Below are 55,272 nucleotides of genomic sequence, written 5' to 3'. Positions count from 1 at the left end.
CCTCGATCGACATGATCGAGCTGTTCTCCTCGCGCACGAGCAGCCACGAGGAACTGCTCGCGCTCTTCCCGCCGGTGGGTTCGCGGGTCGACGCGGTGGTCCAGCGGATCACCCGCTGGCACCCGCCGGTGTCGGTGCGGCTCAGCATCCGCGCCTCGGACCTGGAGGCGCTGACCTGGCCCTGCGACTTCTGCGGGGAACGCACCACGCTGAGCCCCGGCGGGGACGCCCTCGTCCTCGACGCGCGCAGCAACAACGGCCCGGGGAGCTGCGGCATCGTCGTGCACCGGCGGTGCCTGGCCCAGCGGATCCGGCCCGGGAACGCCGGCGAGCGGGCGCGAGCGCTCACGATCGGTGAACGCGACTGGGACTCTCCTCTCGGTTGACTCCAGGGTCCCGGCAAAGTCGCGCCGGGGTGGGCCTACAGCGTCCTGAATGAGTCATTCCGGACGCCGGAAATGCTGCCGCCGACTCAGGCCGGGTCGGCGGTCCGGCGACTTCTGCCGGAGCCCTGCGGTTGACGCGGTGGCCGGGTCAACGGGACTCCCTCAGCCGGGCCTCGCCTTCGACGCGGAACAGGAACGACACCCAGCTCCGGAACGGGGCCCAGGCCTCCGCGATCTCCGCCAGCTCCGGCACGCCCGCCTCCGGCAGGTGGTAGGCGTCGCGCATGATCTCGTGGAGCCGGCCCTCGTCCTGGGGGAAGATGTCCGGGTGGCCCGCGCCGCGGATCAGGATCAGTTCCGCGCTGAAGCGGCCGATTCCCGGGAGCAGCCGCAGCTGGTCCAGTGCTTCGTCCGGGGACATCGCCCGCAACGCCGCCGCGTCCAGCGCTCCCGCGGCCGCCGCCTCGGCGATGCCCCTCAGCCGCTGCATCTTCTGGCCCGACAGGCCCGGCAGGTACTCCAGCTTCGCCAGGACCGCCGGGGGCGGGAACGACCTCAGCGCGCTGCCGCCGACGTCGACCTCCGTGCCGTGGCGCTCGGTCAGGCGACGGCGCAGCCGGACCGCCTGGGTCATCCAGACCCGGTGGCTCAGCACCGCCCAGCACGCCGCCTCGTACGGCGAGGCGAACAACACCGGCCGCAGGCCCGGGCGCAGCTGCTGCAGCAGGGACACCACCGGGTCGCGGGCGCCGGCGGCCGGGAACTCCGTGCCGTCGAGGTCCAGCGAGCACATCCGCCGCACCTGGGCCAGCACCGCCGCCGCGTGCTCGGGCGGGCCGTGCACCTCCACCGCGACCGCACCGGGCGATCTCTGCCGCAGCACGGCTCCCACCGGCGTCCACTCGCCTTCGAGCGGGAAAGCGACGCGCAGCGCGCCCGCCTCCGCCCCCGGCTGGCCGGCCGGGCCGAAGCCGGTCAAGAAGCCGGCCGCCGCGGCCAGGTCGAACTCGCCCCGCACCGTGATTTCGCTGTCCACCATGGTGATCGTCATCTGTCCTCCTCGGATCGGGAACCTCGCCTGCGACGCTAGGAAGGACCACCGACAATTCCGGGACTCGAACGCCTGAGCCCGGCATTGTTCACCCGATCGAGTACCGGAGATTTGACATACTGCCGGTATTCGAACCCCGGGAGAGGCCATGCCGACCAGCCGAATAACCGCCCTCGAGCGGCTGACCGCCCTGCTCGAGACCCCCGCGGAAACCCGCGACGGCTACCTCGACCTGCTCGGCACCGCGGACCAGGCCGGTCCGCCGACCGGGCTCACCCAGCGCCTGATGCGCACGACCCTGCTCCCGCAGGTCTACGAGCGGTATTGGCGTCCGGCGCTCGGCCGCGCGCTCAAGGGCCCGCTCGGCCCGAGCATGGCCGGCGAGGTCCGCCTCGCCACGAAGCTCCTCGGCCTCGAACCCGGGCACACCGCGCTCGACGTCGCCTGCGGCACCGGCCGCTTCACGCGCGCGTTCGGCGCGGCCGTCGGCACGGGCGGGCTCGCGATCGGGCTCGACGGCGCCCGCACGATGCTCGCCAAAGCCGTCGCGGAGGACGGCCCGGACAGCGTCGCCTACCTGCGCGCGGACGCGGTGCGCCCGCCGCTGAAGGAGTCCACAGTGGACGGCGTCTGCTGTTTCGCCGCCCTGCACATGTTCGCCGAACCGGAAGCCGCGCTGGACTCCTTCGCTCGCGTGCTGAAACCCGGTGGCCGGATCGTCCTGCTGACCAGCGCCCGCCACGGCTGGCAACCCGCGCGTCTGCTCGACTCGGCAGGCGGCGCCCTCAGCGGGCAGAAGATGTTCGACCGCGGAGAAATCGGGGCGAGCCTGCGCGCCCGCGGCTTCACCGGGATCACCGAACGGTACGCGGGCGTCACGCAGATCGTGGCGGGCCGGCTGGGCTGAGCACCGCGGATTGTCGGTGCCGCCGGTTAGCATCGCCCCATGACCCACCACGAGCCCGTCCCGCCCGACGACAGCTACCTGCGTTCCCTGGTCGAGGCCACCGCCGACGCCGTCGCGGCCGCCGAACCGCTGTCCTCGCCGCACACCGGCGCGGACGAGGCGACGCGGGCCGAGGTGACCGCCGCGGTCGAGCGCAGTTCACCCGATCTGGTGGCGTTGAGCCAAGATCTGCACGCGCACCCCGAGGAGGGGTTCGCCGAGCACCGGTCGGTCCGGGCGCTCGCGGACCTCCTGAAGCGCCACGGCCACGAAACGACCGTCGGGGTCGGCGGGCTGGACACCGCGCTGCGCGTCAGCACGCCGGAGCGGGACGGTCCGCACATCGCCGTCCTCGCCGAGTACGACGCGCTGCCCGGGCTCGGCCACGCCTGCGGCCACAACGTCATCTGCACGACGGCCGCGGGCGGGTTCCTCGGCGCCGCCACCGTCGCCGAACGGCTCGGCGGCCGGGTCAGCCTGATCGGCACGCCGGCCGAAGAAGGCGGTGGTGGCAAGGAGATCCTGGCCCGCGCGGGCGTGTTCGACGACGTCGACGCGGTGATCATGCTGCACCCGTTCAGCCACGACATCGCGCTCCACCCGTTCCTCGGCCGGCGCCAGCTGGAGATGGTCTTCCACGGCGTCGGCGCGCACGCGTCGGCCCAGCCGTTCATGGGCCGCAACGCCCTCGACGCCGCGGTCGCCGCCTACCAGGGCGTTTCGGCGCTGCGGCAGCAACTCCCGCAGAGCGACCGCGTCCACGGCGTGTTCACCGACGGCGGGGCCCGGCCGAACGTCATCCCGGCGCGGGCCGCGCTGCTGTTCTACCTCCGCTCCCAAAGCCCGGAAACGCTGCGCGACCTCGCCGCCCGGATGACGTCGATCGCGGAAGGCGCGGCGGCGATGACCGGCTGCGGCGTCGAGCTGATCTGGGACGCGCAGGCGGCGTACCTGCCGATCCGGTTCAACACCGCGCTCGCCGGGCGCTGGACGGCCAACCAGCTGGGCACCGGTCGCAAGCCGCTGCCGCCGGGCATCGTGCCGGAGTCGCTCACCGGCTCCACGGACCTGGGCAACCTGTCCTACCGCATGCCCGCGCTGCACCCGATGCTCGCCGTGTCGGGGCCGACGGTCGCCTTGCACACCAAGGAGTTCGCGGCCGCGGCCGGCTCGGCCACCGGGGACGCCGGGGTCCGCGACGGCGCGCTGGGCCTGGCCCTCACCGCCGCCGACTACCTGGGCGACGCCGAACTGCGGCAGGCGGTGCACGACGAGTTCGAAGCGGCGGGAGGGGCGTTGGACGTGCCGTCGTTCTTCGGCTGAGAACCACCTGAGTTTTCTCAGCTGATTCTTCTCAGCAAAGCCTGAGGTATTTCCACAGGCTGCTCACAAGCACGGGCGCGAATCTTGTTCCATGACCGAGAACGAGAGTCGGCCCGGCCCCGCCTCACCCGGTGGGCACCAGCCGCACCAGAGCACTCAGCAGTACGGGCCGTACGCGCAGCAGCAGTACGGCTACCAGCACCAGGCCGCGCCGAACCCTCTGTTCACCCCGCAGCAGCCCGGGCCGGCGCCCACGGCGCTGAAGACCAAGCCGCGCAAGGGCGGCCGCGTCGCCCTGATCGTGAGCGCGACCGCCCTCGGCGCCGCGCTGGTCGGCGGGGTCGGCGGCGCCGCGATCGTCGGGCTCACCACGAACTCGGCGGACGGCACCACGACGTCGGTGAGCACGCCGGCCGCGAGCGGGCAGCCGGTCGCGAACTCGACCTCCGGTGACGTCAGCGGTGTCGCGGCGAAGGTGACGCCGAGCGTCGTCCAGATCAACGTGACCACCGACCAGGGCGAGGCCATCGGCTCCGGTGTCATCCTGACCTCGGACGGCCGGATCCTGACGAACGCGCACGTCGTCGACGGCGCCCAGAACGTCGTGATCACGACGTCCGACGGCAAGAAGTACCAGGCCAGTGTGGTCGGCGCGGACACCAAGGCGGACATCGCGGTGGTCCAGGCCAAGAACGCCAGCGGCTTGACGGCCGCCACTCTGGGCGACTCGAGCAAGCTGGTCGTCGGCCAGTCGGTCGTCGCGATCGGCTCGCCGGGCGGGCTGCAGAACACCGTCACCACCGGCATCGTCAGCGCGCTCAACCGCAACCTGTCCGACATCGGCGAGGGCCAGCAGCAACAGCAGTCGCCGTTCAGCCGCACGTCGAACCAGGCCGAGAACTCGCCCAGCTACACCGCGATCCAGACGGACGCCTCGATCAACCAGGGCAACTCCGGCGGCGCGCTGGTCGACGCCCAGGGCAACGTCATCGGCATCAACTCGGCGCTCTACAGCCCGACGGCGTCGGCCAACGGCTCGGCGGGCAGCGTCGGGATCGGCTTCGCCATCCCGATCAACGACGCCAAGAAGATCGTCGACCAGATCGTGAACAACTAGGACGCGGACGGGCCGTTGTCGGGGCGGTCCGTCCCACCCGCTTCGGGGAGCGGGGACGAGCGAAGGCCGTTTCGAGAGTCAATCGGGGGCTCTCGAAACGGCCTTCGCGCGGTCTACAGGTCGTAGCTGAGGACCAGCGTGTGGTTCTGCTCGGCGTCCATCTCGATGTTCGCCGTGCCGGCGATCCCGGTCAGCTCGCCGAAACCCGAGCCGGTGAGGATCTTGAGCGTCAGGCCCGAGTCGTCCGCGGTGTGGTGCAGGACGAAGCCGCCCTTGCGGCCGTCGACCGAGACCGTGAGACGTTCGAAAGCGACGTACGCGCGCGAAGTCGCGTTGGACGCCGTGAGCATCTCGACGGTGCTGGTTCCCTCGACCGCGCCGGTGAACGTCTTGGCGATGGCCACCCGGGCGAACTCGGTGCCGCCGGCCTCGTCGGTCGCCTGCGGCTCCCACTTGTCGAGGACGAACGACGCGGTGGCGGTGCTGGTCATGGCTTTCCCCTGTCTCGATTGGTGGAGCCAGTTTCGCAGCGATACCTGACAGGTTGCGTCAGGTTTTGTCAGCGCCTCCGGTTGCCGAACAGCCCGCGCGTGATCTCCCGGCCCAGCGCGCTGGCGGCGGAGCGCATGAACGACTTCACGGCCGGGTTCTTCATCGCCGACTCGATGAACCCCGGATCGTCCTTCTCCTTCGCGGGCGCCGGAGCGGCCGGCGGGGGCGGCGCGTCCGGCGCGGCCTCGGGAGCGGGCGCGGCGACCTTCGCGGCCAGCTTCTCGTACGCCGACTCGCGGTCGATCGTCTCGCTGTACTTCGCGTGCAGGTCGGACGACGCGACGGCCGCGGCGACGGCCTCCTCGCCGATCGAGCCCATCTTCGACCGCGGCGCGCGCAGCCGCGTCCACGCCACCGGCGTCGGCGCGCCCCGCTCCGACAGCACCGTGACGATCGCCTCGCCGATGCCCAGCGACGTCAACGCCGTGTCGAGCTCGTAGAACTTCGTCTTCGGGTACGTCTTCACCGTCTTGGCCAGCGCCGCCTGGTCGTCCGGCGTGAACGCCCGCAGCGCGTGCTGGATCCGGGCGCCGAGCTGCGAAAGCACGTTGTTCGGGATGTCCGTCGGCAACTGCGTGCAGAAGAACACGCCGACGCCCTTCGACCGGATCAGCTTCACGGTCTGCTCGATGCGCTCGAGGAACGCCTTCGACGCGTCGTTGAACAGCAGGTGCGCTTCGTCGAAGAAGAAGACCAGCTTCGGCTGCTCGAGATCGCCTTCCTCGGGCAGCTCCTCGAACAGCTCGGCCAGCAGCCACATCAGGAACGTCGAGAACAGCGCCGGCTTCGCCTGCAGGTTGTCCAGCTCCAGCAGCGTGACGACGCCCTTGCCGTCGTTCTGCCGCATCAGGTCGTGCACGTCCAGCTCGGGCTCGCCGAAGAAGTCTTCGCCGCCCTGCGCTTCGAGGTTCGACAAGGCCCGCAGGATCACCCCGGCCGTCGCCGCCGACACCCCGCCGATGCCCTTGAGGTCCGCCTTGCCCTCGTCGCTGGTCAGGTGCGTGATCACCGACCGGAGGTCCTTCGTGTCCAGCAACGCCAGACCACGCTGGTCCGCCCAGTGGAAGATCAGCCCGAGCGTCGACTCCTGCGTCTCGTTCAGGCCGAGCACCTTCGACAGCAGCACCGGCCCGAAACTCGTGATCGTCGCCCGGATCGGCGAGCCCTTCCCGCCGGTGCCCAGCGAGAGGAACTGCACCGGGAACGCCGTCCCCGCCCAGTCGTCACCCAGCTCCTGCGCGCGCTTCGCGACCTTGTCGTTCGACTCCCCGGCCGCGGCGAGCCCGGACAGGTCGCCCTTCACGTCCGCGAGCACCACCGGCACCCCCGCCGCCGACAACTGCTCCGAGATCAGCTGCAACGTCTTCGTCTTGCCCGTCCCGGTCGCCCCCGCGACCAGCCCGTGCCGGTTCAGCGTCGCCAACGGCAGGCGCACCGCGGCCGCGGCGTCGGCCGCCCCGTCGATCACCACCGCGCCCAGCTCCAGCGCGGCGCCTTCACTCGCGTAACCCGCGGCGATCTCGCTCGCCGGCGACCCCTGCTCCGTCACTCGCAACTCCCCGATCGTGTGTCCTGCACCACACCGGGAGCGTAACGCGCCGTACGCGCAGGTAACGCCACTCCTATCCCCGTGTCGGGTTAGGGTCACCAGGTGACCGACCGCCTAGTCTGGATCGACTGCGAGATGACGGGGCTCGACCTCGGCAAAGAAGCGTTGATCGAAATCGCCGCCCTCGTCACCGACGCGGAACTCAACGTGCTCGGCGACGGAGTCGACATCGTCATCCACGCCGACGAGGAAAAACTCGCCGGGATGCCCGACGTCGTCCGCGAGATGCACGCCCACTCCGGCCTCACCGAAGAGGTCCGAGCCTCCAGCGTCACCCTCGAAGAAGCCGAACGGCGCGTCCTCGACTACATCCGCGAGCACGTCCCCGAACCGGGCACCGCGCCGCTCGCCGGCAACTCCATCGCCACCGACCGCGGCTTCATCGCCCGCGACATGCCGGCCCTCGACGCCCACCTGCACTACCGCATGGTCGACGTCTCCTCGGTGAAGGAACTCGTCCGCCGCTGGTACCCGCGCATCTACTACGCCAAGCCGGAAAAGGGCCTCGCCCACCGGGCCCTCGCCGACATCCGGGAATCCATCGGCGAACTCGACTACTACCGCCGCGTCGCCTTCGTCCCCCAGCCCGGGCCCACCAGCGACGAAGCCAAAGCCGCGGCCGCTGAAGTGCAGGAACAGCACCAAAGGTAACCCCCTGCGAACCCCGCGAGGGCACCCGCTACGATTACAGCCAACGAGGTGATCGCAAGCGGTTCCCTCGCTGATGGTGGGCGTAGCTCAGCTGGTAGAGCACCTGGTTGTGGTCCAGGAGGTCGCGGGTTCGAAACCCGTCGCTCACCCCATGGCCCCAGGCTGGTCGGTTGCTTCGCAACCTTTCCTCAGCCTGGGGTATCGCCTTTTTGTGGGGGTTGAACCCCCACGCCCCCGCCGGGGGCTTGCCCCCGGCCCCCCGTCCCGCGTGGTCACCTTTTGCGGACCCCGTCCCGTGTGGTCAGGTTTTGGCTGGTGGGTGGAGCCAGGTGGGGCGTGCGGCCGTGATCAGCAGTAGGGCCAGTGCCAGGGTTACGTAGAGGGCGTGGGCTGCTGCTTGGGCTAGCGGTGGGTGGTGTGCCGGGAGGATTACCAGGCCTACCAGGGGGATTTCCTTGCGGCCGGTTCCGACCTGCCACGGGAAGAGGAGCAGGTAGGTCGCGGCGAGGGCTGCTGCCGGGTACCAGGTGCGGGCGTTGTGGGCGGCGCAGGCTGCCATCACGAAGAACGGGATGAACCAGACCCAGTAGTGCGTCCAGGTCCAGGGGGTGACCAGGACCATCAGGGCGCCGATCGTGCTCACTGCCAGGAGTTCGCGGTTTTCGCGGTGGGCTCGGAGGGCGATCCAGAACGCCGCCAGTGCGACCAGGGCCGCTACCGGGATCCAGATCGGGCCCGCGACGTCCGGGATGTCGAGGATGCGCGCCAGCGCGCCGCGGATCGACTGGTTCTCCGGGGAGGTCGCGTCGCTGTCGCCGGTGATGCGCGACGGGTCCGCCAGGTTCGCGGCCCAGAACGCCGCCGAGTCGCGGGGGAACGCCACGAAGCCCGCGAGGACCGTCGCGGCGAACGTTCCGACGGCCACCGCTGCCGCTTTGAACCGGCGGGTGAGCAGGAGGTAGACCACGAAGATGGCCGGGGTCAGCTTGATCGCCGCCGCCAAGCCCACCCCGGCACCCGTCCACCACCGGTTGCGGCCGGTCAGGTCGGCGAGGACCAGGAGGAGCAGCAACAGGTTGACCTGGCCCGCCGTGAAGTTCATCAGGACCGGCTGGAGCGGGAGGGCCAACGCCGTGAGGGCCGCCGTTGCCGCCGCACGGCCGTGGTCCCGGGCGTAACCCAGGCTACCCAGCGAAATCCAGACGACCGCCAGCAGCGAGAACAAGTTGACCAGCAAGGCGAAGAGCGGCAGGAGCAGTTTCGGGACCACCGTCAGGGGCACGAAGAGGCCCGCGGCGAACGGCGTGTACTTGAACGTGCCGCCGATCGTCGGCAACGCCGAGACGCCCTGCTCGTAGAGGGGCATGCCCGCGCGGACGGCCTTGCCGGTCGCCACGTAGGAGCGGAAGTCTTCGAGGTAGACGCCCGCTTTCGTCCAGACGTCCGCCCAGACCGTGTAGCCCGCGAAGACCACCAGGAGCAGCCCGCCGGCCAGGAGCGTCCACCACAGGGGTGCCGGCAACTTGCGCTCGACCGGTGAAACGGGTGCCACCACTTTCGCCATCGGATCCCCTCGGATGCGCGAGGAGGCAGTCTGACAGGTCACAACGGACCGCCCGACCTTAGCCCATTGGTGGCGCCTCTCACGACCAGGTGGCTCAGCGTGCGCGAGCCGATGACCGGGTGCACCGTGTCCTGGTGGAAAGTTCACGCCCGAAGCTGCGCAACCGGAAGAAGCTGCGCTACGAGGACATCACCGTCGTCGACCGATCCCTGCTCAAGCGCGCGGTGGGAGCCGCCGCGCTGGGCAACGCCATGGAGTGGTTCGACTTCGGCGTCTACGCCTACATCGCCGACACCATCGCCGAGGTGTTCTTCCCGCCCACGGTCTCCGCCGGGGTCCGGCTGATCGGCACCTTCGGCGCCTTCACCGCCGCGTTCCTCATGCGCCCCCTCGGCGGGCTCGTGTTCGGCCCGCTCGGCGACCGCATCGGACGGCAGAAGGTCCTCGCCGTCACCATGATCATGATGGCGATCGGCACCCTGTGCATCGGGCTGATCCCGTCGTACTCCTCCATCGGCGTCTGGTCCCCGATCCTGCTCGTCCTCGCCCGGATGGTGCAGGGCTTCTCCACCGGCGGCGAGTACGGCGGCGCGACGACGTTCATCGCCGAGTACTCCCCCGACAAGCGCCGCGGCTTCATGGGCTCGTGGCTCGAGTTCGGCACGCTGTCCGGGTACGTGCTCGGCGCGTCCGTCGTCACCGGCATGAAGGCGTGGGTCCCGCACGAGACGCTGCTCGACTGGGGCTGGCGGATCCCGTTCCTCGTCGCCGGCCCGCTCGGCATCATCGGCCTCTACATGCGCCTCAAGCTCGAGGAGACCCCGGCGTTCCAGAAGCACGCCGAGGAAGCCGAGAAGCGCGGCCGCTCCGGCGAGCCGTTCTGGAAGATGTTCACCGAGTACTGGCCCGCGCTGCTCATCTGCGTCGGCCTGGTGCTGGTGTTCAACGTCACCGACTACATGCTGCTGTCCTACATGCCGACGTACCTGTCCGAGCAGCTGCACCTCGACGCCACCCACGGGCTGCTGCTGATCATCGTCGTCATGGTCGTGATGATGCTCATCATCATGGTCGGCGGCCGGATCACCGACCAGGTCGGCCGCAAGCCCGTCATGATGGCGGGCTGCCTCGGGTTCCTCGTGCTGTCCTGGCCGCTGATGCTGCTGGTGCACGACGGCGGCCTCGTCGTCACGTTCCTCGGGCTGATGGGCCTCGGCCTGCTGCTGCTCTGCTTCGAGGTGTCGATGCCTTCGGCGCTGCCGGCGCTGTTCCCGACGGCGATCCGGTACGGCGCGCTGTCGATCGCGTTCAACATTTCGGTGTCGCTCTTCGGCGGCACGACACCGCTGGTGATGCAGTCGCTGATCTCCGCGACCGGCCACGACTTCTGGCCGGCCTGGTACCTGATGGCGGCGGGCGCGATCGGCGCGGTCGCGGTGTTCTTCAGCCGCGAGACGGCGAACAAGCCGCTCTGGGGCTCGGGGCCCGCGGTGTCGAGCGAGGCCGAGGCGCGGGAGCTGATGCGCGCCTCGGCCAAGGACGGCTAGTTGCCGGCGGTCCGCCACTCGTCCCAGGACAGCTGCCAGACGCTCCACCCGTCGGTCGGCTCCAGCTTCGGGCCGCCGCTGTTCTGGACGGTGACGATGTCGCCCTTCTTGGACGTGTCCATCAACCATTTCGTGTTCTCGGTCGACAGGTTCAGGCAGCCGTGGCTGACGTTGCTGTGCCCCTGCTGCCGGACCGACCACGGCGCGGAGTGGTAGAAGATGCCGCTGTAGGACAGGCGCACCGCGTACTGGACGAAGGTGCGGTACCCGCCGGGCGCGTCCTCGGGCACGCCGTAGGTGCCGGAGTCCATGGTGTAGCCGGTGTGCTCGCTCATGACGGTGTAGGTCCCGGCCGGCGTGTTGTGCCCGGGCTTGCCCATCGACGTCGGCATGGTCTTGACCACCTGGTCGTTGATCGTGACCGTCATCTGGTGGGTCCCGCCGTCGGCGACGGCGACGAGCTTGTCCCCGACCGCGCCGCTCACGCTCTTGTCCTCCCGGCCGTAGCTGCCGTTGCCGAGCGGCTTGCCGTAGACGGCGGCGTCCACCTTGATCTTGGTGCCGCTCTTCCAGTAGTCCTTCGGCCGCCAGGTGACCTGCTTGTCGCCGGACCAGCGGAACGCGCCCTCGGTGGCCGGCTCCGCGGTGATCTTGAGCGCCTTCTCGGCCGCGGCCTTGTCGGCGACGTTCCCGGTGAAGGTGAAGATCAGCGGCATCCCGACCCCGACGGTCTCCCCCTCGACGAGGTTCACCGAAACACCCAGCTGCCGCGCGGGCTTGGCGGTGCTGAAGCTCGACTCCGCCGTGACCGGCTTGCCGTCACCACCGATCGCGGTCGCGGTCAGCTTGTACGTCTTGTTGTAGCCGAGCGGCTCGGCGGAGTCCCACCCGGAGCCGTCGGCCCGCGCCTTCCCGGCGACGACCTTCCCATCGGCCCCGGTCAGCTTCACCTCGCCGACCTTCCCCCCGGCAACGCTCACACTCACCGGCTCCCCGGGAGCGACGTCCTTGGCATCCTTCGCAGGCGTAACCGTGAGCACGGCGGGCTTCGGAGCGGGCTCGGGCGCACTCGACGACGCCCTCTCCGCGGGCGGTTCACCCGAAGGACTGCTGCTGCACCCGGCCACGGTGAGCCCGATCACCCCAGCGGCCACCAGCAGCCGCGCCTTCATACCCCGCATGCCCACCCGCCTGTTTCGCCGTCGATGTCCGACTACAGTGTGCCCGACCAGGCGGGACGCCGTGGCAGCAATGCCCGAACCCGCTTAGGGGACCCCCCTGAAACGGGGGGCGAACGGGGTGCTAATCTTTTCCACGTCGCCGAGGGAAGCCTCCGGCAGACACCGGCGCCATTAGCTCAATTGGCAGAGCAGCTGGCTCTTAACCAGCGGGTTCGGGGTTCGAGTCCCTGATGGCGCACCCACCACCACCCCAGGTTCGATCTCTTCGGCCTGGGGTTTTGTGGTATCCGGAATCATTCCTTCCACTTCCTCTCTGTCCATTGTGGTCTCCTGCGAGCCCGAGGGCGCACGCCGGGTGCAACGCCTTCCGCGGATCGCCCCAGCCAGCACCTTGATCGACGAGTGCCGGTCCGCCGTCTCGCGGACCGCGGCCAGCTCTCCTACGCGGTACTCGATGCGGAGCAAGTCTCGGTAGCGGATCTCGCTCACCGGCTCGGCCGGCAAACCGCGTGCGGCGGCTCGGCGTGCTGCCGGGAGGTCTCCGGCTCGCTGGGATGTTGCTGAACGGTATGCCCTGGAACAGGTCGAGAGCTTGCTGCAGATCCGGTACCGCACGGTCTCGGTCGGCCTCCCGGCGACGCGGATGATCGTGGTGACCTGCCTCGACCACCGAGTCGACCCGGCGATCGTCCTCGGGCTCCGGCGCGCCCGTCGTCCGCAATGCCGGTGGCCTCGTGACCCAGGGCGTCATCGACGACATCGCCTACCCCGAGATCGCCGTCATCCACCACGCGCAGTGCGGAAACGGGCCTGCTGGCCGCCCCGGCGTTCCGGCACCGCGCGGCCGAAGCGACCCACGTCGCGGAGCCGGTTCTGGCGGCCTCGATCGTCACCGACCCGCGCCAGACCATTTCGGACAGCCGGACCACCTGAAGACCCGCCTCTGCCTCGATCGTCAGTCGAGGCCTTCGATGCGCGGAAGTCGTGCTCGAAGCCGTCGCTCACCTTTCCCGGCCCTGGAGCCACGCGCCGCGTTGGACCGGGGTGGCCCAGGAGCTGAGGGGGAGGGGCCGCCCGGGACACCCCGGCACTCTCCGAGACGCCTCCGTGGCCCGACAATGACGCGACAGCCCCGAAATACCTGCGCATCATCGATGGGTGACCCGTCATTGCGGTGACACGGGCCCGAGCCACATGGTCGGCAGGAAAGCGATCGCGCACTTCCTTGCCGAGGACTTCACCCGGTTGTTCGTGCGCGACGTCGAAGTCACATTTCACGGCCTCCACGCCGACGGCGACCGAGTGATCGTGGAGGAAACGATGACCTCGATTCTGGCCAACGGCAACCACTACGCCAACGACTACTGCCTGGTTTTCGAGCTCCGGGACGGCCTGAGGAGTAGCCGGCCCGCGGCTGACCTGCATCAGCTGTCCCGGATCGCCCTCCGCCATCGACAGCTGCAACTGGCCGCCACTGGGGAGTTCCAGCTGGCCACTAACCCTCGGGTGGGGGATATTCGCGCAAGACGACGTCACGTCGATCGGCGGCGAAGGTTTCGCCTACGAGTGATCGGGCGAGGCCGGATGTTCCGGACTCGTCATTCGCTCATTGCCCGCACCGAAGTCTCCGGGACGGCTGGTGCGGGCGAGGGGACACAGGGTGCTTCCTCGTTTCGCCGGGGCGGCGAGGAGGCGTGAACGGGCGGGCCCGCCGCAGGGGGCGGACCCGCCCCTTCGCGCGCGTGCAGACGTCCTGTTCGAAGGCTTCAGGGTCGGTGTCCGCAGGGCGCACCCGGGCCGGATTGCGGGTGGCGTCGTGCCCGTCCGGGGTCCCCCGCGCGGGGTCGCCCACCAGGAAGCTGGAGCAGGGCAAGTCGCGCTCGATAGCCCAGACTGGGCGCATGGGTCAAGCGGGGATGACAGTGAAAAGGGAGCACGCCGGCGCGGTTGCCCGCCACACGCGACGGGTGCTGTACGGAGCGGGCCTGGGAGCGTTGCTCGCGTCCGCGGCCTGGGTGATGTTCTGGGCGGCGATGCACGTCTAGCGCCGGGGCCGACCGCGCACCTTCGACCTGCTTCGGTCGCCATCCGATTCCCTCGGAGCGTGCCCTTCTCGACTACGGCGGCGTTGTCGACATCGACATCAGCGAAACCCGCATCGGCGGGCTCGAGCCGCCGACCACCCCGGCGTCAGCGCGGTCACCGCCGACTTCCCCACTGGGCTGCCGCTTGACACTCGGCGTCTGCGCGCACGGGTCATCGCGCTCTCCTTGCCTGCAGAGGCGGTGGACACGGCCCGGTTGTGAGAGTCGCCTCATCGGCGATCATCCCGGCGTCATGACGGGCGGCCATTTCGGTCACATGACAGGCACCAGCGGGGATGACGAGAAGGGCAGGCCCGTGAGCGGGAGAGAAGATGCCGGCGCGGCCGATTGCATGCGCAGCGGGCTTCGGCGCCGTTGGCGGGTCGCGAGTATCACCAGCGGGTGGCGGTTTCCGCGGGACTGGGCAGTACCGGAAGTGGATGCGGTGTGCCGCTCGGCCGTGGTGCGCGGCAACCTGGCCGGGGCGCTGGCCGAACTGGGCCGAGCGCGCGCACACTCGGGTGCCGGGCTGGACGAGACCCTGTACGACGTCGCGGCGCTGCACGCGGTCCTGCAGAACGGATCGGACACCGACGGGCTGATCTCCGCCGATCCCGGCGCCGTGCCACCCGCCATGCTCCGAGCCGCCACAGCAGGCTGGACGGACGTCTCGTCCCTTGCTTGTGACCCGGCGGCTACCGAACCCCTGACCGGCCTGGCGACCGAGGAACACCTTCGTGCCCGGCTGGTCGAGGTGTACCGCCAGGCCGTGGGAGACCGCACGGCGCCGGTGCTGCTGGTGATCGGAATCGAGCTGTCCCACGTCGCCCGCCGATACCGGCCGATGGCCATGGTCCTGGTCGCCGACGTGGTGCGCGATGTCTTCGACGACGGGGAGACCGCCGCGGTACTCGACTGGTCGACCGCGGTCGTCCTGGCCCAGCCGGACGCGGGCTTGCAGGACCGCATCAGGCACACCCGCCGCCGGATCGCCGATCGGCTCGCGGGCGATCCGCAGCTGGCCGCTGCGGCCGGCCCCGAAGTCAGGTCCCATCGCTTGCCCGACACCGCGGAGCGGGTGGGCGACCTGCTGCGCAACGTCGCCGGCCGTGGCGGAAAGCGGGGATACCGCGAGCGTTGATCCGAGCGGGTCAGCACCTCGGCCACCTGCTCATCGTGATGGCTTCTTGCGCCCTCGACGGCCTCCTCCGACCGGCAGCATCAGTACGCCGAGCACAATCCCGACCCCGCCCAGGACCGGCGCGGTGACGTCCACGCCCGTGTGCGGCAGGTTTCGCGGTAGTCGGCGATGTGCCGCCGGCACAGGCGCGCAGTCCCCCATCCCTCAAATCCGGTCTGATCACAAGGATCCCGCGGCGTGCCGCGCACTCCGAAGTCGTCCACAAAGGAATCAGCACACGGTCCCGGGTCAACCGGCGCGGATGAGGTGGCCCGGCGTGCCGGAGCGGCGCGTGTCAGAGCCCGACGACGCGCCGCTCCGTCCGGAAAATGGCCTCGCGTTCGGATTCGGACAGGCCGCCCCAGACGCCGTAGGGCTCGCGCGTCGGGGTGGAAGAAGACCGTGCTGCTCACGCCCCGGCACTTGCTGTCGAGCTGCCAGTCCCATTCGTCCGTGTTCGGGCCGGGGAGCCTGCGGATGGTCGTCCTGTCGCCCTCCATGGTGACGGTGGCCCGGAACTCCGGTCGGGTGCCCGCGGCCCGGGCACGACGAGCAGCCCGACCCGCTGGCGGGAGAACCCGATCACGCTCGCGACGGCGGCCTTGAGGTTGTCGTAGCGGATCACGTTGAAGGCGTGGACGTGACCCTCGAAGAAGACTTCCTGCCCAGCCGAGGCACTGACCCTGTGCACGGCCTTGCCCGAGTAGGATAGCCGAAGGCTGAACAGCGCGCAGGTTACGAGCTCGCCGCGCAGGCGGATGACGACGTACTCGCGCACCATCCAGTACGACACCACCCCGGCCCCATCAGGTTCGTCAAGCAGTCGATCGAAGATCCGCTTCGCCGTGTGTCGCTGCTTCCGCGGCGCGTCGAGGTCCGAGCGCAGCCAGTCGTCGATCACCACTCGGTACGCGTCAAGCCGTAAGCCGCGTTTGGCGTACAGGTCGACCCGGGAACGCGGCTGCGTCATCGGTGGCACTCCTGACCTGAGCACGACTTTCGGCACCGGGCCACCGCCCGGGAACGGTGACCGCATGCGACCACATCCCGGAATCAGTGGCCCTACCGAGGTGCCTGGTCATGTGCTGCGCAGGGCTTCGGTGGGCGGTACTGAGTCGGCCCGGAGTGCGGGGTACGACCGACGACGGAGCCGATGAGCAGCGAGTAGGCCAGGTCGAGTCCCACTGAAGCCCAGGTCAGTACGACGGCCTCGCGGGCCCCTCAGTGTTCGCTGCCGAAGAACCGCAGCAACAGCGGGCCGACGATCTGTGGGTCGACGACGTGATCCGGCCCCTCGAGGGTCTCCCGTTGAGCGTGGGGTAGTAGGTCTGCGAGCTCGTCGGCTGCGCGGTCGAAGAAGTCCGAGGGCAGGCCTGCCATGTAGGGGACCGTGATCGGTCCTCCGGTGGTGACCAGGACCGGTTGGGTGACCGTTGCCAGTCGATCGGCCGGCAATTGGTAGCGGTTGAGGAAGAGGCTGTCGTGGACCAGCGTGGGCGCGAGGGCGACCGCATCCGCCCAATGCGCCGTCTGCTTGCCTGCCGCTTTCCTGGCCGCGATGTTGTCGTCGGAGGCGCCGGTCATGCGCATGAACAGTTCGAGAACCTCCTCGTCTCGCCCGGCGTCGAAGGCGCGTCGGGTGTCCGCGACGTACTCCTCGAATCGCGGGCGTATGTCGTCCCCGACCGCGTAGGGCACCTCCCACACGGCGATCGTGTCGATGGCTGACCCGGCCGCGGCGGCTTCCAGAGCCAGCGCGCCACCAGAGGACGCCCCGAACAGGTGTGCCGAGCCACCAGCCTCCGCGATCAACGCATCCAGGTCCTCGATCTCCCTTTCCACGGCGTAGGGCTCGGTGAAGCCGCTCGCGCCGCGTCCCCGACGGGCATAGTTGTAAACCGTGAAGTGCTCGGCGAGAGCAGGTACCAAGGGAGCGTTCTCGGCTCCGTCGTCCTGTGCGCCGCCTACCAGGACGACAGCCGGGCCGCTTCCCTTCCGGTCGTAGGCGATGGTGGTGCCGTCGTTTGATGTCACGCGAAAGGCCATCTCGTTCATCTCACATCTCCTTCCCGTGGTCGATCACCGCTATCCGGTCGGCCAGCTGGTCGGCCGCCCGCTCCCTGCCTCGGCGACGTGAGTAGCCGAGCAGCCTGGCGAGCAGCAACAGGTTCTCCACCCCGGTGAGGTCCTCGTCGATCGACGCGAACTGCCCGGTGAGGCTCACCTTGCTTCGCACCGCCTGGGCGTCACGCACGACGTCGTAGCCGAGCACCCGCGCCTCTCCGGCGTCGGGGCGCAGGAGCGTGGCCAGCATGCGGATCGTGGTGGTTTTGACTTGCCCCGTTCGGACCGAGCACGCCGTACACGCCACCGGCGCTCACGGCCAGATCCACACCGGCGATCGATCGCGAACTTGCCCATGGGTCCGAGTCCTTCTCTCGGTGTTGCGAACGGATTGGGTGAGCTAGTCAAGTTTGACTACTTGGTCAGAGTGCACGAGGAGAGACGTCTAGTCAAGGTTGACTAGAAGCGCATCTTGAGGGGATCGTGGACCGTCCGCCACGAACCCGGATCATCGGCCATGGTGTAGGCGCCCTCAGACAGTCGTTTGCTCAGGCTCTTCGCCCACTCCAGTTCGGTGCGTGCGTGTCCCGCCCACAGTTCGGCCTGATCGCGGACGTGTTCGGGAATGTCGGGGTTCGGGTTCTCCCACCCCTTGGCCTGCCCTACGAGCTCCGCCTCCAGGCGCGCGACCCGCTCGTTGACGTGCGCGATGGCATCTGTCCTGGTCAACATGGGCAACATGGCGATGGACGCGCCGAGCATGGCCGGGTCGTGGGTGCGCCGCAGACCGTCGCGGACCAGTTCGACCAGCTCGTCACGTCCCCGAGCTGTCGCGCGGTACAAAACGCGCTCTGGCCCGGAGTTGCCCGGCTCGGCCTGTTCGGTGAGGAGGCCATCAGCCGCCGCCTTCTTCAGCGCGTGATAAATCGAGCCGGGCTTGATCTTGGCCCAGATCTCCGCACCCCAGCTCTGCAGCTCGGACCGCACCTGGTAGCCATGCGCGCCGCCGGAGAGGTGCACGACACCGAGTACCAGGAGCTTCGTCGCCGACATACGCCCACCTCCGCTCATCTGCTCGGACACCAACACTAGGGTGCCCTCCTGGTCCGGATGGTGTCAGCACTGACCTGCAAACGGTGCTGGCGGAGACCTCCAAAGCCAGACGCCTGGCTCTACGGACACACTCCGCCGCCTACCGGCGACGTGCCTCGGCGATGTCGCCGACGTGCTGCTCGGCCCAGTCCCGCACCGGGACAAGCACCTCGAACAACGATCGCCCGAGTGCGGTGAGCGAATACTCCACCTTCGGGGGCACCGCCGCGGGCGTCTCGAGCCGGTCGACGATCCCGTCGGACTCCAGGGTCCGCAGCGTCTCGGTCAGCGCCTTGGCGGTCACGCCCTCCACGACCCTCTTGAGCTCGGTGAACCGCAGTGGCCCCGAGTCCAGCGCGTTGAGCACGGTTGGCACCCAGCGCGCACCGACCAGATTGAGCACCGACCAGCTCGGACACCGAGCGGCGAGCAGATCGTGCGCAGTACCCATCGCCTGGCTCCTCCTGGTTTCGTTGAAGATACCGATCTTCCGAAGATACCTTCACCCGCATGGGAGAACGGGCCGGAGGAGAATCGCCGTGGACCTGGAGCTGAAGGGCAAGATCGCCCTCGTCTGCGGCTCGTCGTCGGGAATGGGGCTGGGCATCGCCGAAGTCCTCGCCGAAGAAGGCGCCGACCTCGTCATGACCGCCCGGCGCGGCGACGTCCTGGTCGGCCACGCCGCGAGGATCGGCGCCCACGCGGTCCCGGCGGACCTGAGCCGACCGGACGAGCCCGCGCGCGTGGTCGCGGAAACGGTGCAGCGGCTCGGCGGGTTGGACATCGTGCTGTGGAACAGCGGCGGGCCGCGCCCGGGCAGCGCACTCGACTTGACGCCAGAGCACGTGGCCAAGGCCGCCGAGACAGTGCTGCTCCCGCTCGTCAGGCTCGTCCGGGCCGCCGTCCCGCACCTGCGGCGGAGCACGAGCGGACGGATCCTGGCGATCACGACGACCGGGGTCCGGGAGCCCACGCCCGGGATGGCGGCGTCCAACGCGGTCCGCCCCGGGATCCACGGCTACCTGAAGACCCTGGCCGCCGAGCTGGGACCGGACGGCATCACCGTGAACACCTTGGCGCCGGGCCGGATCGCCACGCCGCGTCGGGACGAGGTGTACCCGGCCGGGGTGCCGCCGCACCTCGCCGAAGAGATTCCGGTGCGGCGGTGGGGAACGGTCCGGGAATTCGCCGACGTGGCCGCGTTTCTGGCCTCTCCCCGGGCCTCGTACGTGACGGGCACGACCACCTACGTCGACGGCGGCCTGACGAGGAGTACGTCGTGAACCTTGTACGGGTCGGTTCAGCGCAGCCCGCACAAAGACGACACGCCGACTCATCCTGAACTGAGCTCCACACCGGAGGCGGCGGTGACGGCCGCGGAGACATGCGCGGCCGGGCCGACATGGCGGAGTTCGCCCCCGCCAGGCCCCACCTGGCGAACGCCGAGCGGCTCCCCGACCTGAGAATCGTTGTCCGTGACGGTCTATCTGGCTCAACGCTCCGTGCGCTCCTGTCCACCGCAGAGGCTGTCTCCGGTGGACGTGCGCGAGTAGATCACCTGGCGTCCGTCCCGGCGGCGAGCCACAAGTCCGGTAGCGCGCAGTACGCCAAGGTGGGTGTTCACCCCTCCGGGGCTCCACCCTGTGCTGCGGGAGATCGCGAGCGTCGAGGCCGGAACGTCGAGCGATCGGAGGATCGCTGCCCGTCGCCGGCCGATGAGCTCGTCGAGGGCGTTGCCGCTGCCCGCCTGCGACCAGAGGTCTCCGACTCCGGGAGCCTGGTAGGTGACCGCGGGGTCCCACGGCGCGTCGATTCGCGGCCACACGCCAAAGGCGAAGACCGACGGAATGAGCAGCATGCCGCGGCCGTCCAGATCCACATCCCGGGGCGCGGTCCCGACCGGCGCGATCGTCAGGGTCTCGCCGTCCCAGGAGACGTTTCGAGCGAGCTCGGTGAAGGCGGCCTGACCTCCCACGGCGACGAGGCGTCGAGCGCGGGCGGCGATCTCACTCTCCAAGAACGCCGACATCGACGGCCACCACGGCTCGATCGCAGCGGACCAGAACGCCCGCAACTGCCCGACGAGCGCGGCCAGCGCACCGGACGGATCGCCGACGAACACCTCTGCGGAGGGCGGCACGCCCTCGGGATAGGCGCGCCGGACATCGGCTCTCACGACGCCCGGATCCGTGGCGGCGAGCCGCGTCAGCTCGTCCTCGATCCACGGATGCGGGCTGACCGGCGGTGGCGCGTTGAAGTTCGGCCACGACCTGCGACCCAGCGGCGCGGCAGCGAACACCAGCCCCAGGTCGAGACCTTCCAGCCGAGGCGTTACGGCCGCGACCCACCTCCGATGCTCCGGGAAATCGCCCGGTCGACGCACGACGTAGCTGGCTCCCGCGAGCTCGATCAACGGTGAGATGGCGAACCGCGTCCGGAGGAGGTCGTCGCGATCGAATCGGAACCGGATGCCCGGCCGCTCGGAGGACACAGATTCAGAATAGCTTGAATCTCTTCGGTCATCGCCGCTCCCTCCCGTAGACCTGACCCGTTCACACGAAGTCCCGAGAAGGAGGAGTCATGACCGACGTGATCATGCACAACGTGACCTCGGCCGACGGGTTCATCGCCGACGACCACGACGACATCGGGCCGCTGTTCGACTGGTACTTCAACGGCGAGGAGCCGCTCAGCGACGACGGCTCGTTCCGCATGACGCCGCAGTCGGCCGATTACGTCCGCTCGACCTGGGCGGCCATCGGAGCGATGGTCATCGGCCGGCGGCTGTTCGACTTGATGAACGGGTGGGATGGCCGTCCGCCGGTCGGCGACCACGTCGTCGTCGTGTCCCACCGGCCCAAGCCCGACGGCTGGCACCCCGAGGCCTCCTACCACTTCGTCGACGGCGTCGCGGAAGCCGTGGCGCAGGCGCGCCACCTCGCCGGCGACCGAGCTGTTTCCGTCGCCTCCGGGGAAGTCGGCGGACAAGCGTTCGCGGCGGGTCTCGTGAACGAGGTCGCCATGGACGTCGTGCCCGTCGTGTTCGGTTCGGGCAGGCGATACTTCGGCTCGGTGACCGGTCAGCACCGACTTGAGGATCCGCACGTCGTCATCCGAGGCGATCGCGTGCTGCACCTGAGGTATCGGGTTCGTCGTGCCGGGTGACGACTTCGACGCACACGCCAGGGCTCTCATCGACCAGAACACCTATCTGGTGCTGGGAACCGTCGATGGTCAGGGCAGGCCGTGGACGACGCCGGTCTACTTCGCCGCTCAGCACCCGCGGGAGTTCTTCTGGATGTCCAACGTGGACGCACGACACTCCCGCAACCTTCGTGCGCGCGCGTCGGTGAGCCTCGTCGTGTTCGACTCGACGGCCGCCGTCGGGGGCGCCCGCGCACTGTACGCGGCCGGCGACGCCGCGGAGGTCGCTCCCGTGGACCTGGCCTCCGCCCTGCGTGTCTACCCCGGCCCCGCCCGGCGGGGCGGTCGCCGTGTCACCGCTGACGACGTGAGCGAACCAGCTCCGTGGCGCCTCTATCGTGCCGTCGTCACAGACCTGTGGGTGCTGTGCCCCAGAGAACTCGGCATGCCCTGCGCGGCCCACTCCCGTGCGGACGACCACCGAGCGCGGGTCACCTGACGACTGCAACGGCAGTCTCCCGGACGGCGACAAGGTTGCCCGCGCGGTACTCGATGCGGAGCAAGTCTCGGTAGAGGATCTCACTCACGGGCTCGGCCAACAGCCCGCGCGACGTCGACGATCGCGTCGATCATCTCCCGCTGCAGCCAGGAACTCCACGCGTACCGGCCAGGTGGGACGTTGCTGAACGGTGTGCCCTGGACCAGGTCCAGGGCTTGCTGCAAGTCCGAGACACCGCGGTCTCGGAACCGGTGCCAGTCGGAGGTAAAGGAACCGGACATCCGGTAGCCGCCGTGGCGGGCGTCGACGTTCGGGACGGACAGCTCGCCGTTCTCGCCGCGGCCGAGCCAGGTTCGGAGCCGGTGACACCGGGGTGCAGGGCGAGGTACACGGCCCCGTGGAGCCGGACGGGGCCGAGTAACCGGAGCGAGGGCATCGCCGTCGCAACCGGACGTGGGGCAACCGGGACCGTCGGCCTGGACCTGAACCGGTTGCAACGTAGCATGCCACGTTGCAAACTAGGTACCCGATCCGTCCCCACCCGGAGGTCAAAGGTGACCGACTTCGATCGACGCGACGTGCTGCGTGCCCTCACCGCGCTGGGAGTGACGGGGGTGACCGCGAGCCTGCTCGGCGGTACCGCCGAAGCCGCCGGCACCGACCCGCTCTCCCTGAAGTTCTCCGTCACGGAACAGTTCCGGCCCTTCGCCCTGATCGCCCCGAAGTTCGTCCAGGTCGACACCGCGGCCCGGCCCGGCGCCCTCATCAAGACCGGCGTCCGGCCGAAAGCGCCCTACGGGACGGTGACCGTCGACGTGCTCGACGCCGGCGCGCCCGTGGTCGCCGGGCTCGCCGGCAACGGCGTCTCCGTGCTCGGCACCTACGACCCCGCCGCCGGGCAGGCCGGCATCGAAATCACCACCGCGAGCGGCACCTCCGTCGTCAAGACAGCGGCGGCGGCCCTGCCGGGAGCGTTCGGCTTCGCCGTGGTGATCAACGAAAACGCCGTAACGGTGCTGGCCGACACCGGCACCGGCTGGCGGCCGCTGCTGACCGAGCGCGACCAGGTCCGCGCGCGGATCGACCTGCGCGACCCGGCGGTGCTGGGCGAGCTCGGCTACGCGTACGGCAGCCGCGGCCCGGCGCGGCTGGGCCGGGTACGGGCCGGCTACTTCGGCCAGGCGGGGGTGCGCGACCCGCACGTCGTGCAGTACGCCGACGGCCGGCCCTACATCCGCGGCGGCAAGCTCTACCTGACCATGACCAACGCCGGGCTCGGCTTCTTCCAGCAGGCGCACTGGGCGGTGTGGACGCTCGACCTGGCCGATCCCACGAAGCTGGAGCAGGTCGCGACACTGTTCTTCGCGCGCGACGGCGTCGTGCTCGGCGACCACGCCGGCCAGATCGTCATCGACGACGACCGGTTCATCCTGCTGATGAGCTCCTGGGGCGACTTCTCCTTCACCGGTGTCCACGTCCGGCACACCGTCACCCGCGAGAACGTGCTCTCCGGCGTGCACGTCCTGCCGACGCGGCAGCTCCCGCTGCCGACCACCGTCAGTTCGTGGGACCCCGCGCTGACCCGGATCGACGGCCGGTGGCACATCGCGTTCGTCGAAAGCCCCGCGCAGCAACCGTCGTTCGTGTTCCACCCCGCGCTCGCGGCCGCGCCACGCGGCGCCGACTACGACCACGGCCTGACGCTGCTGGGCGCCGACACATCGGTCGACCAGACCGAAGGCACGATCCTGCAGCGGGTGGGCGGCCGGTGGTACTTGTTCGCCAGCGACGGCGACGCCCGCGAATACCCGGTCTACGACCTGCGGCTGCGCAAGCTGGGCACGCTGAACGCGCCGTACGGCACGAACATCCCGCACCCGATGCTCGTGCGGATCGGGAACCAGTGGTGGCTCCCCACGTTCAACGGCACGCAATACGCGGAGGACGTCCTCGGCTACGGCGGCCACGGCGACTTCATCCTGATGCGGGCCTGAACCCGTTTTGCCGTTCCGGCACCGGGATAGCCGATCGTGCAGCCGGAGCGGCTCCAGGTGCTGTGGGCGCGGGCCGGGCCCGGCGTCGTCGTCCTCGTTCTCTCCCGTGAGCTGGACGCGGGCACGGCGCCGATGCTCGGTCAGGCCGCCGCACGGGTGCAGGCGAACCCGGGTGCGGGTGCTGGACTGCCACCTCACGCGGTTGCGAAGCGGCACATCAACATCACGACGGCGGACCCGAGTACATGACCGCCCTTGCGGACGTCGTCGTTGTACCACTCGCCGCAGCACGTCCGACGCCAGTCACCTGCCGATCTTGCTCGGTTCTCCACTTCCGGAGAATCCGCCGACCGTGGTTGTGCGTACCAGCCACTCGATCCAGTACTCCCACATCCGCTGCCTGAACCGGCGCCAAGGTTTTGCCTTCTTCAACGCACCGTTCAACAACTCGACCGCCAACACGCTCAGGGCTGCCGCCGAACCGATGTTCGCCACCAACGACAGGCTGGTGCCGAACCCGAATGCCGGCCAGGCCACCCAGCGACCCGACGGGCGACCGTTGCCGCACGTCTTCCACAGCTCGACCGTCGCGATCGTCAGCAGACCGTCGACCAGCAGCGGCCAGATCGATAAGGTCTTGAGCAAGCCATTTCCTGAGCCGTGTCACGATCGCATCGCCTTGCTCGCGGGCTCGGAAGCCGTCTCAACACGCCCGCGCGACCGATCAGGAAGCGTCGACCAGCAGCTTGGTGCAGGCGACACCGCCCGGCAGTCGCGAGCCCGGGAGTGCAGTGCGGCCGGCCTCCCGCGATGCGCCCCGGACAAGCGCGTACCTCCCGCTACTCCCTGCCGGGCGGGTCCCCTGCTTCAGCGTCCGCGCTGAGCAGCCGGGTGAGGTAGTCGAGGTCCTGCCGGAGCAGCTCGACGGCCCCGAGCGGGGTCGGCGCGTCCGGGGTGCGGCCGGCCGCCCTGACCACCATCTGCACCGCGTTGTCCGCGATCTGCTCGGCCACCGGCTCGGCGGGGTGCGCCGGGGACGGGTGGAACCACCAGGCCACCCAGTTGCACATGCCGATGATCGACAGGGCCGTGATGCGGGCGTCGACCGGGCGGAAGGACCCGGCGGTGACGCCCTCCTCGATGAGTGCGGTGATCTCGCGGAGTACGGCCCGCCGGCTCTGGAGGTGCTTCTTCGCGATTTCCGGCGGGAGCGCCTGGTCGCTGCGGTCGAGCGTGCGGAACTGCTCCGGCTGCTCGGCGCGGCGCAGAGCCAGGGTGCGTACGAGCATGCGCAGCTTCGCGGCCGGGTCGAGGTCGGTCCGCTGCCGGACCTCCCGCAACGAGCTCGCCGCGCTCCGGGCCGTCGCCTCGACCATCGCGACGAGCAGTTCGTCCTTGCTCTTGACGTAGTTGTAGAGGTTGGGGCGGCTCAGCCCGACCGCGTCCGCGACGTCCTGCAGGGTGGTCCCGTCGTAGCCGCGTTCGGCGAACAGCCGCATCGCCTGGTCGAGGATCTCGCTCATGAGCAGCTTGCGCCGGGGAGTCGCGCGCCCAGCGCCCTTCGCGGTCACCACAGCCACCCCTCGCCCATCACCCCGCACATCCTAACCGCGGGCCGCGCACTCGGCCGCGAAGGCCAGCTGCCGCAGGTGCAGCGCGCGGGAGAGCCGGTGGTGGTCGAGGTTGTGGCCGGCGCCGGCCTGGAGCCGGGCGTCCACCCACGGGGCGGCCTCGAAGTACCCGGTGAACGCGGCCACGCGGCTCTCGTCGACGACCCACAGGCCGTCGTACTCGGCGAGCGTGTACTGCACCGGAACGGTCACCGCCGCGGCGAGCCGCGCCACTTCTTCCGGCCACTTCCCGACGATCTCGAGCATCTCCGCCAGCGGAACCGGCTCCACAGCGGCCTTCGCCGCTGCCACCGCCTCGGCGTCGACGGTTCCTTCCGGGCCGTAGAGCAGAGCGCGTCGCTGTTCGGGCGGCAGTTCCACCGGCGCGCCCGCGGGCAGGGCGTGCCACGCGTCGGTGACGTGCGCGGGAGACCGGTCCCCCACCCCGTGGATCGAGAGGCCCAGCAACGGCCAGCGCGGCTGACGCGCGGCGAGGTGCACCGCGATGGCCCCGCCGATGGAGTGCCCGAGCAGGACCACGCCCGGCCGTCCCTCGCCGTGCTCCGTCCACAAGGCACCGATCGTGGCGTCGAGCGCTTCGGCTTGGCGGGCGAAGGTCGCCTCACCGCCGGGAAGCGGATCGCTCGCGCCGTAGCCGGGACGGTCCGGGGTGAACACCCGGAACCCGGCCGCCGCGCCCAGCTCGAGCAGCGAGTGGCCGGGCACGTCGAAGTACCCGCGGTGGTAGCCGCCGCCGTGCAGGGCCACGACGAGCGGTGCGCCCGCCACTTCCGCAGTCGCCATGCCCGCATCCCTCCGACTCATGATCCTAACAGGAACGTCTTGATCCTGACGCTTCAGTATCGCACAAGTCAACACCGATACTCACTCGTCAGAATATTGACGCATGCGACAGAGTGTGCCTACGCTCACCCGCAGAGCTCGACCGAGAGGAGCACGGAAATGTCATCTCCGGCGCACACGGTGCGGGGCGTCGACCACGCGGCGTTCCCCACGTTCGACCCGCGGGCCACCATCACCTTCTACCGGGACGTCCTCGGCTTCCCCGTCGTCCACGCGACCTGCGCGCTCGGCTGGGGCCCCGGTGACCACCCGGACTTCATCCACTTCTTCTTCGACATCGGCAACGGCGACCGGCTGGCGTTCTTCTACTACTTCGGGGAGGCGCCCTACCGCGACGCCGACCTCCCCGACCTGCTGCACCGCGCCCGGCACCTCGCGATCCACGTGGACAGTGAGGAGGACCTCCTGGAGTACCGGCGCCGGCTGGACGCGAGCGACTGGCCGTGTGAGCTGCAGGTGCGGCACGAGACCGTCGAGTCGATCTACGTCACCGATCCCAACGGGTACCTGATGGAGATCACCCGGCCGCTGCGCGCGATCACCGCCGAAGACGACATCGACGCGAACCTGAGCGTCGACGCGCTCATGGAGGTGGCCGGCGAGCCCGAGCCGTCCCTCGAGAAGTTCTACGCGCGCAAGGCGAAGCTGATCGCCGAGCGCTACGAGGGCGAGCCGGAACTGGTGACATTCGCATGACCACGCTGTTCGTCCTCGACGTCGACGACTTCCGCCCGCTGGCCGAGGTCGCGGCCAAGGACCCGGACACGGCGGTCCGGCGCCGGGGCCCCTACCTCGAAGTCTCCGCCCCCGGCGAGATCCGCGTCGAACGCGCCGCGACCGGGTGCCGCAACGCCATCTGGTACAGCTCGGTCGCCGCCGTCCGGGACGGCCGGGTCAGCCGCTGGGACAAGACGGAGCTGGTGGTCGTGCCCACCGGGACCGGCGCATGAGCGCGCTGGCGGTGGACCGGCTCGGCGCGGGCCGGGACGTCCACACCGAGCCGGCGCCGGCCGGCGTCACCGTGCGCACGCACCAGCTCACCACCTTCGACGGCGCCAAGGTCGAGGGCGTGCTGCACACCCTCGACGGCGCGACGACGGTGGTCACCCTCATGCACCCACGGCAGTCGGTGACGCACCACCCGATGATCCCGCTGCTGCTGCGTAGCGGCGTCTCGGTCTGGACGCAGGGCACCCGCTCGCCGAACAACGACATCGCCCTGGTCCACGAGCAGGCGCTGCTGGACGCCGCGGCGGGACACGTTTTCCTGCGGGACAACGGGTTCGAGGCGGTCGTGTCGTTCGGCCACTCCGGTGGTGGAGCGCTTTCGGCGTTCTACATCGAGCAGGCGTCCCTCGAGCCCGAACTGCGGTTGGACGTGACACCGGCGGGCCGGCCGATCGCGCTGGCGGGCGCCCGGATGCCGGTGCCGGACGGCGCGATCTTCCTCGCGCCGCACCCCGGGCAGGGAAAAGTGCTGCTGAACTGCATCGACCCCGCCGTCACCGACGAGTCGGACCCGATGTCGGCCGATCCCGCGCTCGACATGTACTCGCCGCGCAACGGGTTCGCGCCGCCCCCGGCGCCGAGCCGCTACCCGCTGGATTTCCTGCGCGCCTACCGCGCGGCCCAGCGGGACCGGATCGCGCGGATCGACGCCCGTGCCGTCGAGCTCGCCGCGGAGGCGTCGCAGGCCCGCACGCGCTTCGCCCGCACCGGGGACCGCGACGATCGGCGAGCCTCCCTCGCGCCACGGCTGATCACCACCTACCGCACCGACGCCGACCCCCCGTCCGTGGACCTGTCGATCGACCCGAACGACCGCCACTACGGCTCGTTGTTCGGCGGGCGCCCCGACCTGGTCAACTACGGCTTGGTGGGGTTCGGCCGGCTGACCACTCCGGACGCGTGGTTGTCGACCTGGTCGGCGAACCACTCCAACGCGGCTTTCACGCGCTGCGCACCCGGAGTGCGGCTGCCGGCGCTGTACCTGGAGTTCAGCGGTGACCAGGCCGCGCTCCCGGGCGTCAGCGCCGGGATGTTCGCGGCCCTGGCCGCCGAGGACAAAACCCGGCACGTCGTCCGGGGACAGCACTTCGGGCAACCGGTCGCCGAGGGCGAACCGACGGGGTACGCCGTCGCCGCCGTCCACGTCGAACGCTGGCTGGCCGACCGGTTCGCCACCGCACCACCACAGAAAACGAGGTGAAGGAAGTGGGCTCCATCGGAGTCGTCTACGACAGCGGCTACGGCCACACCGCCGCACAGGCCAGGGCCGTGGGTGAGGGGGCGGCCTCGGTGCCGGGTGCCGACGTCGCGCTGTACTTCGCCGAGGAAGTCGCCGCCGACCCGCGGCAGCTCGATCCCTGCGACGCGCTGATCTTCGGCACCCCGACCTACATGGGCAGCGGCTCGGCGGTCTTCAAGACGTTCATGGAAAGCAGCGCCAAGATCTGGACCGGTCAGGGCTGGAAGGGCAAGCTCGCGGCGGGCTTCACCAACTCCAGCGGTCATTCCGGGGACAAGCTCAACACCCTCACCCAGCTCTGGCTCTTCGCCATGCAGCACGGCATGGTCTGGGTCGGGCTCGGCCTGCTCGACGGCAACGGCCGCAGCACGGGCTCGCACGACGAGCTGAACCGGCTCGGCGCCTACGCCGGCGCCATGGCACAGTCCAATTCGGACCAGGGGCTGGAAGGCATGCGGGACAGCGATCTGCGCACGGCGTCGGCCCTGGGAAGGCGCGTCGCACAGCACGTCGCGCACTGGCAAGGAGGTGGACAGTGACGTCCGGAAAGATCCTCGTCGTCGGCGGTGGCCCGGCCGGCTTGTTCTTCTCGATCCTCGCCCGGCGGGCGCTCCCGTCCACCGCGGTCCACGTCCGCGAGCGGAACCCGCGCGGGGTGACCTACGGCTGGGGCGTGGCGTTCACCGAAAGCGCGGCCGCCGCGCTCCGGCCGGCCGCGCCGGACGTCGTCGACGCGCTCACCACCAACACCCGGCACGACCGGATGGTCATCAGCCTCGACGGCACCGGCGTGCCGGTCCAGGTCGGAGCCAGCCACCTGAACGCCCGCTGGGCCCTGCTCGACACCCTGGAGAAGTTCGCGCTCGACGCCGGGGTGACCGTCGAACACGGCTGCGACACGGCCGTGACCGAGGACGACGACCTGGCCGGCTGGGACCTCGTCGTCGGTGCCGACGGCGTCAACAGCACCACCCGCGACCGCTTCGCCGAGCACTTCCGGCCCAGCGTCGAGCTGGGGAGCAACTGGCTGGCCTGGTACGGCACCCCGAAGCCCTACCCGCCGTCGATCATCCTCCAGAACAGCGAGCACGGGATCCTCATGGTCCACGCCTCGGGGTTCTCGGCCGAGCTGAGCAACTTCACCGTCGAGGTCGGCCAGGAAACGTTCGACAAGCTCGGCTTCGCCGACCTGACCGAGGACGAGTCCCGCGAGCTGTGCGAGCGGCTCTTCGCCGGATCGCTGGACGGCGCGCCGCTGCGCAGCGACCACTCCCCCTGGTTCCGGACGAAGTTCGTCCGGTGCGCGCGGTGGACCCACCGCAACCTCGTGCTGATCGGGGACGCGCTGCACACCGTCCACCCGTCGATCGGCTCCGGCACCCGGTTCGCGATGCGGGACGCGGTCTACCTCACCGAGGCCTTGACCGGCGCCGAGTGGGACATCGAAATCGGCCTCAAGGAGTTCGAGCGGGTGCGCAAGCCCGTCGCGGACGCCTTCCAGGCCGCCGCGAAACGCAGCATCGACTGGTACGAAGGGCTTCCGTCGCGCACCATCACCCACCCGACGAAGTTCGCGCTCGAGTACCTGATGCGCACGGGCCGGGTGTCCTACCGGGACTTCCGGCGGGAGAATCGCGACGTGGTCCTCGGCTACGAACGGGAACTGCGGTGACCGCGCCCGGGAAGCTCGTCCGCTATCCGGCCGACGAGGAAGCTCGCTACGTCCGCGAAGGACTGTGGGAATCGCCCACGATCGCCGAACACCTGCACGCCGTCGCACGGGAACACGGTGACCGGGACGCCCTGGTCTGCGGCCGGGACCGGCTGACCTTCGCGGAGCTGGACCGCGTCACCGACCAGCGCGCGGCCGGGCTCCACCGGCTCGGGCTGGCACCCGGTGGGGCGGTCCTGCTGCAGGTGCACAACACCGTCAACACCGTCATCGCGTGGTACGCGCTGCTCAAGGCCGGCCTGGTCCCCGTGTGCACGCTGCCGCTGCACCGCGGGCACGAGATCGGCGAGATCGCGCGGCAGACGAGTCCGGTGGCCCACCTCGTCGCCGCCCGCGATCCGCGCTTCGACCTCGTCGGCTTCGCCTTCCAGCAGGCCGAGGCGGCCGGGGTCGAGCGCACGGTCTTGGTCTCCGACGGACGGGCGGCCGACCCGCGGGCCGCCGAGCTGGACACCTTGGGCGACGACATCGACGCCGCCGAAGCCCGTGCGGTCGTCGAGGGCATCCAGGCCGGTCTCGGCCGGCAGTCGCTCGCGGTGTTCCAGCTCTCGGGCGGCACCACGGGAGTGCCCAAGGTCATCCCCTGCCTGCACGCGCCTTACTGGCACTACGGAGCGAGCCTCGCCCGCGCGATGGGCTGGGCGCCCGGCGACCGGATCGCGTTCCTGATGCCGATCGTGCACAACGCGGGCGTCATCATCGGTCTGCACGGCCCGCACAGCGTGGGAGCGACCCTCGTGCTGGGAGTTCCCGACGCCGCGGCCGCGCTCGACCTCGTCGTCGGCGCCGCGGCCACCGACGTCGTGCTCGGCCCGTTCGCCTTCGACCTGGCGCTGGAGCCGGGGCTGGCCGCCGCCACCGCACTGCGGAGGGTGCTGTTCAGCGGCAAGAAGGTGCCCGCCAAGCACATGGAGACGCTGGCGGCGCGGGGGGTCTGGGGCGGGCAGATCTTCGGCATGAGCGAAGGACTTTGCCTCACCACCCCGCTCGCCTTCCCGCCCGAGGCACGCGCGGCGAGCGTCGGCGTACCGATTTCGCCCGCGGACGAGATCCGGCTGTACGAACCGGGAACCGAGGTGGAAGTGGCCCCCGGCGAGGTCGGGGAGCTCTGCGCCCGCGGGCCGTACACCCTGCGCGGCTACTACGACGCCGCCGAGCACAACCGGCGCGCCTTCACCGCCGACGGGTTCTACCGGACCGGTGACCTCATGGCGGAACGCACGATCGGCGGCGTCCGGTGCTACACCGTCGAGGGCCGGATCAAGAACATGATCAGCCGCGGCGGTGAGAAGATCAACACCGAGGAGGTCGAACTCCTCCTCGGTTCCCACGACGCCGTCGCCGAAGCGGCCCTGGTGGCGATGCCCGACCCGCGACTCGGTGAACGGGCGTGCGCCTTCGTCGTCACCCGGGACGGCCGGCCGCTCGACCTCGCCGAGGTCCGGGCCCACTTCGAACGCCTCGAAGTCGCGAAGTACAAGTGGCCGGAGCGGGTCGTCGTGCTGCCGGAGATGCCGCGCGTCAGCCAGGTCGGCAAGATCGATCGCCGCCGGCTGCGGCAGATCGCGGAGGCGCTCGGCGTCGAGACGCCCTGAGCACTCCCCGCGCGAACGGAGGATCGCGATGCAGGTTCCCCTGCACCGGTACACCAAGCTGCGGACCGCCGACGTCGCGGAGGCCCAGTCCGCGGCCGGGCGCGTGATGTCGTCGCACCGGCTTCGCGTCGCCCGGCCGCGGGAGTTCGGCGCCCGGCTGCACGCGGTCGACATCGGATCGTCGACGTTGCTGTACGCCGTGTACCACGGCGATGCGGAGGTGACCGCGCTCGCGCCGATGGAGTACTACACGCTCCAGTTGTTCCTGGCCGGGGCGGCAGACGTGGTCACCGGCTCCGGCAGCCACCGGGCCGGAGCCGGGCAGGCGTGCGTCATCTCGCCCGGCGAACGGCTGCGGCTGCGGTTCGCACCGGGCACCGTGCAGGTCGCCGCGAAGCTTCCACGGGACGTCGTCGATCAGGGGTGCGCCCGGCTCGGCGCCGAGCCCGCCGGGTTCGCTCTCGCCGTCCCCGACGGCACACCGTGGCCCGCGCTGCTGAAGCTGGCCGTGACCACAGTGGACCGTTTCGACACGGGCATCCTGCCGCCGGGAACGGGTCTCGAACTGGAGCGGGTGCTCGTCTCGGCGCTCCTGCTCGGCCAGGCCCCGAACCTGCGGTTCCGCGGCGGCGGTGCCCGCGGGTACCGCGCGGCGGGCGTCGCCGCCGAAGCCCTCAAAGCCGACCCCGCGACGTCGGCGACGCCCGGGCAGCTGGCCCGCACGGCCGGGGTCAGCGTGCGCACCCTCCAGGAAGGGTTCCGCTCCCGCTTCGGCACGACGGTGACCGCCTACCACCGCGAGGTGCGGCTGGAGCGCGCGCACCGGCTGCTCTCGGCGGCCGGGGAAGGCCGCGCCGTCGCCGACATCGCCGTGGAGTGCGGGTTCCTCCACTTCGGCCGGTTCGCGCGCGACTACCGGCTGCGCTACGGCGTCACTCCGTCGGCCACGCTGCACGCCTCGCGCACGGCGGACACCGCAGCGCGGACCGGATAGACCGCGAGGCGGCCGAAACGCAGACTTGGCTCAGCGTCAGCGCAGACGAAGGAGTGTTATGAGCCAAGCGATTCCCGCACTCGACCACCTCGACAGCGCACTGTCCACAGCGGACGTCCGGCGGGCGCACGCGGAGATGCGCGAAGCCTGTCCGGTGGTGCACAGCGACCGCCACGGCGGGTTCGCCTTCCTGACCCGGTACGAGGACATCCGCGGGGCGTTGACCGACACGGCCGCGTTCTCCTCGGCCGACGGTGTGCACATCCCCGCCGACCCGGCGCGGCCACCGGTGCCGGCCCTGGAGTTCGACGAACCCGAGCACACCGAGTGGCGCAAGGTCCTCGACGGCCCGCTGACCCCACGCGCCGTCCGCGCGTTCGAACCGGTCATCACCGAGGTCGCCGACCTCCTGATCGACGAGTTCGCGTCCGACGGCGAGGCCGACCTGGCCGACCGGCTGACGGAACCGTTGCCGGCCATCGTGATCGGCCGGATGATCGGGCTGAGCCAGCCGGAGGCGGTGCGGGCCCGCGGTCTCGCGGCGGCCTTGTTCGCCGCCACGGGTTCCGAGGACTTCCCGGCGCGGTTCGCGGAGTTCTCCGAGCACACCGAACGCTGGCTGGCCGACCGCCGCGAGAATCCCCGTGACGACATGCTGACCGAGATGGCGAGCGGGGTCGTGCGGGGCAAGCGGATCGACGCGGCCGGGGCGACCGGGCTGCTGCTGGCCTACATCGTCGGCGGCCACCACTCGACGGGCTCGGCGCTCGGCGGCCTCATCCGGCACGTGCTGACCGTCCCCGGCCTGCGCGACGAGCTTCTCGCCGACCGAAGCGGGCTGCCGCGGGTGATCGAGGAAAGCCTGCGGCTGACCACACCGCTGCAGTTGTTCGCGCGCACGCTCCGCTGCCCGGTCCGGGTCGGCGACGAGGAGCTGGCCGAAGGCGGCCGGGTGCTGCTCGACCTCGCGGCCGCGAACCGGGATCCGCGGGAGTTCGACGCCCCGGAAGTGTTCGATCGCCGCCGCGCCCGCAACCGGCACCTCAGCTTCGGCGCGGGACCGCACGTCTGCCAGGGGCAGCACCTCGCCCGGGCGGAGCTGCGGATCACCGTCGGCCGCCTCCTGGACCGGCTGCCGGACCTGCGCCTGGCCGGGGAACCGGTCGAGAGCGGCCTGGTCGGCGGCTCCCTGATGACCCACTTCGCGCTGCCCGTCGCGTTCACAGCGGAGCAGGCCGCATGACCGGATCACCATCGCTGCACCTCACCGTCCGGCGGCGGAGGGCGATCGCGCGAGACGTGGCCGAGTTCGAGCTCCGTCGGATCGACGGCGGTGACCTCCCGGAATGGCGGCCCGGCGCGCACATCGACGTCGTGGCCGGCTCCGGGCTGGTCCGCCAGTACTCGCTGTGCGGTGACCCCGGCGACCGCACGAGCTACCGGATCGCCGTCCTGCGCCAGTCCGACGGCCGGGGCGGATCCGCGTGGCTGCACGAGCAGCTCCACGAGGGTGACCGGGTCGTGGTCGGTGGTCCTCGCAACCACTTCCCCTTGGAACCGGCGCCGCACTACCTGTTCCTGGCGGGCGGGATCGGGATCACCCCGCTGCTGACCATGATCCGCGAGGTCTCCGGCGAGGGCGCCGACTGGTCGCTGCACTACGGCGGCCGTACGCGGGCTTCCCTGGCCTACACCGGCGAACTGCGGACCATCGACGCGAGCCGGGTGCGCGTGGTGCCGTTCGACGAGTGCGGACTGATCGACCTCGAGGCCGCGCTCGACGAAGCGGCGCCGGAGGCCCTCGTCTACTGCTGCGGCCCCGAGCCGCTGATCGCCGCCGCCGAGGCGGCATGTGCCCGGCGCGGACTGCGGTTGCGCACCGAACGGTTCTCGCCGAAGCAAACCGGCTCCCGTGTGGACACGCCGTTCACGGTCCGGATCGCGTCGACCGGAGCCGAGCTGGCGGTGCCCGCCGATCGCTCCATTGTGGACACCCTGATCGAGGCCGGCGTGGATGTCCTCACCTCGTGCGCGGAAGGCACCTGCGGGACGTGCGAGATCGCCGTCCTCGACGGCCGTCCGGACCACCGCGACTCGGTGCTGACCGACGAAGAACAGGCGGCGGGCGACCGCATCCTGCCGTGCGTCTCGCGGTCCCGCACTCCCCGGCTCGTGCTCGACCTGTGACCAGCTCATCCCTTGGAGGACAACGATGTCCCGATCCGAATCCAGACCGGTGCCGTGGCGCGTGGCGGTGGCCGGACTCGTCGGCACGACCATCGAGTGGTACGACTTCTTCATCTACGCGCTCGCCGCGACACTCGTCTTCGCTCCCCAGTTCTTCCCCAGCACCTCGACCGTCGCGAGCACTCTCGCGGCCCTCTCGACGTTCGCGATCGGCTTCGTCGCCCGGCCGATCGGCGGTGCCCTCATCGGTCATTTCGGGGACCGGGTCGGGCGCAAGCGCATGCTCGTGCTGTCCCTGCTCGTCATGGGCGTCGGCACCGCCCTGATCGGAGTGCTGCCGACGTACGCCTCGATCGGTGTGGCCGCACCGATCGCGCTGGTGCTGATCCGCGTCGCCCAAGGGCTCGCCGTCGGCGGCGAGTGGGGCGGTGCGACACTGCTCGCCCTCGAGCACGCGCGCACCCGCACCGAACGCACCCTGCTCAGTTCCCTGCCCCAGGTCGGCCTGCCGCTCGGCGTCGTGCTGGCCAGCCTGGTCTTCCTGGTCGTCCGGCTCGGCGCCGGGGACGAGGGGTTCGTGAGCTGGGGGTGGCGCGTCCCGTTCCTGGCGAGCGCCGCGTTGGTCGTCGTCGGTCTGCTGATCCGGCTCAAGCTGGCCGAGAGCCCCGAGTTCGAGCGCGTCCGGCGGCAGCACACCGTGCGCCGCGCGCCGATCGCCGACGTGCTGCGCGCGCCACGGATCTGGGTGCCCGCGTCCGGCATCACCATCGGCAGTTCCACGCTCGGGAACCTCCTGCTGGCGTTCATGCTCGGCTACGCCGCCAAGGCGAAGCTGTTCAGCGCGTCGACGATGCTCACGGTCACCATCGTGGCCGCGCTGCTCTGGTGCGTGGCGCTTCCCGCCGCCGCACTGCTCGCGGGACGTATCGGGCGCAAACGTGTCCTCGTCGCCGGCACCGTGGGCACGATCGTCTGGGCGTACCCGTACTTCGCGCTGGTCGAATCCGGCTCCCACGCCGGTTTGTTCCTCGGAACGATGGTCGCGGCGGCGTGCATCGCCGTGGCGACGGGGCCGTACGGCGCCTATCTGAGTGAAGCGTTCCCCGCGGAGATCAGGTACAGCGGCGCGTCGATCGCGTACGGCATCGGCGGCGTACTCGGCGGCGCGATCGCCCCGATCGTCGCCACGCTGCTCGTCACCTCGACCGGCGGTCTCGGCGCTGTCGGCGGTTACGTCGCAGTCGCTTCCGGCGTCAGCCTGATCGCCGTGCTCACCCTTCGCAGCCCGTACTCGGTGACGGCCAGTGCTTTGGCGGTTCGCCTACCCGAAGAGACGGGCACACCCTGATCACCTCACCCGATGCCGGGCGCAGACGACGGCTGATGCCCGGCAGCAGGCGCAAGGCCGTGGACCGATCAGGTTCGCTACGCCGGTGGTTCGACGCTCCTGCGCAGGATCTTGCCCGTCGGTCCCTTGGGAAGGCTGTCGACGAGCCAGATCCGGCGGGGGTACTTGTAGTCCGCCAGCCGCTGCTTCACGAACTCGACGAGTTCGGCGGGCTCGGCTCGGGCGCCGCGCTTGAGCGCCACGGCGGCGCCGACCTGTTCGCCGAGGTACTCGTCGCGGATCCCGACGACGGCCGCTTCGGCGACGGCCGGGTGCTCGTAGAGGACTTCCTCCACCTCACGCGGATAGACGTTGTAGCCGCCCCGGATGATGACGTCCTTCTTCCGGTCGACGATGCGGTAGTAGCCGTCGCCGTCGCGTGTTGCGATGTCGCCGGTGCGGAACCAGCCGTCCACCACCGCTTCCGCGGTCGCCGTCGGCCGGTTCCAGTAGCCCTTCATGACGTTCTCGCCCTTGATCTCGATCTCGCCGGGCACGTCGATGTCGTGCACCTCGTTGCCCTCGTCGTCGACCAGGCGAAGCTCGCAGCCACGCACCGGGACGCCGATCGTTCCGGCCTTCCTCGGCACGGCCGGTTGGTTGAAGCACGCGATGGGCGCGGTCTCCGACAGCCCATATCCTTCGAACACCTCACATCCGAAGGTCTCCTCGAAGGACCGCAGCACCTCGATCGGCATCGGGCGCCTCCGACGATGCAGCAGCGCAGCCCGCGGGAGATCGCCTGGAGCGTCAATGCCGCCTTCGGAGCTGCCTCCGCGTGCCCAGATCGCCATTTCCAGCACGGCACAGATCGGCTCGGCACAGTCGCCGCAACGCACCTCGGCGAATTCGTTTCCCCCCAACGGGATCCGGTGTAGTCGACGGCCGGCGCGCGTAGAGTGGGATCATGATCCGCACCGACGCGGCCGGGAGCGCACTGGGGCACGCAAGTGCCGAAAGGGGATGTCGTCATGAGCACACTTGCCGTTGTCGGGGCGGGGCCACAGCTGGGGATGTCGATCGCCCGGCGTTTCGCACGCGAGGGCTTTTCGGTGGCGCTGCTCGCGCGGAGTGTCGAGCAGCTCGAAAAGCTTGCGGCAACGCTGCGGGACGAGGGTGCCGAAGCCGGGGCGTTCCCCGCCGACATCCGCGATGCGGACGGCCTGCGCACCGCGCTGGCGGCGGCGGAGGAGCGGTTCGGCGGGGTCGACGTGCTGGAGTTCTCGCCGGCGCCGAGCCTTGCCGACCTGCGGAAGCAGCCGCTCGTCGACGCGAGCGAGGTGACGGTCGAGTCGGTGCTGCCCGAGTTCGACCTGTACGTCCGCGGTGGCATCACCGCCGTCCGGCAAGTGCTGCCGGGAATGCTGTCCCGCGGAACGGGCACGATCATCTTCACCACGGGAGCCGGATCCGGGCCGATGATCGCCCCGCACGTGGCGAACGTGCAGATCGCCACCGGGGGCCTGCGCAACTGGGCGTTGAACCTCCACGCCTCCCTGGCGGGCCGAGGGGTCTACGTCGCCCATGTGGCCCTGGCCGCGATGATCGGCCAAGGCGGACCCGACGCGGAGCCCGACGCCATCGCGAACGCCTACTGGACCCTGCACACCGAGCGCGCCGAACCGGAACTGGTCTACCACGCGATGCCCGAAAACTGGCAGATGGGCGCCGTCGCCGACAAATTCGTCGTCGACTAGTGCCGCGTCGGGGCGGCTCGCCGACGCGATCGAGGCTAGCGACCAGGACAAGGCCAGGCAGCTGGTCCGCGAAGCACAGCCTCACTTACGAATTCCCTCAACAGGGCAGCGAACTTTTCAGGCGCCTCCCGATGCGGTGCGTGACCGGCACCGGGGATCACCTGGACCTCACCACGCCACAACGCGGGAAAATCCAGCTTGCGCAGGTAGGCGAGGCTCACGAGCTGCTCAGCCTCGCCGTGCAAGATGCCCAGAGGTTGCGCCAGAGCCGAAACGATCGCGACCTCATCTGCGAAACGGCCTGCGCCGAGACTGGATCCGAGTCCCGCGCGGGCCGCACCGTCGGTGCCGAGGATGTCGGAAACGAACTCTCCGACATCGAACGACGTGCCTGCCGCGACGAAGCACCCGGCAACCGACTTCGCTTCGGGCTCGGAGATTTGGTCGCTGAACAGCGCGGCCATGGCCGGGCTCGGCAGGAACGCCTCTGCCAATTGAGCCGGCGTTGCGACAGGTGGGGCACCGAAAACGACGAAGCCGGCCGCGTCGGGCAGCTCGGGCGCCGCCTCCATGACAATCTGCCCGCCCAGACTCCAGCCGACGACGACCGCGTCGGTGATGTCGAGCTCCCGCATGAAGCCGGTGAGCACGGCCACGTATCCCGGCAGCGAGTAGCCGGCGAGATCACGAGCCGGGCCGGAGTGCCCGTGCCCCGGCAGATCCAGCGCGAAACAGCGGAACCGCCGCCCGAAATCACCGGTCAGAAGCGGGAGCCACGTGCCGGCTGACGAGGAGTTGCCGTGGACGAACACAATCGCCCGCGCATCGTCGCCGGCGGCGCTTTTCAGGTAGGCGATCTTCGTTCCGCCGACCTGCACGTCGAGTCGATCCACCGAGCACCTTTCGTTGTGTCGAGCGTTCCGTTCACCCATCAGCGGAGCCGGCGGGTGAAGCACCTGGCCAGCGGTTCACCGGCGTAAGGCCCGTAACCGTCGATCCGTTGGTAGCCCTCGCGTTCGTAGAAACGGATCGCGTCCGGCTGCTTCACGCCGGTCGCCAGCACAAGCGAACTGATCCCGTGCCGTCGGGCCTGGTCCTCCAGCGCCCGGAGGACGCGCGTGGCCACTCCGGTGCCGCGCGCCCGCGGCGTCACGTACATCCGCTTGACTTCGGCCATGCCGTTGTCCAGCAGGCGCAGAGCGCCACAACCGGTCGCTTCGCCGTCGCCGGCGCGGGCGATCAGGAACGTGCTGACGGTTTCGGCGGTCGGCGGCTCGGTCTCCTGGTCGGGGATCTCGTACCGGGCGGCCAGTTCGACCTGCAGGGCGCGGCGCAACCGGACGCCGTCCGGGCAGTCCCACGGTTCTTCCGCGACGCTCATCGTCACGACCTGCTCCCTCCGTCGCACGGCACCACATTATCTAAGTTAAGGTGCTGTTCGCCAGCGTGACTTAACTTTGATAACTTGTCAACCATGCCAAAAGGGATCACGCGGGAAAAGGTCGTCGAAGCCGCACTGGAGCTGCTCGACGACAAGGGCATCGAGGGTGTCACCGTCCGCGCGCTCGCGCAGCGCCTCGACGTCCGCGCGCCGGCCCTGTACTGGCATCTGCGCAACAAGCAGGAGCTGCTCGACGAGATGAGCACCACGGTCCTGCGGCGCATCGCGGACGAGCTGCCGCCCCCCGGTTCGGACTGGCGCGAAGATCTGGCCGCGTACGCTCGCGTGCTCCGCGCCGAGTACCTGCGCCACCGCGACGGTGCCCGCACCTTCAGCGGCGCACGGGTGTCCGATCCCGATCTGGTGGCGCGCGTCAAGGAGCCGCTGTACCAGAGCTGGACGAAGGCCGGGCTCACCCTCCAGGAGGCGGACGACGCGCTGGACGTGGTCGTCGCGTTCGTCGTCGGCTTCGTCATCGAGGAGCAGGAGCGGCTCCAGTCGGCCGTCACCGATCCGACGCGGTACTCCCTCGCCGAACGCGACGCCGGCCTGGGCGAACACGCACCCCTGACCAAGGACGCCGGACACCTTCGCGATGACAGCGGGGAGCGGTTCGAGCGCCACCTCGGCATCGTTCTCGACGGTCTCGCCGCCCGGCACGTTCGCCACGACCCGCCCGCGCGGCGGCGACGCACCCGATAAAACCCTCCGACCAGCGACAATCCGGTACTCTGCGGTGGTATACACGCGAGGTATACGCTTGCGGTATAGTGATCTCCACCGGGCTTCCGGAGCAAAGGAGGGAACAGGGGAATGTCGGTTTCACACACCCTGCTCGCACTGCTCGAGACCGGCCCGCGCCACGGCTATGACCTGAAACGGGCCTACGACGAGCAGTTCGGGCACGACCGCCCGCTGGCGTACGGCCAGGTCTACTCGACGTTGTCACGGCTGCTGCGCAACGGCATGGTCGAGGTGGCGGGCGTCGAGAGCGGCGACGGCCCGGAGCGGAAGCGCTACACCATCACCGACGCGGGGATCACCGACGTCGAGACGTGGCTGCGCACTCCGGAAGACCCGCAGCCGTACCTGCAGAACACGCTCTACACGAAGGTGGTGCTGGCGCTGCTGTCCGGCCGCAGCGCCGCCGACGTGCTCGACGTCCAGCGCAGCAAGCACCTCACCGTGATGCGTGCGCTCACCAAGCGCAAGAACGAGGGCGACCTCGCCGATCAGCTGATCTGCGACCACGCGCTCTTTCACCTCGAGGCGGACCTGCGGTGGCTGGAGCTGACCGCCGCGCGCCTCGGGGAACTCGAAAAGGCGGTGCGCTGATGACCACGCCCCGAACGCCGTTGCTCGTCGGCGACGGACTCCGCAAGTCGTTCGGCCGGACACAAGCCCTCGACGGGGCGGGGTTGTCCGTCTCGACGGGGGAAGTGCTCGCGATCATGGGCGCTTCCGGCTCCGGCAAGTCGACCCTGCTGCACTGCCTCGCCGGTATCGTGCGGCCGGACTCGGGAACCATCAGCTACGGCGGCGCCGACCTCGTCGGGATGGACGACAAGGGACGAAGTGCTCTGCGGCGCAACGAGTTCGGCTTCGTCTTCCAGTTCGGACAGCTCGTGCCCGAGCTGTCCTGCCTGGAGAACGTCGCACTCCCGTTGCGGCTGACCGGGGCCAAGCGGAAGCCGGCCGAGGCCGAGGCGACCGAATGGCTTGCCCGGCTGGAGGTCGACGGGCTGGCGAAGCGCCGCCCCGGCGACGTGTCCGGCGGGCAGGCGCAGCGGGTCGCGGTGGCGCGGGCACTGGTGACGGGGCCGAAGGTGGTCTTCGCCGACGAGCCCACCGGCGCGCTCGATTCGCTCAGCGGCGAGAAGGTCATGCGGATGCTCACCGAGGCGGCACGGGAAGCGCACGCCGCGGTGGTGCTGGTGACCCACGAGCCGCGGGTCGCGGCCTATGCCGACCGCGAGATCGTGGTGCGGGACGGGCGCACGGTCGACCGGGAGCTGGTCGCATGATGCGGGATCTGGCGCTGGGACTCCGGCTGGCCGTCGGGGGCGGCCGGATGTCCGGCGCGGCGCTGCTGCGCCTCGCGATGAGCGCGTTCGGGATCGCGCTCGCGGTCGCCGTGCTGCTGTCCGCCGCCGCCGTCGACCACCTGACCGGCGCACAGGCGGAGCGGGCGGCGGCCGTCAAGCCGGTCACCGAGCCGCGCGCGGGCGTCGCCCCGCTGCTGACCTACGCGTGGTACCCCTCGGCAGGCGAGGACTACGTCAAGATCACCGCGGTCGCGGCGACGGGGCCGGACTCGCCGGTGCCGCCGGGCCTCGACCGGCTCCCCGCGCCGGGCGAGCTGGTCGTTTCGCCGGAGCTCGCCACGAAACTGACCGCGCCCGGCGCCGGTTCGCTGGCGACCCGGCTGCCCGGGCACGTCGTGGGCGAGCTGTCGCGAGCGGGCGTTGCCGACGCCGGCGACCTGACCGCGTACTACGGGGTGCCCGCCGCGCAGATCCAGGCCGAAGGCGCCGACGCCACCGAGGTCTACGGGTTCGGGCAGCCCGGCTCCGGACTGTCACTGGCGACGCTGGCCATCGTCCTGCCGATCGCGGCGGTGTTGCTGCTGCCGCTGCTGATCTTCGTGACCACCGCCTCACGGATGGGCGCCGCGCAGCGGGAGCGCCGGCTCGCCGCGTTGCGGCTGCTCGGTCTCGACTCCCGGCAGGTCAAACGCGTCGCGGCGGCCGAATCGCTGGTCGGGGCGGGTATCGGGCTCGCGGCCGGCGTCGGGCTCTTCGCCCTGCTGCGCACCTTCGTCGGCGGCATCCTGCCGTTCGGCCTGCGGATCTTCCCGGCGGACCTCGTCCCGTCCTGGCCGCTGGTCGTGGTGATCGTCCTGCTGGTCCCGGGGCTCGCGATCGGCTCGGCGTTGTTCGGGCTGCGCCGCACGATCGTGGAACCGCTCGGTGTGGTCCGGCAGGGCAAACCGGTGCGGCGGCGGATGGCGTGGCGCTGGGCGCTCACCGTCGTCGGCGTCCTGTGCCTGGCCGCCACTTTCGCGTTCGACCCTGGAAACGGCGACGCCGCCCCTGCGCTGGCGCTCGCGACGGGCAGCGTGTTCCTGCTGCTGGGCGTCACGGCCCTGCTGCCGTGGCTGGTCGAGCGGCTCGTGGACCGGCTGCACGGCGGTCCGCCGTCATGGCAGCTCGCGATCCGCCGGCTGCAGCTCGACAGCGGCACCGCCAGCCGCGTGGTGTCCGGTGTGGTCGTCGTGCTGGCCGGCACGATCCTGATCCAGGGCGTGCTCACCTCACTCGGCGACGGCGCCCGGCAGCAGAGGTCGCCGGCCGGCGTGGCCGCGGCGCCGGTCCGGGTGCCGACGACCGCCGCGCACGAGGCGGAGGTCGCCACCCTGGCGAGGTCGGTGCCGGGCGTGACCGGCGTGCACCCGGCCAGGTACGTCACGTTCACGTCCGGGCAGCGGGAGACCTCCGGCGTGGTCGGCGACTGCGTGGCACTCCGGGTGCAGGCCGACTTCGGCGATTGCGCCGACGGCGACGTCTTCTACATCGAGCCCGCGGGAGGCGGCACCACCCCGGCCGGCACGGTGCGGCTCGAGGCCCATTCCCACGGCAGGCAGCTGGACGGTCCGGAGTGGACGATCCCGGGCACCGTCAAGGTCGTGCCGCCGGGCGACACGACGACAGCCGCGGACGGAACCCTGCTCGTCACGCCGGGCGCCCTCGGTGCGCTCGCGCTGCCGGACGCGGCGATCGTGGTGCACGTGTCGGGCACCGGCGACCCGCGGGCACTGACCGACGAGATCGCGAAGGCAGTGCGGCCGCTCGTGTGGCACGCCACGGTCGGCAGGAACGGCTACCCCGACGATTTCCTCGCCCGTGAACAGCAGCAGGTGGAGAGCTTCCGTTCGGTGCTGATCACCGCGTCGCTGTTCGTGCTCGCGGTGGCCGCGATGAGCCTGCTGATGTTGTCGGTCGAGCAGATCAGCGAGCGACGGCGGCCACTCGCGGCGTTGTCCGCGGCCGGAGTGCCGATCGGGGTGCTGGCCCGCGGATCGCTGTGGCAGACCGCGATTCCGGTGGTGGTCGGCGTGGTGCTGGCGGTCGCGGCCGGGCTCGGGCTGACCGCGCCGTTCCTGCGGCTGGCGGACCGGCCGATGGTCATCGACGTCCCCGTGCTGCTCGCACTCGCGGCCACCACGGTGGCAGCGGTTCTGCTGGTCACCGTGCTGACGATTCCGTTGCTTCGGCAAGTGACCCGGTTGGACACTCTGCGCTCGGAGTGAACAGCCGCCGAGCCGCAAGACGTTCAGCTTCAGCATCGGCCGCCTTGACACCTTAACAAAGTTCAAGCATCCTGAACTTAGTTAAGCCGGGAACCTGCCGGCCGACACGTGGAGTCGCGCCATGTCGTTCCTCGTCGCCATCGCCGTCTACGTCATCCGCATCCTGCGCCGGCCGATGGACGTCCGGCTGAAGCTGCGGCACGCCGGCCCACTGGCCGTCGTTTCCGGTGCCGGTGCGGTGGTGGCGGCCTGGAGCAAGCTCCGGCCGGACGGGATCGCCACTTCCTACCTGCTGGGCGAAGTCCTCGGCGTGCTCGCGGTCTACCTGATGTCCTGGACGACGCTGCTGGCCACCCGCTTGTCCACAGTGGAACGCTGCTTCGGCGGCCTGGACCGCGTGTACTTCTGGCATCGGCTGTGCGGCATCTGGTCCCTCCTGCTCTTCATCCCGCACACGCTGATCACCGGCGGCGGCAGGACGGCGCCCGAGGAGGCGCTCACCTCCTCCGGCGAGGCGGGGCGGGCGCTGGGTTTGTTCGCCGCGCTCGGCTTGATCGCGCTGATCCTGGTTTCGCTGGCCCGGGTGAGCCGGCTGCTGCGGGTCGGCTACCGGCTTTGGCTGGTGACGCACCGGTTCATCGGCCTGTTGCTGATCGCCGCACTGGTGCACGGCTGGCTGCTCGACGAGGTACTGGCGGGATCGGCCGTACTGCGTGTCCTCTACCTGATCATCAGCGCGGTCGGGGTCATCGCGTACGGCTACGACGAACTGCTGCTCCGGCGCAGAGCGGCGAAAGCAGGCTACGTGATCAAGGAGGTGCTCCGCCCGGGACCACACATCACCGACGTCCTGCTGACGCCGACCGGTGCCGGTTCGCCGTTGCGGGGCGGGCAGTTCGTCTACCTCAGCGTGGGCGGGGAACACCGGTGGCGCGAACACCCGTTCAGCGTGGCCGGGACGTCGCCGGACGGCTCGGTCCGGCTCACCATCCGCGCCCGCGGCCGGGACACCCGGCGGCTGCACGAGAACCTGCGCCCCGGGCTGCCGGCCGTGGTCAACGGCCCGTACGGCATGTTCGACCACACCGTCGGCGGTGCGCGCCAGATCTGGATCGCCGGCGGTATCGGAGTCGCGCCGTTCCTGGGCTGGCTGACCACCGAGCGGGTCGGCGAGCCGAGCCGCATCGATCTGTTCTACTGCGTCGGCACCGAGGCCGACGCGGTGTTCCTGGCCGACCTCGTCGCGGCCGCCGACCGGTTGCCGAACCTCGAAGTGCACCCGATCTTCTCCCAGGAGCACGGCAGGCTCACCATCGACCGCATCGAGGCCGAAGCAGGTCCGGTAACGCCGGACACGCACGTGTTCCTGTGCGGTCCGGCGGCGATGGTCGCGGAGCTCGGAGCCGGCCTGCGGCGCAACGGCATCCCGCGCGATTACGTGCACGCCGAGCACTTCGAGTTCCGCTAGGAACCGCCCGTCGTACCCAGGTACTACGGGCGGCACCGATTCCCTTCCCCGGTACCACGTTCCGCCTCGGCCCCGGCCCTAGCGTGAAAAGCGAACGGACCGGGCTGTCCGGTCCGGAATTCCAGGGGACGAACAATGATCGAAGCACGACAACTGACGAAACGATACGGGGTGAAGACCGCGGTGGACGGCTTGGACTTCACCGTCCGCCCGGGCGCGGTCACCGGTTTCCTCGGCCCCAACGGCGCGGGCAAGTCGACCACGATGCGGATGATCGTCGGGCTCGACGCCCCGACCGCCGGCTCGGTCACGGTCAACGGCCGCCGCTACGCCGAGCACCGCGCGCCGCTGCAGGAGGTCGGGGTCCTGCTCGAGGCGAAGTCGGTGCACCCGGGCCGGTCGGCCCACGACCACCTGCTCGCGCAAGCCCAGACCCACGGGATCCCGCGCCGGCGCGTCGACGAAGTGATCGAGCTGGCCGGGCTGCAGTCCGTGGCGAAGAAACGCGCCGGGAACTTCTCGCTCGGCATGGGCCAGCGGCTGGGGATCGCCGCCGCCCTGCTGGGCGACCCCGCGACGATCATGCTCGACGAACCGGTCAACGGCCTGGATCCCGAGGGCGTCCTCTGGATCCGCACCTTGCTCACCGAGCTCGCGGCCGACGGCCGGACGGTCTTCGTGTCCTCGCACCTCATGAGCGAGATGGCGCTCGTCGCGGAGCACCTGATCGTCGTCGGCCGGGGACGGCTGCTCGCCGACACGACCGTGCACGACCTCGTCCGCAGCGCCGGCGGCGACACCGTGCACGTGGCCACGGCCGAGCCGGGCCGGCTGCGCGACGTCCTGGCCGGCCCCGGTGTCGAGGTCGTCGGCCGCACCGGCTCCGAAGAGCTGCAAATCAGCGGCCTCCCGGCCCGCGCCATCGGGCTGAAGGCCGCCGAACACGGCATCGCGCTGTTCGAGCTTTCCGCACGAACGGTTTCCCTCGAGGAGGCCTTCATGGACCTGACCCGCGACGCCGTCGAGTACCACGGCGTCACGTCCGGACTCGACACCCTGGAGCTGTCGGCATGAGCACACTGACGACGCCCGCCTACCGCGTGACCGGGCTCCGCGTCCTGCGTTCGGAGTGGACGAAGCTCTGGTCGCTGCGCTCCACCTGGATCACCCTCGGCCTCGGCCTGGTGTTCCTGGTGGCCTTCGGGCTGATCTCCGCCGCGCGGTACGAGTCCAGCGTCGGCTCCGGCCAGCCGCTCGACGAAGACTTCGCCAACGCCACCGCACTCAGCCTGTCGTTGTTCGGCACGAACTTCGCGCAACTGGCGCTGGGCGTGCTGGGGGTACTGGTCACCGCCGGCGAGTACTCGACCGGCATGATCCGCTCCACGCTGACCGGGGTGCCGCGCCGGCTGCCCGTCCTGTGGTCCAAGTCGGCGGTGTACGGCGTCGTCGCGCTGCTCGCCGGCGTGACCGGGGTGTTCGTCGCCTTCGCCATCGGCAGCGGCATCGTGGCCGCGACACCCGCGGCGATGACGCTGTCGCACGCCGGTGTCGTGCGCAGCCTGCTGGGCGCCGGGCTCTACCTGGGCCTGATCGGCGTGCTCGGGGTCGCGCTGGGCGCGCTGCTGCGTTCGGTCGCCGGCGGTATCTCGGTCCTCGTCGCGGTGCTCATGCTGATTCCCGGCCTCATCTCGCTGCTACCGACCTCCTGGCAGGACGACATCAGCCCGTACCTGCCGAGCAACGCGGGCCAGTCGATGTTCGCGCTGACCCACGACGCCACCAGCCTGTCGCCGACCGCGGGCCTGCTGGTCTTCCTCGGCTGGACGGTCCTGCTCCTGGGCGGAGCCGCGTACCGGCTGGCGCGGTCGGACGCCTGAGCGGGCGTTTTCCGCCACGATGGAACGGGTGAGGCACGTGCGCAGGGACGATCAGGCCGCGACGCTCCTGTCGTGGACCGCCGCGCTGCCGGCGCACTCGCTGGTCACCCGGCTGGCCCGGCTCGGCCAGTGGACCCGGCAGGCGGACCGGCGGCGGCCGTGGGTGCTGGACCTCGCCGTCGTGGCCGCGCTCTTCGTCCTGTTCTGCCTGCCGGACCTGTTCCCGCACGACGGAGACGGCGGCCCGGAAGAGCTGCTGCGCATGGCCGGTCCCCTGCCGGCAGCGGGCACCCTGGCCCTCCAAGCGGGCCTCCTGCTGCCCTTGCTGTGGCGGCGGCGGGCGCCGTCCGCCGCGCTGGCTCTGACGGCGGCCGTCTTCCTCGTCCAGTCGTCGCTCGGCGTCTTCCTGCGCGCCGACGTCGCCCTGCTCGTGGCGCTCTACAGCGTGACGCTGCACGGGCGGCTTCGGCACCTGCCGTGGGCCTGCGCGGCCGCGGTCGCCTCGCTGCTTCCCGTGGCCGCGCGGGTTTCCGATCTCGTGTCTTTCTGGGAAGCGCTGTTCTTCCTGCTCACCGCAGTCACCGCGGCCGTCGCGCTGGGACTGGCGGTCCGGATCCGCCGGGCCCAGCTCGCCAGCCTGCGCGACCGCGCGGTGCGCCTGGAGATCGAACGCGACCAGCGCAGCCGGCTGGCGGCCGCCAGCGAGCGCGTGCGCGTGGCTCGCGAGATGCACGACATCATCGGCCACAACCTGTCGGTCATGATCACGCTCGCCGACGGCGGCAGCTACGCGGCCGACGCCGCCCCGGAGCGCAGCAAGGAAGCGCTGCGGCTGGTGGGCGACGCCGGCCGTCAAGCGCTCGGCGAGCTGCGGCGCATGCTGGGCGTGCTGCGCGAAGAAGCGGACGGACCCGAGCTCGCGCCCCAGCCGGGCATCGCCGACCTGGCCGCGTTGTGCGCGCGGATCCGCGCGGCCGGCCCGGAGGTCGTCTACCGGACCGCGGGCGAACTCGACCACCTCGACCGGGGAGTGCAGCTCATGGCCTACCGCATCGTCCAGGAAGCGTTCACGAACACGCTCAACCACGCCGGCCCGCGCACCCGGATCGACGTCTCGGTCGCCGCCGAAGGCCCGGAGCTGCGCATCCGGGTCCGGGACGACGGACGCGCCGACACCGCCGCGCGACCTCGGCACCCCGCGGAGCAGGGGCACGGGCTGGCCGGGATGCGGGAACGCGCCGCGTTGTACGGCGGCACCGTCGACGCGGGTCCCGCACCCGGCGGCGGGTGGGTCGTGCACGCCGTCCTCGACATCGCGCCGCCACCGGAGAGAGCGCCGTGACCACCATCCTCATCGCCGACGACCAGCCGTTGCAGCGCTTCGGTTTTCGCATGCTGCTGGACGCGACGCCGGACACCGAAGTCGTCGGCGAAGCCGCCCACGGCGCCGAAGCCGTGCGCCGGACCGCGGAACTGCGGCCCGACGTGGTGCTCATGGACATCCGCATGCCCGGCATGGACGGCATCGAAGCGACCCGACGGATCCTCGCCACCGGCGGCCGCTCCCGCATCCTCGTCCTGACCACCTTCGACCTCGACGAATACGCCTACGCCGCGCTCCGCGCCGGAGCCAGCGGGTTCCTGCTCAAGGACGCCCACCCCGAGGAACTGCTCGCCGGCATCAGAGCGGTCGCAAGCGGCGACGCCGTCATCGCCCCCGCCCTCACCCGGCGGCTCCTCGACACCTACGGCCACCGGCTACCCGACGGCGCGGCCACTTCGGAGCCACCCGCGGACCCCCGCTGGCTGTCGTTGACGGCACGGGAACGCGACATCCTGCGGGCCATCGGGCAAGGCTGGACCAACAAGGAGATCGCCGAGCGGCTCGTCCTGTCCGAATCGACGGTCAAGACCCACGTCGGCCGCGTGCTCGCGAAAGTCGGTGCGCGCGACCGCGTTCAGGCCGTGATCCTCGCCTACGACCTCGGCCTGACCCGGCCGAACCCACCCGGCTGACCGCGGCCGCGCTACGGCGTCAGGTCTTCGAGGGCCCGCTTCTCGCCGTGGGAGAAGATGATCGAGCTGCGGAACTGCACGATCTCCTTGCGGCTGCTGAGCTTGTCGACCAGGAAGCCGTGCAGCTGGGCCACGTCACCGACGCCCACGTGCAGCAGGAAGTCGTCGCCGCCCGCGAGCACGAACACCGCCATGACCTCGGGCATGGCCAGCGCCTCCTCGTGGAACCGGCCGATCAGCGCGCGGGTCAGCGGGCGGATCTGCGCGAAGACCATCGCCTGCACCGAGCGGCCCAGTGCCGCGAGGTCGACGTCGGCGTGGAAGCCGGTGATCAAGCCTCGAGACCGCAGGCGGCGGATGCGTTCGGAACAGGTGGAGGCGGCCACCCCCACGATCTCGGCGAGGTCGCGCATGGGGATGCGGGCGTCCTGCTGGAGTTCGCGCACGATCTGCCGATCGATCCGGTCCATGGTCGAGTTTTCGCTCATGGTGCGAACGTATCGGCGCCGGGCCCGCCGCCTGTCACGCGGCTTCCGGTGCCGCCAGGACCGCACCGTCGACGGCACCGCCGACCGGTGGCTCCGGCTGCCCTTCACCCTGTCCCCCGACCAGGCCGAGATCGTCGCCGGCGTGCTGCGGGAAGCCTCGCTCCGGGCCCCCTCGGCACCGAAGCGAGACCTGCCCGTACCCCGGTGGACCGCTTGACCGGCGGTACCCGGGCGAGCCCGGCCGCGATGTGGTGCCGACGATGGATGAGGCGGTCGAGCCGGGAGCCCTCGAGCACGTCCGACACCTGTTCGACCGCGGTGCCGGCGCCGGAGGCCAGGTCCGCCACCGCACCGGGTGGGGCAGGCCACGCACCTGCCCCACCCGCGCCCGCCGTGGACTCCCCCGCGGGCTCAGTACGGCTTGATGCCGACGTCGCGAAGACAGCGAGCGGTGGTGAAGTGGAGCGTGAGGTACCTGGGCACGTCGACCAGCGCGCCGTTGCAGTCCCGGAAGGTCACGTCGTTGTTGCCGGTCCGGATTTCGTCCATCCAGCTGGTGAAGCCGACGTCGCCCTTGAACGAATTCCATCCCGCGCCGGCGAAACAGGTGTACCGCTGACCGATGGGTGCGACGGTGTGGTAGGTGACCTTGACGAAATTGGGGTCACCGCAGGGAACCTGCGCGGCCGAAGCGGCCGGAGCCGGCAGGAGGATCGCCCCCAGCGCGGCCGCGGCGGCGGCCGCACCGACGAGTTTACCCTTCATCATGTTTCCCCTTCTCTTGTTTCCGAATGGTCCGCCGTTATCGGCGAGCCACGGCGTAGGCGACGCGGAGGTGGTCGCCGATCATCGTGATGGCCGTCCGCGCGGTCTCCACGGGCTTGCAGTGGGTGAACCCGTGGTCCGCGCCGGCGAATTCGTGGTAGGTGACTTCACCGCCGTCCGCGCCGACTCTTTCGGCGAAGGCGCGCATGTCGTGGCGGAGGGTGTCGAGGCCGCCGGTGAGGATCAGCAGCGGTGGGAAGACGCCCGGTTTCCCGTACTTGGCCGGTGACACGACCGGATCGGCCAGGTCGGCGCCGAGCAGGTAGGTCTCGCGGATCATCCGCAGCATCCAGGGCCCGATGACGGGAAGCTTCCTCGGTGAGGTGCGGCTCGCATCGGGGCAGGGTGAAGTCCGACGCCCCGTACTCCAGGCTGGCCGCCACCGGCAGCGGCTGCTCATCCTGCAGGGCCTGGACGATCAGGCTCAGCGCGAGTTTGGCGCCCGCGCTGGCCCCGCCGACCGAGACCCGGTTCGCGTCCCAGCCGCGCGTGCCGGCCTGGTCCCGAATCCAGCGGTAGACGTCGTAGCATTCCTGCTCCGCAACGGGAAACCGCACCTGCGGGCTCACGTCGTAGTCGGGAAGGACGACGTGGCAACCCAGTTCACCGGCCAGGTACCGGGCGACGTTGTCCTCCTGTTCCGGGCGGCGCACCACGAACGCCCCGCCGTGGAGCAGCAGGTGCACCGGAGGGCGCCGTTCCACCTCGATGTCCCCGCGCACCGGCGAATACAGCAGGCGGCGATGTCGCCGTGCCGGGTGGGGATCGTGATCCGCTCCGGCGCGGCGACGGGCTTCGCCGTGAACCGCAGCTTCGGGGATTCGAGCAAAAGCCGGCTCAGTACCGGGAAAGCCACCTGGAACGTGCGGGCGAGCAACGCCGGGCGCCAGGCGATGACCGGTTCTTTCGACGACATGGAAGGCTAGTTCTTGGCTTCGGCGATGACGTGCTGGACGGCCTCGACGGCGATCGCCGGCTGGTTGACGTAGATGTAGTGATCGCTGGTGGTGGCCACGACGGCCTCGCTGCGGCTGGACAGGTCGAGCCACTTCTCCTGCCCCGCGGTCCACGCCTTTTCCAGCGCCTCCCCGTACTGCGGGATCTGCTGGGCGAGGTAGGGCTGCCCGTGCCGGATCACCACGACCGGGATGTCGCCGGCGTAGCCCACCTCTCCGTCCTGAATGGACAGCTGCTCCGGGTTCTGGCCGGTGTAGCCCGCGACGGCCCCCGCGCGGGCTTCGGCCGCCGGCCCGGTGGCGGACTCCGGGATGCCCGCGCTGGTGTCGGCGACGATGGTCGACGGAGTGGCGTCCATCAGGACGAGCCCCGCGACGCGGTCCTGGTGGGCGGGGGTGTAGCGGGCGGCGATCAGCCCGCCCATGGAGTGCGCGGCCAGCACGGCGGGACGACCGCCGGCGACGCGGTCCAGCACCCCGGTCAGGACCTTGCCGCTGCTCTCGAGCGTCTGCGGGCCCGGCGGCTGGTCGCTGGCGCCTTCGCCGAGCCGGTCGTAGGAGCAGACCCGGTGCTTCTCACTCAGCGTCTTCTGGAAGTCGGCCAGTTTGTCCAGGCCGTCGCCGAGCCCGGCGAGCAGGACCACGACCGGCTGGCCGTCGACCTGGGTGCCGGAACAGGACACGTTCACCGACCGGCCATCGACGGTGATCTTCGCGGTGCCGGAAATCGGGCTCTGGCCGGCGTTTCCGGTGCCGGTCGCCGTCGCCGGGGTGGCCGACTCCGAAGCCTCGTCGCACCCGGCCAGCACCGGCCCGGCCATGGCGCACACCAGTGCGGCGACAGCGGCTGTCTTGACGTTGCGGAACATCAGTTCTCCAGTGAGGGTCTTTCGACGTGAGCCGATCCGGATTCGCGACCCGAATGCCGCGGACGCCCCGCAGGCTAGGGAATCAGCGGGCTCTTGATCATCACCACACAGTGGGCACTTGCGCGTAGCTCGCACGGGGGACAAACCGCGGTGCCCACCGCGGCACACTCCCTAACTAAGTTAATCTGCGACTGCGGTCAGCTTGCCTGAACTTTGTTAATGTGTCAAGCGCGAGCGACCGCCAGCTCGCGCCGCTGCCGGCGGGAGAACTCCACGATTGGCGCGGCCACGGCTGCATAGCCGGTTCTCGCTGGTCCACCGCCTTCCGCGCCGCTGACCTCGCCACCGCAGCGGACGAGGACGACACCACCGCCGAGGACTCCGGAGAAGCCACCGCATGACCACCACGACCGTTAACGAACCCCGCACGGCCGCCGCGTAGGCTGCCCGCCGCCGCAGCACGCAGGCCGCACTCGATCGCGTTCACGATGCGATTTCCCGTCTACACCGGGAAAAGACCCCAATCAGCATCGCCGCCGTCGGCCGTCGGGCCGCTGTCTCACGAACCTTCCTCCACGACAACCCCGAAGCGCGCAGCGCGGTCGCCGCAGCCATCGCGGACGCCGACGCACGGCGCGGCCAGGCGCTCGCCGACCTGGGCGACCAATTACGAGGCAACCTCGCGGAACAGGCCCTTCACGCCGACTTCGCCCGAGCCCCGATCCCGGCCACCGACCCCGGTGGCCGGGCCATGCCGGCCTACACACGAATGTTCCAGGCTACGTACAGGTCGACCTGCCGCGCCGGTTGGCGTCAACAAGTTTCCGGGGATTTTCGATTTCCTCGGGCGGCCACCGACCGGAGGTCAGCTGAGGCGCGGACGGCCAGTCGATGCCCCACCATGAGCGAGGTCGATCGTGGTGCGGAAAGGACCCCGCATCGCATCGGCGTCACAATCATGTGTCCGCTATGTCCAAAAGAACTTTGCCGACCGCTCCTTGTTCGACCGCGTCCTGCGCCGCCGCAGCGTCCGCGAGGGGGTAGTGATGGATCGGGAGTCCAGAGTCGCCGCCGATGCGGAAGCCACCAGTGGCGATGGCCGCCGTGACGTCACTCGCCGCCTGTGCCAGCGCCTCGGCGTGCAGGGAGTACAAGACAAGGTACTGATATCGAAGGTTCTTGAAATAGGTTTCCAAAACGGGTACTGAGTATTCGTCGCCCCCGTGCTTGGCATAGATCGATACGGTTCCGCCGGTTTTCACAACAGCAAGGTCCAGTGCGTTGTTCTGGGCTGGAGCGACCTCCACCACCAAGTCCACCCCGTCGGGCGCGGCGGCGCGTACCGCGCTCTCGGCGTCGCCTTGCCGATAGTTGATCACATGGTGGGCGCCAGCGGCCTTTGCCAATGATTCCTTGCTGGTGGAACTCACCGTTGTGACGACGGTTGCGCCCGACCAGCGCGCCAACTGGACTGCGGCGTTGCCAACTGCACCTGCACCGCCCTGCACCAGGACCGTCAGTCCGGTCATCGCGCCTGGCCCTAGATGCGAGGGGCCGCGATCGTGCACAGTCAGAGCACGATGCGCAGTCAAGGCGGGCACCCCGATTGCGGCACCGATGTCGAAGCTCACTCCATCAGGCAAGGGAACGACGCGGCTGATCGGTTGCACCACGTACTCAGCTGCCGTACCGAAAGGCTTTCCATGCTGGGCGAGAAACAGCCAGACGCGATCGCCGACCGCACAATCGGCTACCTGCGGCCCCACCGCGTCGACGACGCCAGCGCCGTCTTGGCCCGGCGTCACTTCATCGAAGGGCAGCGGCCGGATTCGGAATCGCCAATCGGTGGGATTGACTCCGGACCGCATCAGGCGGACCCGAACTTCACCCGGACCGGGTTCGGGAATGTCGCGCTCGGCGAGCGACAGGACATCGGAGGCGCCGGGGCGAGTGTAGACAATGGCTCGCAAGTCGAGCTCCTGACTAGAGATTGAGGTTGGGTTTGCCGTTACTGCCCCGATAGTGAAGGAAGTTGACCCATTCATACGCAGACGCAGCGTCGAGGGTCAGGTTGAGCTGTTCGGCCACCCGCCTCTTCACAACACGCTTGGTCAGAGCAAGTGCATAGGCGGACTTCGACAGAAGCTGACGAACCATGCCGTCAACGACTTGATCGAGTTCAGCCGGTGGCACGGCGTAATTGATCGCACCCATGTCGGCCAGTTCAGCGGCTGTATAGGGCTTGGCAAGAAGCAGGTATTCCATCGCTTTGGCCGGGAACATGTGCAAGGGCACCAATGCGCCTCCGCCGTCACCCGGAACCGTGTCGAACCCGAAGATCTTCCGCAGGTCCATATGCACATCAGCCACTATCGCATCGTCCCTGGCGACGACCAGGTCGCAGCCGAACATGATGCTTTGACTGAACCCGACACAGTCTCCGTTGACTCGAGCGATCACCGGCTTCTCCATTTCGGCCAGCGTTTGCTGAGTCAGTCGCACGCCCTGAAACCCTCTCCACATCCAATCCGGAAAATCGATCGGCTCGGGATCGAGCTTGCCGCCCTCGACGTAGGGGGGAGCCGGCAGAATCCACGGCGCGCCGTCGTCGATGCCAGTGATGACGACGACTCTGACCGCGTCATCCTCCCGCAATCGTGCGAGCGCCCTGCCGAGGTCGTAGTGGAGTTCAGCTTGAGAGCCCTGCGCACTGAGAACCGCT

Annotated in this window: 59 protein-coding genes, 2 tRNA genes and 4 pseudogenes (2 of these 65 only partly in view); 39 read left to right on the top strand and 26 right to left on the bottom strand. The window is 70.2% G+C overall.

All coding sequences use genetic code 11. From position 1 onward, the window contains the following. Positions 1-386 carry the 3' portion of a hypothetical protein gene (locus tag EIY87_RS31565; protein ID WP_125313431.1) on the top strand. Its footprint begins 127 nt before the window's first position, so the window shows 386 of its 513 coding nt (coding positions 128-513); its start codon lies beyond the left edge, outside the window; the stop codon is at positions 384-386. Between the two features lie 148 nt (positions 387-534). Here EIY87_RS31565 and EIY87_RS31560 read toward each other — a convergent pair whose 3' ends face one another. Next, on the bottom strand, positions 535-1,437 hold the full coding sequence (locus tag EIY87_RS31560; protein WP_125313430.1) for a DNA-3-methyladenine glycosylase family protein: 903 nt from the start codon (positions 1,435-1,437) through the stop codon (positions 535-537). 148 nt (positions 1,438-1,585) lie between these two features. On the opposite strand from EIY87_RS31560, the gene EIY87_RS31555 reads away from it, so the two are divergent. From EIY87_RS31555 to EIY87_RS31545, 3 genes are all read left to right on the top strand, one after another. Next, positions 1,586-2,344, top strand: coding sequence for a class I SAM-dependent methyltransferase (locus tag EIY87_RS31555; RefSeq protein WP_125313429.1), 759 nt, complete (start codon positions 1,586-1,588; stop codon positions 2,342-2,344). Between the two features lie 39 nt (positions 2,345-2,383). Continuing rightward, positions 2,384-3,706 (top strand): M20 family metallopeptidase, encoded by a 1,323-nt coding sequence (locus EIY87_RS31550; protein ID WP_125313428.1) that lies wholly within the window; start codon positions 2,384-2,386, stop codon positions 3,704-3,706. 91 nt (positions 3,707-3,797) lie between these two features. Further along, entirely contained in the window at positions 3,798-4,823 is a 1,026-nt protein-coding gene (locus tag EIY87_RS31545) for a S1C family serine protease (protein WP_125313427.1), read from the top strand. Positions 4,824-4,936: 113 nt separating this feature from the next. On the opposite strand, the gene EIY87_RS31540 is transcribed toward EIY87_RS31545, so the two are convergent. Next, entirely contained in the window at positions 4,937-5,314 is a 378-nt protein-coding gene (locus EIY87_RS31540) for a DUF3224 domain-containing protein (protein WP_125313426.1), read from the bottom strand. A 68-nt stretch (positions 5,315-5,382) separates the two neighbouring features. Beyond that, positions 5,383-6,924, bottom strand: a complete 1,542-nt coding sequence (locus EIY87_RS31535; protein WP_125313425.1) for a helicase HerA-like domain-containing protein — start codon at positions 6,922-6,924, stop codon at positions 5,383-5,385. Positions 6,925-7,026: 102 nt separating this feature from the next. On the opposite strand from EIY87_RS31535, the gene orn reads away from it, so the two are divergent. After that, complete coding sequence (gene orn / locus EIY87_RS31530) at positions 7,027-7,635, top strand: oligoribonuclease (RefSeq protein WP_125313424.1); 609 nt, start codon at positions 7,027-7,029, stop codon at positions 7,633-7,635. Positions 7,636-7,711: 76 nt separating this feature from the next. Beyond that, positions 7,712-7,787 (top strand) — tRNA-His (locus EIY87_RS31525). 149 nt (positions 7,788-7,936) lie between these two features. Here EIY87_RS31525 and EIY87_RS31520 read toward each other — a convergent pair. Further along, positions 7,937-9,199, bottom strand: a complete 1,263-nt coding sequence (locus EIY87_RS31520) for a glycosyltransferase 87 family protein (protein WP_125313423.1) — start codon at positions 9,197-9,199, stop codon at positions 7,937-7,939. A gap of 134 nt (positions 9,200-9,333) precedes the next feature. On the opposite strand from EIY87_RS31520, the gene proP reads away from it, so the two are divergent. Continuing rightward, complete coding sequence (gene proP / locus EIY87_RS31515) at positions 9,334-10,746, top strand: glycine betaine/L-proline transporter ProP (protein WP_191984319.1); 1,413 nt, start codon at positions 9,334-9,336, stop codon at positions 10,744-10,746. On the opposite strand, the gene EIY87_RS31510 is transcribed toward proP, so the two are convergent. Next, positions 10,743-11,927 (bottom strand): L,D-transpeptidase family protein, encoded by a 1,185-nt coding sequence (locus EIY87_RS31510; protein ID WP_191984318.1) that lies wholly within the window; start codon positions 11,925-11,927, stop codon positions 10,743-10,745. The two genes, proP and EIY87_RS31510, sit on opposite strands and share 4 nt — an antisense overlap. Before the next feature lie 165 nt (positions 11,928-12,092). On the opposite strand from EIY87_RS31510, the gene EIY87_RS31505 reads away from it, so the two are divergent. From EIY87_RS31505 to EIY87_RS31490, 4 genes are all read left to right on the top strand, one after another. Beyond that, positions 12,093-12,165: transfer RNA gene (locus EIY87_RS31505), tRNA-Lys, on the top strand. Positions 12,166-13,085: 920 nt separating this feature from the next. Then, the gene (locus tag EIY87_RS31495; RefSeq protein ID WP_225440140.1) at positions 13,086-13,625 is read left to right on the top strand and encodes a nuclear transport factor 2 family protein; all 540 of its coding nucleotides are present in this window, start codon (positions 13,086-13,088) and stop codon (positions 13,623-13,625) included. A gap of 218 nt (positions 13,626-13,843) precedes the next feature. Continuing rightward, entirely contained in the window at positions 13,844-13,972 is a 129-nt protein-coding gene (locus EIY87_RS49010; RefSeq protein WP_263855641.1) for a hypothetical protein, read from the top strand. Between the two features lie 484 nt (positions 13,973-14,456). Continuing rightward, entirely contained in the window at positions 14,457-15,152 is a 696-nt protein-coding gene (locus EIY87_RS31490; protein ID WP_125313421.1) for a hypothetical protein, read from the top strand. Between the two features lie 334 nt (positions 15,153-15,486). On the opposite strand, the pseudogene EIY87_RS49335 reads toward EIY87_RS31490, so the two are convergent. The 6 genes and pseudogenes from EIY87_RS49335 to EIY87_RS31460 form a co-directional block, all read right to left on the bottom strand. Beyond that, positions 15,487-15,552 (bottom strand): annotated as a pseudogene (locus tag EIY87_RS49335) (hypothetical protein); the annotation flags it as partial. Between the two features lie 48 nt (positions 15,553-15,600). Beyond that, complete coding sequence (locus tag EIY87_RS48580; protein WP_225440161.1) at positions 15,601-16,161, bottom strand: hypothetical protein; 561 nt, start codon at positions 16,159-16,161, stop codon at positions 15,601-15,603. 251 nt (positions 16,162-16,412) lie between these two features. After that, positions 16,413-17,246 (bottom strand): alpha/beta fold hydrolase, encoded by an 834-nt coding sequence (locus tag EIY87_RS31475; protein ID WP_125313420.1) that lies wholly within the window; start codon positions 17,244-17,246, stop codon positions 16,413-16,415. 40 nt (positions 17,247-17,286) lie between these two features. After that, a pseudogene (locus EIY87_RS31470) lies at positions 17,287-17,647 on the bottom strand (ATP-binding cassette domain-containing protein); the annotation flags it as partial. Between the two features lie 67 nt (positions 17,648-17,714). Next, the gene (locus EIY87_RS31465; protein ID WP_225440139.1) at positions 17,715-18,338 is read right to left on the bottom strand and encodes a PadR family transcriptional regulator; all 624 of its coding nucleotides are present in this window, start codon (positions 18,336-18,338) and stop codon (positions 17,715-17,717) included. Between the two features lie 109 nt (positions 18,339-18,447). After that, a complete protein-coding gene (locus EIY87_RS31460) occupies positions 18,448-18,798 on the bottom strand; it encodes a winged helix-turn-helix transcriptional regulator (protein WP_125313419.1) in 351 nt (116 codons plus the stop codon). Between the two features lie 88 nt (positions 18,799-18,886). Here EIY87_RS31460 and EIY87_RS31455 point away from each other — a divergent pair, with 88 nt between their 5' ends. Beyond that, positions 18,887-19,630: an SDR family oxidoreductase gene (locus EIY87_RS31455; protein ID WP_125313418.1), complete on the top strand. Its 744-nt coding sequence runs from the start codon at positions 18,887-18,889 to the stop codon at positions 19,628-19,630. A gap of 209 nt (positions 19,631-19,839) precedes the next feature. Here EIY87_RS31455 and EIY87_RS31450 read toward each other — a convergent pair whose 3' ends face one another. After that, on the bottom strand, positions 19,840-20,838 hold the full coding sequence (locus EIY87_RS31450) for a helix-turn-helix domain-containing protein (RefSeq protein ID WP_125313417.1): 999 nt from the start codon (positions 20,836-20,838) through the stop codon (positions 19,840-19,842). 89 nt (positions 20,839-20,927) lie between these two features. Between EIY87_RS31450 and EIY87_RS31445 the strand changes: the two genes are divergently transcribed. Both EIY87_RS31445 and EIY87_RS31440 read left to right on the top strand, forming a co-directional pair. Further along, positions 20,928-21,512, top strand: a complete 585-nt coding sequence (locus EIY87_RS31445) for a dihydrofolate reductase family protein (RefSeq protein ID WP_125313416.1) — start codon at positions 20,928-20,930, stop codon at positions 21,510-21,512. After that, on the top strand, positions 21,502-21,990 hold the full coding sequence (locus tag EIY87_RS31440) for a pyridoxamine 5'-phosphate oxidase family protein (RefSeq protein WP_125313415.1): 489 nt from the start codon (positions 21,502-21,504) through the stop codon (positions 21,988-21,990). The genes EIY87_RS31445 and EIY87_RS31440 overlap by 11 nt, the downstream gene beginning before the upstream one ends. A gap of 80 nt (positions 21,991-22,070) precedes the next feature. Here EIY87_RS31440 and EIY87_RS48575 read toward each other — a convergent pair whose 3' ends face one another. Continuing rightward, entirely contained in the window at positions 22,071-22,214 is a 144-nt protein-coding gene (locus EIY87_RS48575; protein ID WP_225440138.1) for a hypothetical protein, read from the bottom strand. Positions 22,215-22,544: 330 nt separating this feature from the next. Between EIY87_RS48575 and EIY87_RS31430 the strand changes: the two genes are divergently transcribed. Further along, positions 22,545-23,984, top strand: coding sequence for a hypothetical protein (locus EIY87_RS31430; RefSeq protein WP_125313414.1), 1,440 nt, complete (start codon positions 22,545-22,547; stop codon positions 23,982-23,984). A gap of 36 nt (positions 23,985-24,020) precedes the next feature. Then, positions 24,021-24,233, top strand: a complete 213-nt coding sequence (locus tag EIY87_RS48120; protein WP_191984350.1) for a hypothetical protein — start codon at positions 24,021-24,023, stop codon at positions 24,231-24,233. Between the two features lie 54 nt (positions 24,234-24,287). Here EIY87_RS48120 and EIY87_RS31425 read toward each other — a convergent pair whose 3' ends face one another. From EIY87_RS31425 to EIY87_RS31415, 3 genes are all read right to left on the bottom strand, one after another. After that, the gene (locus EIY87_RS31425; protein ID WP_318531906.1) at positions 24,288-24,629 is read right to left on the bottom strand and encodes a hypothetical protein; all 342 of its coding nucleotides are present in this window, start codon (positions 24,627-24,629) and stop codon (positions 24,288-24,290) included. A 194-nt stretch (positions 24,630-24,823) separates the two neighbouring features. Beyond that, entirely contained in the window at positions 24,824-25,555 is a 732-nt protein-coding gene (locus tag EIY87_RS31420; protein WP_225440137.1) for a TetR/AcrR family transcriptional regulator, read from the bottom strand. A 33-nt stretch (positions 25,556-25,588) separates the two neighbouring features. After that, entirely contained in the window at positions 25,589-26,398 is an 810-nt protein-coding gene (locus EIY87_RS31415) for an alpha/beta hydrolase (RefSeq protein WP_158641392.1), read from the bottom strand. Positions 26,399-26,557: 159 nt separating this feature from the next. On the opposite strand from EIY87_RS31415, the gene EIY87_RS31410 reads away from it, so the two are divergent. The 10 genes from EIY87_RS31410 to EIY87_RS31365 are packed head-to-tail and all read left to right on the top strand — an operon-like array spanning position 26,558 to position 36,562. Then, the gene (locus EIY87_RS31410; RefSeq protein WP_125313412.1) at positions 26,558-27,154 is read left to right on the top strand and encodes a VOC family protein; all 597 of its coding nucleotides are present in this window, start codon (positions 26,558-26,560) and stop codon (positions 27,152-27,154) included. Next, positions 27,151-27,408 carry a hypothetical protein gene (locus EIY87_RS31405; protein WP_125313411.1) on the top strand — a complete coding sequence of 86 codons (258 nt, stop codon included), beginning with the start codon at positions 27,151-27,153 and terminating at the stop codon, positions 27,406-27,408. The genes EIY87_RS31410 and EIY87_RS31405 overlap by 4 nt, the downstream gene beginning before the upstream one ends. Further along, entirely contained in the window at positions 27,405-28,667 is a 1,263-nt protein-coding gene (locus EIY87_RS31400; protein WP_125313410.1) for an alpha/beta hydrolase, read from the top strand. The genes EIY87_RS31405 and EIY87_RS31400 overlap by 4 nt, the downstream gene beginning before the upstream one ends. A gap of 5 nt (positions 28,668-28,672) precedes the next feature. Then, the gene (locus EIY87_RS31395) at positions 28,673-29,245 is read left to right on the top strand and encodes a flavodoxin family protein (RefSeq protein ID WP_125313409.1); all 573 of its coding nucleotides are present in this window, start codon (positions 28,673-28,675) and stop codon (positions 29,243-29,245) included. After that, complete coding sequence (locus EIY87_RS31390) at positions 29,242-30,378, top strand: FAD-dependent monooxygenase (RefSeq protein WP_125313408.1); 1,137 nt, start codon at positions 29,242-29,244, stop codon at positions 30,376-30,378. Before EIY87_RS31395 ends, EIY87_RS31390 begins: the two co-directional genes overlap by 4 nt. Then, entirely contained in the window at positions 30,375-32,033 is a 1,659-nt protein-coding gene (locus EIY87_RS31385) for an AMP-binding protein (protein WP_125313407.1), read from the top strand. Before EIY87_RS31390 ends, EIY87_RS31385 begins: the two co-directional genes overlap by 4 nt. Positions 32,034-32,061: 28 nt before the next feature. After that, on the top strand, positions 32,062-33,027 hold the full coding sequence (locus EIY87_RS31380; RefSeq protein ID WP_125313406.1) for an AraC family transcriptional regulator: 966 nt from the start codon (positions 32,062-32,064) through the stop codon (positions 33,025-33,027). Between the two features lie 58 nt (positions 33,028-33,085). Beyond that, positions 33,086-34,270: a cytochrome P450 gene (locus tag EIY87_RS31375; RefSeq protein ID WP_125313405.1), complete on the top strand. Its 1,185-nt coding sequence runs from the start codon at positions 33,086-33,088 to the stop codon at positions 34,268-34,270. Further along, entirely contained in the window at positions 34,267-35,214 is a 948-nt protein-coding gene (locus EIY87_RS31370; protein ID WP_125313404.1) for a PDR/VanB family oxidoreductase, read from the top strand. The genes EIY87_RS31375 and EIY87_RS31370 overlap by 4 nt, the downstream gene beginning before the upstream one ends. Positions 35,215-35,239: 25 nt before the next feature. Beyond that, positions 35,240-36,562 carry an MFS transporter gene (locus tag EIY87_RS31365; protein ID WP_125313403.1) on the top strand — a complete coding sequence of 441 codons (1,323 nt, stop codon included), beginning with the start codon at positions 35,240-35,242 and terminating at the stop codon, positions 36,560-36,562. Positions 36,563-36,639: 77 nt separating this feature from the next. Here EIY87_RS31365 and EIY87_RS31360 read toward each other — a convergent pair whose 3' ends face one another. Next, on the bottom strand, positions 36,640-37,464 hold the full coding sequence (locus tag EIY87_RS31360) for an AMP-binding protein (protein WP_225440136.1): 825 nt from the start codon (positions 37,462-37,464) through the stop codon (positions 36,640-36,642). 108 nt (positions 37,465-37,572) lie between these two features. On the opposite strand from EIY87_RS31360, the gene EIY87_RS31355 reads away from it, so the two are divergent. Continuing rightward, positions 37,573-38,298: an SDR family NAD(P)-dependent oxidoreductase gene (locus EIY87_RS31355; protein ID WP_125313402.1), complete on the top strand. Its 726-nt coding sequence runs from the start codon at positions 37,573-37,575 to the stop codon at positions 38,296-38,298. A 35-nt stretch (positions 38,299-38,333) separates the two neighbouring features. Here the strand turns inward: EIY87_RS31355 and EIY87_RS31350 are convergent, their stop codons facing one another. Both EIY87_RS31350 and EIY87_RS31345 read right to left on the bottom strand, forming a co-directional pair. Beyond that, complete coding sequence (locus EIY87_RS31350; protein ID WP_158641391.1) at positions 38,334-39,191, bottom strand: alpha/beta fold hydrolase; 858 nt, start codon at positions 39,189-39,191, stop codon at positions 38,334-38,336. Between the two features lie 38 nt (positions 39,192-39,229). Further along, positions 39,230-39,706 (bottom strand): GNAT family N-acetyltransferase, encoded by a 477-nt coding sequence (locus tag EIY87_RS31345; protein WP_225440135.1) that lies wholly within the window; start codon positions 39,704-39,706, stop codon positions 39,230-39,232. A 66-nt stretch (positions 39,707-39,772) separates the two neighbouring features. Between EIY87_RS31345 and EIY87_RS31340 the strand changes: the two genes are divergently transcribed. From EIY87_RS31340 to EIY87_RS31300, 9 genes are all read left to right on the top strand, one after another. Further along, positions 39,773-40,441 (top strand): TetR/AcrR family transcriptional regulator C-terminal domain-containing protein, encoded by a 669-nt coding sequence (locus EIY87_RS31340; protein ID WP_125313400.1) that lies wholly within the window; start codon positions 39,773-39,775, stop codon positions 40,439-40,441. Between the two features lie 111 nt (positions 40,442-40,552). Then, a complete protein-coding gene (locus EIY87_RS31335; protein ID WP_125313399.1) occupies positions 40,553-41,074 on the top strand; it encodes a PadR family transcriptional regulator in 522 nt (173 codons plus the stop codon). Continuing rightward, positions 41,074-41,763: an ABC transporter ATP-binding protein gene (locus tag EIY87_RS31330; RefSeq protein ID WP_125313398.1), complete on the top strand. Its 690-nt coding sequence runs from the start codon at positions 41,074-41,076 to the stop codon at positions 41,761-41,763. The genes EIY87_RS31335 and EIY87_RS31330 overlap by 1 nt, the downstream gene beginning before the upstream one ends. After that, positions 41,760-44,048, top strand: coding sequence for an FtsX-like permease family protein (locus EIY87_RS31325; RefSeq protein WP_125313397.1), 2,289 nt, complete (start codon positions 41,760-41,762; stop codon positions 44,046-44,048). Before EIY87_RS31330 ends, EIY87_RS31325 begins: the two co-directional genes overlap by 4 nt. Before the next feature lie 121 nt (positions 44,049-44,169). Next, positions 44,170-45,516: a ferredoxin reductase family protein gene (locus EIY87_RS31320; protein WP_125313396.1), complete on the top strand. Its 1,347-nt coding sequence runs from the start codon at positions 44,170-44,172 to the stop codon at positions 45,514-45,516. A 135-nt stretch (positions 45,517-45,651) separates the two neighbouring features. Continuing rightward, on the top strand, positions 45,652-46,590 hold the full coding sequence (locus tag EIY87_RS31315; RefSeq protein ID WP_125313395.1) for an ABC transporter ATP-binding protein: 939 nt from the start codon (positions 45,652-45,654) through the stop codon (positions 46,588-46,590). After that, entirely contained in the window at positions 46,587-47,396 is an 810-nt protein-coding gene (locus EIY87_RS31310; protein WP_125313394.1) for an ABC-2 transporter permease, read from the top strand. The genes EIY87_RS31315 and EIY87_RS31310 overlap by 4 nt, the downstream gene beginning before the upstream one ends. 37 nt (positions 47,397-47,433) lie before the next feature. Next, the gene (locus tag EIY87_RS31305) at positions 47,434-48,738 is read left to right on the top strand and encodes a sensor histidine kinase (RefSeq protein WP_225440134.1); all 1,305 of its coding nucleotides are present in this window, start codon (positions 47,434-47,436) and stop codon (positions 48,736-48,738) included. Next, a complete protein-coding gene (locus tag EIY87_RS31300; RefSeq protein WP_125313392.1) occupies positions 48,735-49,412 on the top strand; it encodes a response regulator in 678 nt (225 codons plus the stop codon). The genes EIY87_RS31305 and EIY87_RS31300 overlap by 4 nt, the downstream gene beginning before the upstream one ends. A gap of 11 nt (positions 49,413-49,423) precedes the next feature. Here EIY87_RS31300 and EIY87_RS31295 read toward each other — a convergent pair whose 3' ends face one another. Beyond that, on the bottom strand, positions 49,424-49,900 hold the full coding sequence (locus tag EIY87_RS31295; protein WP_125313391.1) for an Lrp/AsnC family transcriptional regulator: 477 nt from the start codon (positions 49,898-49,900) through the stop codon (positions 49,424-49,426). Between EIY87_RS31295 and EIY87_RS31290 the strand changes: the two genes are divergently transcribed. After that, positions 49,899-50,117 (top strand): hypothetical protein, encoded by a 219-nt coding sequence (locus EIY87_RS31290; protein ID WP_125313390.1) that lies wholly within the window; start codon positions 49,899-49,901, stop codon positions 50,115-50,117. The genes EIY87_RS31295 and EIY87_RS31290 overlap by 2 nt on opposite strands. Before the next feature lie 194 nt (positions 50,118-50,311). On the opposite strand, the gene EIY87_RS31285 is transcribed toward EIY87_RS31290, so the two are convergent. The 3 genes and pseudogenes from EIY87_RS31285 to EIY87_RS49330 form a co-directional block, all read right to left on the bottom strand. Beyond that, positions 50,312-50,668, bottom strand: coding sequence for a beta/gamma crystallin domain-containing protein (locus EIY87_RS31285; RefSeq protein WP_125313389.1), 357 nt, complete (start codon positions 50,666-50,668; stop codon positions 50,312-50,314). A 34-nt stretch (positions 50,669-50,702) separates the two neighbouring features. Further along, positions 50,703-51,014, bottom strand: a complete 312-nt coding sequence (locus tag EIY87_RS49005) for an alpha/beta hydrolase (RefSeq protein ID WP_263855640.1) — start codon at positions 51,012-51,014, stop codon at positions 50,703-50,705. A 112-nt stretch (positions 51,015-51,126) separates the two neighbouring features. Beyond that, a pseudogene (locus EIY87_RS49330) lies at positions 51,127-51,378 on the bottom strand (alpha/beta hydrolase); the annotation flags it as partial. 15 nt (positions 51,379-51,393) lie between these two features. Between EIY87_RS49330 and EIY87_RS49325 the strand changes: the two are divergent. Then, on the top strand, positions 51,394-51,651 hold the full coding sequence (locus EIY87_RS49325; RefSeq protein WP_158641388.1) for a hypothetical protein: 258 nt from the start codon (positions 51,394-51,396) through the stop codon (positions 51,649-51,651). On the opposite strand, the gene EIY87_RS31270 is transcribed toward EIY87_RS49325, so the two are convergent. Next, positions 51,648-52,550, bottom strand: a complete 903-nt coding sequence (locus EIY87_RS31270) for an alpha/beta fold hydrolase (RefSeq protein ID WP_125313387.1) — start codon at positions 52,548-52,550, stop codon at positions 51,648-51,650. The two genes, EIY87_RS49325 and EIY87_RS31270, sit on opposite strands and share 4 nt — an antisense overlap. A 460-nt stretch (positions 52,551-53,010) precedes the next feature. Here EIY87_RS31270 and EIY87_RS49320 point away from each other — a divergent pair. Further along, positions 53,011-53,160 (top strand): annotated as a pseudogene (locus EIY87_RS49320) (hypothetical protein); the annotation flags it as partial. Between the two features lie 346 nt (positions 53,161-53,506). Here the strand turns inward: EIY87_RS49320 and EIY87_RS31260 are convergent. Both EIY87_RS31260 and EIY87_RS31255 read right to left on the bottom strand, forming a co-directional pair. After that, the gene (locus EIY87_RS31260; protein ID WP_125313386.1) at positions 53,507-54,520 is read right to left on the bottom strand and encodes an NADPH:quinone reductase; all 1,014 of its coding nucleotides are present in this window, start codon (positions 54,518-54,520) and stop codon (positions 53,507-53,509) included. 13 nt (positions 54,521-54,533) lie between these two features. Continuing rightward, a protein-coding gene (locus EIY87_RS31255) for an enoyl-CoA hydratase/isomerase family protein (protein ID WP_125313385.1) crosses the window boundary here: on the bottom strand, positions 54,534-55,272 show its 3' portion. 95 nt of this gene lie beyond the right edge of the window; only the last 739 of its 834 coding nucleotides appear in the window; the start codon falls outside the window, past its right edge; its stop codon occupies positions 54,534-54,536.

Source organism: Amycolatopsis eburnea (assembly GCF_003937945.1).
GTDB classification, from domain to species: domain Bacteria; phylum Actinomycetota; class Actinomycetes; order Mycobacteriales; family Pseudonocardiaceae; genus Amycolatopsis; species Amycolatopsis eburnea.
The sequence above is the reverse complement of the archived record's forward strand: the minus strand, read 5'-3'. Positions and strand labels throughout refer to the sequence as shown.

Coding starts and splice junctions, on each gene's coding strand:
- EIY87_RS31555 (WP_125313429.1), top strand. CDS start 1,586: ATGCCGACCAGCCGAATAACCGCCCTCGAGCGGCTGACCGCCCTGCTC.
- EIY87_RS31510 (WP_191984318.1), bottom strand. CDS start 11,927: ATGCGGGGTATGAAGGCGCGGCTGCTGGTGGCCGCTGGGGTGATCGGG.
- EIY87_RS31285 (WP_125313389.1), bottom strand. CDS start 50,668: ATGATGAAGGGTAAACTCGTCGGTGCGGCCGCCGCCGCGGCCGCGCTG.
- EIY87_RS49005 (WP_263855640.1), bottom strand. CDS start 51,014: ATGCTGCGGATGATCCGCGAGACCTACCTGCTCGGCGCCGACCTGGCC.
- EIY87_RS31460 (WP_125313419.1), bottom strand. CDS start 18,798: ATGGGTACTGCGCACGATCTGCTCGCCGCTCGGTGTCCGAGCTGGTCG.
- EIY87_RS48580 (WP_225440161.1), bottom strand. CDS start 16,161: ATGACGCAGCCGCGTTCCCGGGTCGACCTGTACGCCAAACGCGGCTTA.
- EIY87_RS31320 (WP_125313396.1), top strand. CDS start 44,170: ATGTCGTTCCTCGTCGCCATCGCCGTCTACGTCATCCGCATCCTGCGC.
- EIY87_RS31545 (WP_125313427.1), top strand. CDS start 3,798: ATGACCGAGAACGAGAGTCGGCCCGGCCCCGCCTCACCCGGTGGGCAC.
- EIY87_RS31400 (WP_125313410.1), top strand. CDS start 27,405: ATGAGCGCGCTGGCGGTGGACCGGCTCGGCGCGGGCCGGGACGTCCAC.
- EIY87_RS31340 (WP_125313400.1), top strand. CDS start 39,773: ATGCCAAAAGGGATCACGCGGGAAAAGGTCGTCGAAGCCGCACTGGAG.
- EIY87_RS31520 (WP_125313423.1), bottom strand. CDS start 9,199: ATGGCGAAAGTGGTGGCACCCGTTTCACCGGTCGAGCGCAAGTTGCCG.
- EIY87_RS31315 (WP_125313395.1), top strand. CDS start 45,652: ATGATCGAAGCACGACAACTGACGAAACGATACGGGGTGAAGACCGCG.
- EIY87_RS49010 (WP_263855641.1), top strand. CDS start 13,844: ATGACAGTGAAAAGGGAGCACGCCGGCGCGGTTGCCCGCCACACGCGA.
- EIY87_RS31310 (WP_125313394.1), top strand. CDS start 46,587: ATGAGCACACTGACGACGCCCGCCTACCGCGTGACCGGGCTCCGCGTC.
- EIY87_RS31540 (WP_125313426.1), bottom strand. CDS start 5,314: ATGACCAGCACCGCCACCGCGTCGTTCGTCCTCGACAAGTGGGAGCCG.
- EIY87_RS31410 (WP_125313412.1), top strand. CDS start 26,558: ATGTCATCTCCGGCGCACACGGTGCGGGGCGTCGACCACGCGGCGTTC.
- EIY87_RS31560 (WP_125313430.1), bottom strand. CDS start 1,437: ATGACGATCACCATGGTGGACAGCGAAATCACGGTGCGGGGCGAGTTC.
- EIY87_RS31290 (WP_125313390.1), top strand. CDS start 49,899: ATGGTGCGAACGTATCGGCGCCGGGCCCGCCGCCTGTCACGCGGCTTC.
- EIY87_RS31270 (WP_125313387.1), bottom strand. CDS start 52,550: ATGTTCCGCAACGTCAAGACAGCCGCTGTCGCCGCACTGGTGTGCGCC.
- EIY87_RS31445 (WP_125313416.1), top strand. CDS start 20,928: ATGACCGACGTGATCATGCACAACGTGACCTCGGCCGACGGGTTCATC.
- EIY87_RS31380 (WP_125313406.1), top strand. CDS start 32,062: ATGCAGGTTCCCCTGCACCGGTACACCAAGCTGCGGACCGCCGACGTC.
- EIY87_RS31325 (WP_125313397.1), top strand. CDS start 41,760: ATGATGCGGGATCTGGCGCTGGGACTCCGGCTGGCCGTCGGGGGCGGC.
- EIY87_RS31365 (WP_125313403.1), top strand. CDS start 35,240: ATGTCCCGATCCGAATCCAGACCGGTGCCGTGGCGCGTGGCGGTGGCC.
- EIY87_RS31405 (WP_125313411.1), top strand. CDS start 27,151: ATGACCACGCTGTTCGTCCTCGACGTCGACGACTTCCGCCCGCTGGCC.
- EIY87_RS31330 (WP_125313398.1), top strand. CDS start 41,074: ATGACCACGCCCCGAACGCCGTTGCTCGTCGGCGACGGACTCCGCAAG.
- EIY87_RS31355 (WP_125313402.1), top strand. CDS start 37,573: ATGAGCACACTTGCCGTTGTCGGGGCGGGGCCACAGCTGGGGATGTCG.
- EIY87_RS31475 (WP_125313420.1), bottom strand. CDS start 17,246: ATGAACGAGATGGCCTTTCGCGTGACATCAAACGACGGCACCACCATC.
- EIY87_RS31335 (WP_125313399.1), top strand. CDS start 40,553: ATGTCGGTTTCACACACCCTGCTCGCACTGCTCGAGACCGGCCCGCGC.
- EIY87_RS31550 (WP_125313428.1), top strand. CDS start 2,384: ATGACCCACCACGAGCCCGTCCCGCCCGACGACAGCTACCTGCGTTCC.
- EIY87_RS31415 (WP_158641392.1), bottom strand. CDS start 26,398: ATGGCGACTGCGGAAGTGGCGGGCGCACCGCTCGTCGTGGCCCTGCAC.
- EIY87_RS31295 (WP_125313391.1), bottom strand. CDS start 49,900: ATGAGCGAAAACTCGACCATGGACCGGATCGATCGGCAGATCGTGCGC.
- EIY87_RS31375 (WP_125313405.1), top strand. CDS start 33,086: ATGAGCCAAGCGATTCCCGCACTCGACCACCTCGACAGCGCACTGTCC.
- EIY87_RS31370 (WP_125313404.1), top strand. CDS start 34,267: ATGACCGGATCACCATCGCTGCACCTCACCGTCCGGCGGCGGAGGGCG.